Annotated in this window: 53 protein-coding genes and 1 other RNA gene (2 of these 54 cut by a window edge); 25 read left to right on the top strand and 29 right to left on the bottom strand. The window is 72.7% G+C overall.

Annotation, left to right across the window (positions count from 1 at the left end; translation table 11 throughout):
• Together ACZ4XX_RS11100 and ACZ4XX_RS11095 are read right to left on the bottom strand one after the other, a co-directional pair.
• Window positions 1–296: the 5' portion of a response regulator gene (locus tag ACZ4XX_RS11100; RefSeq protein WP_468507642.1), read on the bottom strand. It extends 421 nt beyond the left edge of the window; 296 of the gene's 717 nt are visible here — the first part of the coding sequence; it begins with the start codon at window positions 294–296; its stop codon lies off the left edge, out of view.
• Window positions 293–1,651, bottom strand: a complete 1,359-nt coding sequence (locus ACZ4XX_RS11095) for a sensor histidine kinase (protein WP_468507641.1) — start codon at window positions 1,649–1,651, stop codon at window positions 293–295. The genes ACZ4XX_RS11100 and ACZ4XX_RS11095 overlap by 4 nt, the downstream gene beginning before the upstream one ends.
• Window positions 1,652–1,910: 259 nt before the next feature.
• Between ACZ4XX_RS11095 and ACZ4XX_RS11090 the strand changes: the two genes are divergently transcribed.
• A complete protein-coding gene (locus ACZ4XX_RS11090) occupies window positions 1,911–2,981 on the top strand; it encodes a serine hydrolase domain-containing protein (RefSeq protein ID WP_468507682.1) in 1,071 nt (356 codons plus the stop codon).
• A gap of 961 nt (window positions 2,982–3,942) precedes the next feature.
• Here the strand turns inward: ACZ4XX_RS11090 and ACZ4XX_RS11085 are convergent.
• Window positions 3,943–4,404 carry a VOC family protein gene (locus tag ACZ4XX_RS11085; protein WP_468507640.1) on the bottom strand — a complete coding sequence of 154 codons (462 nt, stop codon included), beginning with the start codon at window positions 4,402–4,404 and terminating at the stop codon, window positions 3,943–3,945.
• 90 nt (window positions 4,405–4,494) lie between these two features.
• Between ACZ4XX_RS11085 and ACZ4XX_RS11080 the strand changes: the two genes are divergently transcribed.
• The 4 genes from ACZ4XX_RS11080 (at window position 4,495) to ACZ4XX_RS11065 (ending at window position 7,095) form a co-directional block, all read left to right on the top strand.
• Complete coding sequence (locus ACZ4XX_RS11080) at window positions 4,495–5,502, top strand: helix-turn-helix transcriptional regulator (RefSeq protein ID WP_468507639.1); 1,008 nt, start codon at window positions 4,495–4,497, stop codon at window positions 5,500–5,502.
• A gap of 9 nt (window positions 5,503–5,511) precedes the next feature.
• Window positions 5,512–6,066 (top strand): SMI1/KNR4 family protein, encoded by a 555-nt coding sequence (locus tag ACZ4XX_RS11075; protein WP_468507638.1) that lies wholly within the window; start codon window positions 5,512–5,514, stop codon window positions 6,064–6,066.
• Window positions 6,067–6,076: 10 nt separating this feature from the next.
• On the top strand, window positions 6,077–6,460 hold the full coding sequence (locus ACZ4XX_RS11070; protein WP_468507637.1) for a VOC family protein: 384 nt from the start codon (window positions 6,077–6,079) through the stop codon (window positions 6,458–6,460).
• A 116-nt stretch (window positions 6,461–6,576) separates the two neighbouring features.
• A complete protein-coding gene (locus ACZ4XX_RS11065; protein ID WP_468507636.1) occupies window positions 6,577–7,095 on the top strand; it encodes a DUF1203 domain-containing protein in 519 nt (172 codons plus the stop codon).
• Window positions 7,096–7,172: 77 nt separating this feature from the next.
• Here the strand turns inward: ACZ4XX_RS11065 and ACZ4XX_RS11060 are convergent, their stop codons facing one another.
• A complete protein-coding gene (locus ACZ4XX_RS11060) occupies window positions 7,173–8,132 on the bottom strand; it encodes an SMP-30/gluconolactonase/LRE family protein (RefSeq protein WP_468507635.1) in 960 nt (319 codons plus the stop codon).
• A 112-nt stretch (window positions 8,133–8,244) separates the two neighbouring features.
• On the opposite strand from ACZ4XX_RS11060, the gene ACZ4XX_RS11055 reads away from it, so the two are divergent.
• Window positions 8,245–8,694, top strand: a complete 450-nt coding sequence (locus tag ACZ4XX_RS11055) for an Lrp/AsnC family transcriptional regulator (protein WP_468507634.1) — start codon at window positions 8,245–8,247, stop codon at window positions 8,692–8,694.
• A gap of 60 nt (window positions 8,695–8,754) precedes the next feature.
• Here the strand turns inward: ACZ4XX_RS11055 and rnpB are convergent.
• An RNA gene (gene rnpB / locus ACZ4XX_RS11050) (RNase P RNA component class A) lies at window positions 8,755–9,153 on the bottom strand.
• A 140-nt stretch (window positions 9,154–9,293) separates the two neighbouring features.
• Between rnpB and ACZ4XX_RS11045 the strand changes: the two genes are divergently transcribed.
• The gene (locus ACZ4XX_RS11045) at window positions 9,294–10,064 is read left to right on the top strand and encodes a MerR family transcriptional regulator (RefSeq protein WP_468507633.1); all 771 of its coding nucleotides are present in this window, start codon (window positions 9,294–9,296) and stop codon (window positions 10,062–10,064) included.
• Window positions 10,061–10,984 carry a hypothetical protein gene (locus ACZ4XX_RS11040; protein ID WP_468507632.1) on the top strand — a complete coding sequence of 308 codons (924 nt, stop codon included), beginning with the start codon at window positions 10,061–10,063 and terminating at the stop codon, window positions 10,982–10,984. The genes ACZ4XX_RS11045 and ACZ4XX_RS11040 overlap by 4 nt, the downstream gene beginning before the upstream one ends.
• Here the strand turns inward: ACZ4XX_RS11040 and ACZ4XX_RS11035 are convergent.
• Window positions 10,929–12,371 carry an RNB domain-containing ribonuclease gene (locus ACZ4XX_RS11035; protein WP_468507631.1) on the bottom strand — a complete coding sequence of 481 codons (1,443 nt, stop codon included), beginning with the start codon at window positions 12,369–12,371 and terminating at the stop codon, window positions 10,929–10,931. The two genes, ACZ4XX_RS11040 and ACZ4XX_RS11035, sit on opposite strands and share 56 nt — an antisense overlap.
• A gap of 170 nt (window positions 12,372–12,541) precedes the next feature.
• Between ACZ4XX_RS11035 and yaaA the strand changes: the two genes are divergently transcribed.
• On the top strand, window positions 12,542–13,309 hold the full coding sequence (gene yaaA, locus ACZ4XX_RS11030) for a peroxide stress protein YaaA (RefSeq protein WP_468507630.1): 768 nt from the start codon (window positions 12,542–12,544) through the stop codon (window positions 13,307–13,309).
• A gap of 71 nt (window positions 13,310–13,380) precedes the next feature.
• Window positions 13,381–14,037, top strand: a complete 657-nt coding sequence (eda, locus tag ACZ4XX_RS11025; RefSeq protein ID WP_468507629.1) for a bifunctional 4-hydroxy-2-oxoglutarate aldolase/2-dehydro-3-deoxy-phosphogluconate aldolase — start codon at window positions 13,381–13,383, stop codon at window positions 14,035–14,037.
• Here eda and ACZ4XX_RS11020 read toward each other — a convergent pair.
• The 5 genes from ACZ4XX_RS11020 to ACZ4XX_RS11000 all read right to left on the bottom strand — a co-directional run bounded on the left by ACZ4XX_RS11020 (window position 14,018) and on the right by ACZ4XX_RS11000 (window position 19,231).
• Window positions 14,018–14,824, bottom strand: coding sequence for a GNAT family N-acetyltransferase (locus ACZ4XX_RS11020; RefSeq protein ID WP_468507628.1), 807 nt, complete (start codon window positions 14,822–14,824; stop codon window positions 14,018–14,020). The two genes, eda and ACZ4XX_RS11020, sit on opposite strands and share 20 nt — an antisense overlap.
• A gap of 62 nt (window positions 14,825–14,886) precedes the next feature.
• Entirely contained in the window at window positions 14,887–16,446 is a 1,560-nt protein-coding gene (locus tag ACZ4XX_RS11015) for a bifunctional RNase H/acid phosphatase (RefSeq protein WP_468507627.1), read from the bottom strand.
• On the bottom strand, window positions 16,446–17,189 hold the full coding sequence (locus tag ACZ4XX_RS11010; protein ID WP_468507681.1) for a zinc ribbon domain-containing protein: 744 nt from the start codon (window positions 17,187–17,189) through the stop codon (window positions 16,446–16,448). The genes ACZ4XX_RS11015 and ACZ4XX_RS11010 overlap by 1 nt, the downstream gene beginning before the upstream one ends.
• Complete coding sequence (locus ACZ4XX_RS11005; RefSeq protein WP_468507626.1) at window positions 17,186–18,004, bottom strand: Nif3-like dinuclear metal center hexameric protein; 819 nt, start codon at window positions 18,002–18,004, stop codon at window positions 17,186–17,188. Before ACZ4XX_RS11005 ends, ACZ4XX_RS11010 begins: the two co-directional genes overlap by 4 nt.
• Window positions 18,005–18,196: 192 nt before the next feature.
• A complete protein-coding gene (locus tag ACZ4XX_RS11000; protein ID WP_468507625.1) occupies window positions 18,197–19,231 on the bottom strand; it encodes an ABC transporter substrate-binding protein in 1,035 nt (344 codons plus the stop codon).
• Between the two features lie 298 nt (window positions 19,232–19,529).
• Between ACZ4XX_RS11000 and ACZ4XX_RS10995 the strand changes: the two genes are divergently transcribed.
• Complete coding sequence (locus ACZ4XX_RS10995) at window positions 19,530–20,726, top strand: hypothetical protein (RefSeq protein ID WP_468507624.1); 1,197 nt, start codon at window positions 19,530–19,532, stop codon at window positions 20,724–20,726.
• A 48-nt stretch (window positions 20,727–20,774) separates the two neighbouring features.
• Window positions 20,775–20,903, top strand: a complete 129-nt coding sequence (locus ACZ4XX_RS10990) for a hypothetical protein (protein WP_383582624.1) — start codon at window positions 20,775–20,777, stop codon at window positions 20,901–20,903.
• A gap of 124 nt (window positions 20,904–21,027) precedes the next feature.
• Here ACZ4XX_RS10990 and ACZ4XX_RS10985 read toward each other — a convergent pair whose 3' ends face one another.
• Genes ACZ4XX_RS10985 through ACZ4XX_RS10975 form a run of 3 tightly spaced genes read right to left on the bottom strand, consistent with a single transcriptional unit; the run spans window position 21,028 to window position 24,003 of the window.
• Window positions 21,028–21,972: a 3-oxoacyl-ACP reductase gene (locus ACZ4XX_RS10985; RefSeq protein WP_468507623.1), complete on the bottom strand. Its 945-nt coding sequence runs from the start codon at window positions 21,970–21,972 to the stop codon at window positions 21,028–21,030.
• Between the two features lie 37 nt (window positions 21,973–22,009).
• The gene (locus ACZ4XX_RS10980) at window positions 22,010–23,086 is read right to left on the bottom strand and encodes a Zn-dependent alcohol dehydrogenase (RefSeq protein WP_468507622.1); all 1,077 of its coding nucleotides are present in this window, start codon (window positions 23,084–23,086) and stop codon (window positions 22,010–22,012) included.
• A 44-nt stretch (window positions 23,087–23,130) separates the two neighbouring features.
• Window positions 23,131–24,003, bottom strand: coding sequence for a MaoC/PaaZ C-terminal domain-containing protein (locus ACZ4XX_RS10975; protein WP_468507621.1), 873 nt, complete (start codon window positions 24,001–24,003; stop codon window positions 23,131–23,133).
• A gap of 276 nt (window positions 24,004–24,279) precedes the next feature.
• On the opposite strand from ACZ4XX_RS10975, the gene ACZ4XX_RS10970 reads away from it, so the two are divergent.
• Genes ACZ4XX_RS10970 through ACZ4XX_RS10955 form a run of 4 tightly spaced genes read left to right on the top strand, consistent with a single transcriptional unit; the run spans window position 24,280 to window position 27,708 of the window.
• A complete protein-coding gene (locus ACZ4XX_RS10970) occupies window positions 24,280–25,203 on the top strand; it encodes an ABC transporter ATP-binding protein (RefSeq protein WP_468507620.1) in 924 nt (307 codons plus the stop codon).
• A complete protein-coding gene (locus tag ACZ4XX_RS10965) occupies window positions 25,200–25,922 on the top strand; it encodes an ABC transporter permease (RefSeq protein ID WP_468507619.1) in 723 nt (240 codons plus the stop codon). Before ACZ4XX_RS10970 ends, ACZ4XX_RS10965 begins: the two co-directional genes overlap by 4 nt.
• 11 nt (window positions 25,923–25,933) lie before the next feature.
• Window positions 25,934–27,106 carry a sensor histidine kinase gene (locus ACZ4XX_RS10960; protein ID WP_468507618.1) on the top strand — a complete coding sequence of 391 codons (1,173 nt, stop codon included), beginning with the start codon at window positions 25,934–25,936 and terminating at the stop codon, window positions 27,104–27,106.
• A complete protein-coding gene (locus ACZ4XX_RS10955; protein WP_468507617.1) occupies window positions 27,103–27,708 on the top strand; it encodes a response regulator in 606 nt (201 codons plus the stop codon). Before ACZ4XX_RS10960 ends, ACZ4XX_RS10955 begins: the two co-directional genes overlap by 4 nt.
• Window positions 27,709–27,742: 34 nt before the next feature.
• Here ACZ4XX_RS10955 and ACZ4XX_RS10950 read toward each other — a convergent pair whose 3' ends face one another.
• The 5 genes from ACZ4XX_RS10950 to ACZ4XX_RS10930 form a co-directional block, all read right to left on the bottom strand.
• Window positions 27,743–29,029: a phospholipase D-like domain-containing protein gene (locus ACZ4XX_RS10950; protein ID WP_468507616.1), complete on the bottom strand. Its 1,287-nt coding sequence runs from the start codon at window positions 29,027–29,029 to the stop codon at window positions 27,743–27,745.
• Window positions 29,030–29,039: 10 nt separating this feature from the next.
• Window positions 29,040–30,491 (bottom strand): MFS transporter, encoded by a 1,452-nt coding sequence (locus ACZ4XX_RS10945; RefSeq protein ID WP_468507615.1) that lies wholly within the window; start codon window positions 30,489–30,491, stop codon window positions 29,040–29,042.
• 49 nt (window positions 30,492–30,540) lie between these two features.
• Window positions 30,541–31,737: a lipid-transfer protein gene (locus tag ACZ4XX_RS10940; RefSeq protein ID WP_468507614.1), complete on the bottom strand. Its 1,197-nt coding sequence runs from the start codon at window positions 31,735–31,737 to the stop codon at window positions 30,541–30,543.
• 12 nt (window positions 31,738–31,749) lie between these two features.
• A complete protein-coding gene (locus ACZ4XX_RS10935) occupies window positions 31,750–33,981 on the bottom strand; it encodes an acyl-CoA dehydrogenase (RefSeq protein ID WP_468507680.1) in 2,232 nt (743 codons plus the stop codon).
• Window positions 33,982–34,411: 430 nt separating this feature from the next.
• The gene (locus ACZ4XX_RS10930; protein WP_468507613.1) at window positions 34,412–35,419 is read right to left on the bottom strand and encodes a GlxA family transcriptional regulator; all 1,008 of its coding nucleotides are present in this window, start codon (window positions 35,417–35,419) and stop codon (window positions 34,412–34,414) included.
• 52 nt (window positions 35,420–35,471) lie between these two features.
• On the opposite strand from ACZ4XX_RS10930, the gene ACZ4XX_RS10925 reads away from it, so the two are divergent.
• The 3 genes from ACZ4XX_RS10925 to ACZ4XX_RS10915 all read left to right on the top strand — a co-directional run bounded on the left by ACZ4XX_RS10925 (window position 35,472) and on the right by ACZ4XX_RS10915 (window position 36,877).
• Window positions 35,472–35,879, top strand: a complete 408-nt coding sequence (locus tag ACZ4XX_RS10925; RefSeq protein ID WP_468507612.1) for a cupin domain-containing protein — start codon at window positions 35,472–35,474, stop codon at window positions 35,877–35,879.
• Window positions 35,880–35,982: 103 nt separating this feature from the next.
• Window positions 35,983–36,369 carry a hypothetical protein gene (locus tag ACZ4XX_RS10920; protein ID WP_468507611.1) on the top strand — a complete coding sequence of 129 codons (387 nt, stop codon included), beginning with the start codon at window positions 35,983–35,985 and terminating at the stop codon, window positions 36,367–36,369.
• Window positions 36,370–36,472: 103 nt separating this feature from the next.
• The gene (locus ACZ4XX_RS10915) at window positions 36,473–36,877 is read left to right on the top strand and encodes a DUF4259 domain-containing protein (RefSeq protein ID WP_468507610.1); all 405 of its coding nucleotides are present in this window, start codon (window positions 36,473–36,475) and stop codon (window positions 36,875–36,877) included.
• Between the two features lie 272 nt (window positions 36,878–37,149).
• Here the strand turns inward: ACZ4XX_RS10915 and ACZ4XX_RS10910 are convergent, their stop codons facing one another.
• The 4 genes from ACZ4XX_RS10910 to ACZ4XX_RS10895 form a co-directional block, all read right to left on the bottom strand.
• Complete coding sequence (locus ACZ4XX_RS10910) at window positions 37,150–37,413, bottom strand: hypothetical protein (protein WP_468507609.1); 264 nt, start codon at window positions 37,411–37,413, stop codon at window positions 37,150–37,152.
• Window positions 37,414–37,533: 120 nt separating this feature from the next.
• Window positions 37,534–42,084, bottom strand: a complete 4,551-nt coding sequence (locus ACZ4XX_RS10905; RefSeq protein WP_468507608.1) for a ricin-type beta-trefoil lectin domain protein — start codon at window positions 42,082–42,084, stop codon at window positions 37,534–37,536.
• 378 nt (window positions 42,085–42,462) lie between these two features.
• Window positions 42,463–43,131: a hypothetical protein gene (locus tag ACZ4XX_RS10900; RefSeq protein WP_468507607.1), complete on the bottom strand. Its 669-nt coding sequence runs from the start codon at window positions 43,129–43,131 to the stop codon at window positions 42,463–42,465.
• Window positions 43,132–43,170: 39 nt separating this feature from the next.
• A complete protein-coding gene (locus ACZ4XX_RS10895) occupies window positions 43,171–43,536 on the bottom strand; it encodes a winged helix-turn-helix transcriptional regulator (RefSeq protein ID WP_468507606.1) in 366 nt (121 codons plus the stop codon).
• Between the two features lie 140 nt (window positions 43,537–43,676).
• Between ACZ4XX_RS10895 and ACZ4XX_RS10890 the strand changes: the two genes are divergently transcribed.
• Entirely contained in the window at window positions 43,677–44,552 is an 876-nt protein-coding gene (locus ACZ4XX_RS10890) for an NAD(P)-dependent oxidoreductase (RefSeq protein WP_468507605.1), read from the top strand.
• Here ACZ4XX_RS10890 and ACZ4XX_RS10885 read toward each other — a convergent pair.
• From ACZ4XX_RS10885 to ACZ4XX_RS10875, 3 genes are read right to left on the bottom strand one after another with little or no spacing between them, the layout of a single operon-like run.
• Complete coding sequence (locus ACZ4XX_RS10885; RefSeq protein WP_468507604.1) at window positions 44,536–44,985, bottom strand: hypothetical protein; 450 nt, start codon at window positions 44,983–44,985, stop codon at window positions 44,536–44,538. The two genes, ACZ4XX_RS10890 and ACZ4XX_RS10885, sit on opposite strands and share 17 nt — an antisense overlap.
• Before the next feature lie 2 nt (window positions 44,986–44,987).
• Window positions 44,988–45,272 carry a DUF397 domain-containing protein gene (locus tag ACZ4XX_RS10880; RefSeq protein WP_468507603.1) on the bottom strand — a complete coding sequence of 95 codons (285 nt, stop codon included), beginning with the start codon at window positions 45,270–45,272 and terminating at the stop codon, window positions 44,988–44,990.
• Window positions 45,232–46,080: a helix-turn-helix domain-containing protein gene (locus ACZ4XX_RS10875; RefSeq protein ID WP_468507602.1), complete on the bottom strand. Its 849-nt coding sequence runs from the start codon at window positions 46,078–46,080 to the stop codon at window positions 45,232–45,234. Before ACZ4XX_RS10875 ends, ACZ4XX_RS10880 begins: the two co-directional genes overlap by 41 nt.
• Window positions 46,081–46,164: 84 nt before the next feature.
• Between ACZ4XX_RS10875 and ACZ4XX_RS10870 the strand changes: the two genes are divergently transcribed.
• Both ACZ4XX_RS10870 and ACZ4XX_RS10865 read left to right on the top strand, forming a co-directional pair.
• Window positions 46,165–46,572 carry an ATP-binding protein gene (locus tag ACZ4XX_RS10870; RefSeq protein ID WP_468507601.1) on the top strand — a complete coding sequence of 136 codons (408 nt, stop codon included), beginning with the start codon at window positions 46,165–46,167 and terminating at the stop codon, window positions 46,570–46,572.
• Between the two features lie 46 nt (window positions 46,573–46,618).
• Window positions 46,619–47,251 carry a class I SAM-dependent methyltransferase gene (locus ACZ4XX_RS10865; protein ID WP_468507600.1) on the top strand — a complete coding sequence of 211 codons (633 nt, stop codon included), beginning with the start codon at window positions 46,619–46,621 and terminating at the stop codon, window positions 47,249–47,251.
• An 84-nt stretch (window positions 47,252–47,335) separates the two neighbouring features.
• On the opposite strand, the gene ACZ4XX_RS10860 is transcribed toward ACZ4XX_RS10865, so the two are convergent.
• Window positions 47,336–49,111, bottom strand: coding sequence for a hypothetical protein (locus ACZ4XX_RS10860; protein WP_468507599.1), 1,776 nt, complete (start codon window positions 49,109–49,111; stop codon window positions 47,336–47,338).
• A 416-nt stretch (window positions 49,112–49,527) separates the two neighbouring features.
• Here ACZ4XX_RS10860 and ACZ4XX_RS10855 point away from each other — a divergent pair, with 416 nt between their 5' ends.
• From ACZ4XX_RS10855 to ACZ4XX_RS10845, 3 genes are all read left to right on the top strand, one after another.
• Window positions 49,528–50,451 (top strand): N-acetylmuramoyl-L-alanine amidase, encoded by a 924-nt coding sequence (locus ACZ4XX_RS10855; protein WP_468507598.1) that lies wholly within the window; start codon window positions 49,528–49,530, stop codon window positions 50,449–50,451.
• A gap of 109 nt (window positions 50,452–50,560) precedes the next feature.
• Window positions 50,561–51,418 carry a hypothetical protein gene (locus ACZ4XX_RS10850; RefSeq protein WP_468507597.1) on the top strand — a complete coding sequence of 286 codons (858 nt, stop codon included), beginning with the start codon at window positions 50,561–50,563 and terminating at the stop codon, window positions 51,416–51,418.
• A 123-nt stretch (window positions 51,419–51,541) separates the two neighbouring features.
• Window positions 51,542–52,552: an LLM class F420-dependent oxidoreductase gene (locus ACZ4XX_RS10845; protein WP_468507596.1), complete on the top strand. Its 1,011-nt coding sequence runs from the start codon at window positions 51,542–51,544 to the stop codon at window positions 52,550–52,552.
• Window positions 52,553–52,633: 81 nt separating this feature from the next.
• Here ACZ4XX_RS10845 and ACZ4XX_RS10840 read toward each other — a convergent pair whose 3' ends face one another.
• Window positions 52,634–53,191 carry a hypothetical protein gene (locus ACZ4XX_RS10840; RefSeq protein WP_468507595.1) on the bottom strand — a complete coding sequence of 186 codons (558 nt, stop codon included), beginning with the start codon at window positions 53,189–53,191 and terminating at the stop codon, window positions 52,634–52,636.
• 221 nt (window positions 53,192–53,412) lie between these two features.
• Window positions 53,413–53,672: the 3' end of a prenyltransferase/squalene oxidase repeat-containing protein gene (locus ACZ4XX_RS10835; RefSeq protein ID WP_468507594.1), read on the bottom strand. Its footprint extends 826 nt past the window's final position; the window shows 260 of its 1,086 coding nt (coding positions 827–1,086); the start codon falls outside the window, past its right edge; its stop codon occupies window positions 53,413–53,415.

Below are 53,672 nucleotides of genomic sequence, written 5' to 3'. Positions count from 1 at the left end.
TTCGGCGGCGTCGAGGAACGCGTCCCCTCTCCCGCCCCCGCCGACTCGTACGACTCCGCGAGCAGGTGGCGGGTGGCCTCGATCCCGTTGCGCCGGGGCATCCGTACGTCCATCAGGACCACGTCCGGCCGCAGCCGCCGCGCCAGCTCGACCACCTCGACACCGTCGGCGGCCTCCCCGACCACCTCGATCCCCGGCTGCGCGGCGAGCAGGGTGCGCAGACCGGTACGGGTCACCTCGTCGTCGTCCGCGATCAGGAGCGTCGTGACGGTCTCGGTGGTGTCGGAGCCGGTCATGCCGACAACCGTACGGGCAGCCTGACCGCCAGCCGCCAGCGGCTCGGCCCGTCCGGGCCCGCGTCGATCTCGCCGTGCAGGAGGCGTACGCGCTCGGCAAGACCGGGCAGCCCGTGCCCGGACGTCGGGAACGCCCGCGGGCGGGCCGAACGCACGGCGCTCCCCGTCTCGTTGACCACCTCAAGCTCCAGCACGTCCGGCCCGGCCGCCACCCGTACCGTGACCGGACCGCCGGCACCGTGCCGGACGGCGTTGGTCAGCCCCTCCTGGAGGATGCGATACGCGGCCCGGGACAGCGTCCCCCGCACCTGCGCCGGATCCCCCGACCCCTCCCACTCCACCACCGCGCCCGTGTGCCGCACCCGTTCGAGCAGCTCGGGCAGATCGGCCAGGGTACGGGTCGGCACGGCCGCGACCGTCCCGTCGCCCGCCTCCGCCCCGGCGGTCTCCTCCGCCCCCGTACTCCTGTCCGTCCCGGCGTCCCGGTCGCGCAGGACGCCGAGGACGTAGTCCAGGTCCTCCAGCGCGGCCCGGGCCGACTCCTCGATGCTGCGCAGGGCGGCCCGGGCCGCAGCCGGGTCGGTGGACATCAGCTCGCCCGCCACCGCGGCCTGGATCGTGGTCGTCGTCAGCGTGTGCCCGATGGAGTCGTGCAACTCGTGCGCCAGCCGGTTGCGTTCGGCCAGCCGCAGCTCCCGCTCGGCCGCGAGGGCGAGCCGCTCGGCCGTCGACGGCCCGAGGAGCCGGGGCGCCGACCACCGCAGGGCGCGCGTCACGAGGACGCAGACCACCGCGGCGAGCAGCAGACAGCCGAACGCCACGGCCCAGCTCTGCCAGCCGCCCGTCACCCGTGCGGACCGGCCGAACAGGCTCAGCGCCAGCTCGGCGCGCAGCCAGCCCCCCGGAAGGGCCAGGGCCAGGAAGAGCAGCAGCCCGCTCGCGAGAGCGCCCGTCCAGCCGAGGGTCACATGCAGCAGCAGCCAGAGGGGAGTCCGCCAGCGGTCGGAGGCGGGGAGCGCAGAAGGTGCGGCGGGAACGGCCGCGGCCGGTCCGGCTTCGGGCGAAGTCGTGGGCGGGCGTGCGGCGGAGGGCTCGGGCAGCACCACGTACAACAGCCGACGGGCGGCCAGGACCAGCACCCGCCGCGTGGTGCGGGCCAGGCCGACCAGGGCGATCAGGGCGGCCCAGACCACCAGCACCACGACGGACAGGAGGCCCTCGGGGGCGGATCGCCACGCCAGCGCCGGAAGCAGGGCGAAGGACAGCAGGGGGAGGCTCGCGAGGGCCGCCGCATAGGCGAACAGCGCGCCCGCGTACGTGGAGCGGCGCACCAGCGGCCGGAGTGCCTTGATCATCATCGGCCAGTATGAACGGGCCGTTCCCGGAAGGCCTCCCCCGATCGGGGGAGGAACTTCTCCCGCGTTTCCGCGATGCGTTCGAAGGCCGCGGAAAACATGATCGTGTCCTGCCCGATCGACGGAAGGACAGCCGATGGACAGGCGCGCGATGAAGACGGGTACGAGGACGAGGGCGACGGGGTTCCGCCTCTCCCGGCCGCGGAGGAGCCTCCGACGCGGAGGCGCCGCGGCCGCGGCGGCGGTGGTCGTCGCGGTCATGACGGCGGGCGCCCTGGCGCCGCCCGCGGCGGTCGCCGCGACACGGCCGGACGCCGTGCAGCAGGGCCTGAACGCCCTGGTGCGCGAAGGACAGCCGGCGGCGCTGGCGAGCGTCCAGGACGGCAGGGGGCATGCACGCACGTACACGGCCGGGGTCGGAGACCTGGCCACGGGCGCGAAGGTGCCCAGGGACGGCCAGGTGCGGATCGGGAGCAACACGAAGACGTTCACGGCGGTGGTCGTGCTGCAGCTGGTCGGTGAGGGGAAGGTCGACCTGGAGAAGTCGGTCGACACGTATCTGCCGAGGTTGGTGCGGGGGAAGGGAATCGACGGGGGCAGGATCACGGTCCGTCAGCTGCTGCAGCACACGAGTGGGATCCCCGATTACGGGGCGCACATCAGCGACGAGGAGATGCTGCACCGGTACTTCGAGCCGCGCGACCTCGTCGACCTGGCGCTCGAGCACGAGGCGGAGTTCGAGCCGGGGAAGGGGTGGAGTTACAGCAACACGAATTACGTCCTGGCGGGCCTGATCGTCCAGAAGGTGACGGGACGCCCGTTGGCCGAGGAGATCGACCGGCGGGTGGTCAGGAGGATCGGGCTGCGGCACACGTACTTCCCCGCGCAGGGGGACAGGAGCATCAGGGAGGCGCACCCGAAGGGGTACCACCGGACGGGGGAGGGTGAGCCGCTGCGCGACTTCACGGAGATCGACCCGTCGGCGGGCTGGGCGGCGGGGCAGATGATCTCGACGAACTCGGACCTGAACCGCTTCTTCGGCGCGCTGCTCGGCGGCGATCGCCTGCTGCGCAAGGCGCAGCGCGACGAGATGCGGACGACGGTCCCCATCGAAGGGACGGAGTTCCACTACGGGTTGGGGCTCATGAAGAGGCCGCTGTCGTGCGGAGGGGCCTACTGGGGCCACGGCGGCGACATCGCGGGCTACGAGACCAGGGGCGGGGTGACGGACGGCGGCAGGGCGGCGAACGTGGCGGTGACGAGCATCCCGACGGAGGAGTCGGCCGTGAAGGGGGTGCTGAGGGTCGTGGATACGGCTTTGTGCGGGTGAGGGGGGGTTGGGGCTGGGGTGCGGGTGCGGGTCTCTGAGGTTTCTGGGGCGAGGGTTCCGAGCGGGCTTCTGGTGCGGCCGCCCTCTTTCCGAGTGTGGCGGCCTCCACCACCGCGTCAAGGGCAAGTCGGCTTCGCCGATGGCCTTCGGCCACCCTTGACCCGGCGGCGGAGGCCGCCTTTTCACACTCGGAGGGCGCCCGGGGGGCGTGGCCGCGCGGGGCTTCGGGCAGTGGCCACTCGCCGCCTGCGCCCGTCGGCCGGTGGGTGGGGGCTCGGCTAGCGGCGGGGGCCGGTGGGCGCGGTGCTGGTGGGTTCGGGGTGCGCGGTTGTTGAATGGGGCGGCCCGGCGGCGCTTAGCGGCCGGCCGAAGTCCTCGGGTCGGACTTCAGGCCCCGCTGGTCGCTGTTGGTGGGTGGTGGGGAGCGGGTCGCGGGAGTTTCCTGCACTTTCACCGCCCGAGAAGGGCGATTAGGCGTTTCTGTCCGTATATCCAGGGGTGTGTTACTCGGCGTAATGCGCAGTTACTCACGCCCCACCCGCCAGGAGTGACCAGCGGGGCCTGAAGCCCCACCCCGGACGGCCTTCGCCGCTGAGCCGGAGCCCGACCGCCCCATCCAACAACCGCGCACCCCGAACCACCGGAACCGCGCCACCGGCCCCCGCCGCTAGCCAAGCCCCCACCCACCGACCGGCACACGCCCTCCCACGCCGACCGCTGCCCGAAGCCCGGCGTGGACCCCGCCCCCCGGACCGCCCTCCGAGAGTGTTTTCGCTCCTGGAGGTGGTGGGTCAAGGGTGGCCGAAGGCCATCGCGCAGCGACGCGACCGCAGGGAGCGCCCTTGACGCACCACCGGAAGGAGCGACTCTCGGAGAGAGGGCGGTCCCACCAGAAACCCACACGGCACGCCCACCCCAAGGGCCCTCTTCCGCCCCTAGCGCCCCCACCCCCACCCCCCGCTCAATCCAGGCAGAACTCGTTCCCCTCCGGGTCCGCCATGACGATCCATCCGTCACTCATCGGCGGTGCCGGTTCGAAGCGGCGCAGCCGCTTCCCTCCCAGCGCGACCAGCCGTTCGCATTCGGCCTCCAGCACGGTCATCCGCTCCTCCCCCTCCAGCCCCGGCGCCGTCCTGACATCGAGGTGGACCCGGTTCTTCGCCACCTTGCCCTCCGGCACCTGCTGGAAGAACACCCTCGGCCCCCGCCCCTCCGGGTCCTCCAGGGCCGATCGCGTGTTGCGCTCCTCCTCCGGCACTCCCAGCTTCGCCAGGAACTCGTCCCACGCGGCCATCGGGTCCGCCCCCTCCGGCAGGTCGACTCCCGGCGGGCCGGGATGGACGTAACCCAGCACGTCGCGCCAGAAGGTCGACAGCGCCCCCGGGTCGTGCGCGTCGAACGTGACCTGGAATTCGCGGCTCATCGTGCTGCTCCCTTCCTTGCGGTGTGATGGATCCACCCTGACACCCAAGGCGGACAGGATCGGTCCGCCACCTCTGGCAGGCTGGGCCACATGGACGAGCCGGGGACGACCGAGCGGGGGACGACGGAGCGGGTACTCACCCTCCTCGGGCTGCTGCAACAGCGCCGGGTCTGGTCCGGCCCCGAGCTCGCCGACCGGCTCGGCGTCACTCCGCGCACCGTGCGGCGTGACGTGGAGCGGCTGCGCACCCTGGGCTATCCGGTCCACGCCGACCTGGGAGTGGGCGGCGGCTACCGGCTGGGCCGGGGGCAGGACCTGCCGCCCCTCCTCCTCGACGACGAGGAGGCGATCGCGACGGCGGTCTCCCTGCTCGCCGGCGCGGCCGCCGGCTCCGGCGACGCCACGCTCCGGGCGCTGACCAAGCTGGACCATGTCCTGCCGACCCGGCTGCGGCACGAGGTCCGCACCCTGTCGGGCTCGGTGGAGTTCTTCGGCACGGGCCGCGCACCGGTCGGCTCCGATGTCCTCCTGACGCTGGCCCGCGCCTGCCGCGAGGAGGTCGAGGCGGGCTTCGACTATCCCTCCGGAGGCACGACACGCTCCCGCCGGGTCGAGCCCCACCGCCTCGTCGCCTCCGACCGGCGCTGGTACCTCCTCGCGTACGACCTCGACCGTGACGACTGGCGCACCTTCCGCGTGGACAGGATGACGGCGGTGGCGGCCCGGACGTGGCGCTTCCGCCCCCGCCAGGCGCCGGACGCGGCGGAGTACGTGCAGGAGGGGGTGACGAGCCGGGTCTACGCCCATCAGGCACGCTTCCTCGTGCACGCGCCGGCGGAGACGGTCCGCGCTCAGGTCCCGTCCTCGGCTGCGGTCGTTCACGAGCGGGGCGCGGACCGTTGCGAGGTCCTGAGCGGCGCGGCGAGTCTCGACCGCGTGCTCGTGCACGTACTCCTCCTGGGGCACGAGTTCGAGCTGCTCGATCCCCCGGAGCTCAGGGACCGCTGCCGGGCGCTGGCGGAGAGGCTCCTGTCGGTCGCCGCGTCGGCGGCGGACCCGCCGCGATCGGGTGACGGTCAGGCAGAGGCGCAGGCGTAGGGTCACGACATGGCGAGCTGGGACGGGGCCGAGGTGCGTGCCCGGATACGGGAGATGGCGGCGCGAGACCCGGAGCGGACGCTTTTCGGGTCGGACACGCATCGGTACGAGCTGCGTCCCGCGCTCCCCGAGGCGGAGATCCGCGCGTTCGAGGAGGAGCACGGCATCCGACTCCCCCTGGACTACCGTGACTTCGTGGCGGAGGTGGGCGACGGCCCCGCCGGCCCGGCCCATGGGTTGCTGCCGTTGGCGACTCCCCGCCCGGAGGCGGGGGACGACTGGGCCGTGGACGGCGAGTGGGAGGAGGACCGTAGGCCGGGCCGGCTCGCGACGCGATTCCCCCTCACCGACCCCCTCACCGGAGCGATCGGCGGCCGGGAGGAGGAACTGACTCCGGGCACGCTCACGCTGGCGGAAGAGGGCTGCGGCATGTACGTCCGGCTGGTCGTGACGGGGCCGCGCGCGGGCGAGGTCTGGTGGCTGGATCCGGACCGGGGCGGCTTCGTCCCCGCGTACGCCGACTTCCGGGCCTGGTACACCAATTGGCTGCGCCCTCCTGCCTAGACTGGCCGCCATGGCATGCCGCATCAGTGAACTGGTCATCGACTGCGCCGATCCCGACCGGCTCGCCTCCTTCTGGAGCGAGGTCCTCGGTTACGTCGAACTCGGCCGTGATGACGACGGAAGCATCGAGATCGGGCCGCCCGACGCCGGTTTCGGGGGCCCGCAGCCGACTCTCGTCCTGAGTCCCAGCAGCGACCCGCGGACCGGGAAGCTCCCGCTCCACATCGACGTGAACCCCACCGACCGCGACCAGGACGCCGAGCTGGAGCGGCTGCTCGCGCTCGGCGCCAGGCCGGCGGACGTCGGTCAGACCGGGAAGGAGAACTGGCACGTCCTGGTCGACCCGGAGGGCAACGAGTTCTGCCTCCTGCACCGTCGGCTCGCGCCGCTCTGACCCCCGCGACGCTCCAACCCTCCGGACACGGCGACCCTCACGGCGCGGGTCCCCACCCGCAGCGCCGCGTCCGAATTGCGCCAGCGGCCGCGTCCCCGGCGCGCGACGCTGGCCGTATGAGCACCCAGACCTCCAGCACGATCGCCTACGACGCCCGCGCCATCGCGCCCGCCGCCCTCGCCGAGCTGCGCGTCACCGACGACGCGGGCCGCGCCTGCGTTCCGTACGCCGCCGGCGAGGGCGGCGATCCGCTCCGCTGCTGTCTGCGTCTCTCCGTCCCGGGCGAGCGGATCGCGCTCGTCTCGTACGCGCCGCTGCGGCGCTGGGCGGCCGAGACGGGGGCCGAGCCGGGCGCGTACGACGAGCAGGGCCCCGTCTTCGTCCACGCGGAGGAGTGCGGCGGGCCCGCGGCCTCGGAGACGTACCCCTTCGCCCGTGCGGAAGCGCTCCGGACCCTGCGCCGCTACGACGCGGCGGGCCGCATCGTCGGGGGCCGGCTCCTGGAGATTCCGGAGGACACGTCCGAGGGCTTCGACCGGGCTTTCGCCGAAGCCTTCGCCGACCCGGCCGTGGCACTGGTCCACGTCCGGGCGGTCGAGTACGGCTGCTTCCACTTCGAGGTCCGTCGCCCCTGAAACGGCAGGCCGCCCGTCGGCCCCTGAACGGCAGGCACCCCGCGGCCCGTTGACGGCAGGCGCCCCGTCGGCCCGGTTCAGCGGGGCTGCGGGTCCAGCCAGGGCCTGCGCCCGGGTCCGGTCGGGTGCGTGCCCGTGACGGCCATGACGACCGAGTAGAGGCTGGTCTCGGCGGCGATGAAGAGGCGGTTGCGCTTGGCGCCGCCCCAGGTGATGTTGGCGACCGCCTCGGGCACGTTCAGCCGCCCGATCAGGGTGCCGTCCGGGTCGTAGCAGTGCACGCCGTCGTCCATCGCGGCCGCCCAGAGCCGGCCGCCGTCGTCGAAGCGGAGGTTGTCGAAGCGGGCGGCCTCGCGGGCCCCCGCCTCGGCGAAGACGGCGCCGTCCGACAGCGTCCCGTCCTCGCGCACGTCGAAGACCCGGATGGCGCCCGCCCGGGTGTCGGAGACGAAGAGCTGCCGCTCGTCGGCCGAGAACACGAGGCCGTTGGGGGCGGCGAAGCAGTCGGCGACCAGGCGCACTTCGCCCGTGGCGGGATCGATGCGGTAGACGTTGTTGGAGCCGATCTCGCTCTCCGCGCGGTAGCCCTCGTAGTCGCTGGTGATGCCGAAGTCCGGGTCGGAGAACCAGACGGCGCCGTCGGACGTGACGGCCGCGTCGTTCGGGCTGTTCAGGCGCTTGCCCTGCCAGCGGTCGGCGAGGACGGTGAGCGTGCCGTCGTGTTCGGTGCGGGTGACCCGGCGGTTGCCCTGCTCACAGGTGATCAGGCGGCCCTGGCGGTCGAGGGTGTTGCCGTTGGTGTGCCCGGCGGTGCGGCGGAAGACGCTGACGGCGCCGGTCTCCTCGTCCCAGCGAAGCATGCGGTCGTTGGGGATGTCGCTCCAGACCAGCTGCCTCCAGGCGGGCAGGTAGATCGGGCCCTCGGCCCAGCGGCAGCCGGTGTACAGGACCTCCAGGCCGTCGTCGCCGTTCATGCAGCGGCCGGTACGGAAGCGGTCGTCGAACATCTCGTACAGTGCGGGGCGCTCGCTGGTCATGCGGGTTCCTTCCCATCCACACAGATGCCGTTCCAAATGAATGCTGTACGGCTTGATGGGAAGATTGCCGAATGAGGTACGGTCTTCGCAAGATCGAACCGAACGGAGAGTTGTGGATCACATCGATCGCGTCCTGCTGACGCACCTCCAGCAGGACGCCACCCGGTCCTACGCCGCACTGGGTCAGGCCGTGGGCCTCTCGGCCGGAGCGGCCCACGAGCGCGTACGGAAGCTGAGGGAGCGCGGCGCCATCCGCCGCACCACCGTCGAGGTGGACCCGGCGGCGGTGGGCGGTGCCGTCCTGGCGTACGTGATGGTCGACTCGGTCTCGTGGATGGGCGATTCGGCACAGGACTTCGCCGCGCTCCCCGAGATCCTGGAGGCACACGTCATCGCCGGCAGCGCGTCGGTGCTGGTGAAGGTGAGGACGGCGACGACGGAGCAGCTGCAGGACGTGCTGCGCCGCATCTACGCGATCGACGGGGTCAGCGGAACGCAGGCCACGGTCGTCCTGGAGACCTTCTTCGAGCGGCCGGTCTCCCCGGAGCTCGGCGCCGGGTGAACGAGGAGGGCCCCCGCCCGGGCGTATCGCCAGGACGGGGGCCCTCCCCACGTGGGCCGACAGACGAGTCGGGCTGTACGCCGGGTTCTGTCCCCCGGGACCTCACGGTCGTCGGGGCGACGGCCATCCATCTAGGACCGGCGTTGCCACCGGCCTCCTGCGGTCTACCCGCGGACTCGGGCGAGCAGCCCTCGAACATCCGCGCAGGGACACCGAGGTGTCCCCTCTTGACCTTGCTCCGAGTGGGGTTTACCTAGCCGCCTGAGTCACCTCAGGCGCTGGTGGTCTCTTACACCACCGTTTCACCCTTACCGGGGACCGAAGTCCCCGGCGGTCTGTTTTCTGTGGCACTGTCCCGCGGGTCACCCCGGGTGGCCGTTAGCCACCACCCTGCTCTGTGGAGCCCGGACGTTCCTCGGGAAGATCCGAGGATCTCCACGCGGCCGCCCGCCCGGCTCGTCTGCCGTGCCGACCATGCTACCCGCCGATCAGGAGGGCGACGGCCTCAGAGGCGCTCCCCCGATCGTGGCACATGGTCGGGGACGGTCCCCGGAGCGACAGCTTGACCTTGCCGCAGCGTCAGGGTTTCTACTGAGGCCATGCGTATCGGCGAGATCGCCGCGCTGGTCGGGGTCACCCCCCGCGCCGTGCGGCACTACCACCAGTCGGGCCTGCTGCCCGAGCCCGCGCGGCGGGCCAACGGATACCGGGAGTACGGCGTCCGGGACGCCGTCCTGCTCGCCCGCATCCGGCGGCTCACCGAGCTGGGGCTCGGCCTCGACGAGGTACGGGGAGTGCTCGCCGACGACGAGGGGCGCGGGCTCGTCGAGGTGCTGGAGGAGCTCGCGGAGGACCTGGCCCGTCAGGAGGCGGAGATCCGGGCGCGCCGGGAGCGGCTGTCCGCCCTGCTCGACGAGGCCCGGGCGGGGCGGCTGCCCGCCGACGGGCCGCTTTCGCCGGAGCTCACCTCGCTGCTCGCCGGCCTGGGCGAGCTGCCCGAGTCGCCGATGGCGGCGAAGGACCGGCAGATCCTGGCCCTGATGGACGTCGTCGTGCCCGAGGAGGAGCGGGCCCGGCTGATGGGTCTGATGGAGGGGGCGGCCGAGCACGCGCGTGAGGTGTACCCGCTGCTCGACGCGCTCTCCGGGGCGGAGGCGGACGACCCCCGGGTCGCCGAGGCCGCGCGGGTGCTCGCCGGCTGCCTGCCGGACGAGCTGGGGGTGGACATGCCGTCCGGGGGGCCGGACGAGCCCGGCTCGTTCGACACCTCCCTCGCGGACGCCCTCTTCGCGGACCTCGCGCCCGCGCAGTCCGCGGCCATCCACCTGGCGATGCGCCTGGTGCGGGAACGACGGGAGCGGAGCCGATGACGGCAGCAGGGGCGACGGCGGGTGCGGAGCCGACGACGGGAGCGGAGGCGACGGCGGCAGTGGCGGCGGCGGGTCGCAGGAGTGGTGGCGTGCGCCTTCTCCGGCTCGTCGCCTACGTCGTCCTCCCCGCGGAGGTCGTCCTCGCCGTTCTTCTCGTCGGCGGGGTCCGGATACCCGCCGCCGTGTGGGCCGGTGCCGAGCTCCTCGTGGTCGCGCTGACGGTCGCCGAGGGCGTCTCGTATCTGCGGCTGCGGCGCCGGGGGCTGTCCCGGCGGGAGGCCGTCGCCGAGCTCGTACCGGAGGCCGTGCTCCGGATCATGGGGCACGAGCTGCGGATCATGGCGAGTCTCGGGCGGTGGATGGTACGGCGCCCGCACGGGGTCGAGGGTGTCGACGGCGTGTTCCCGCACGCGCGGGACCAGGCGGCGCTGATGTACGGCTTCACGTTCGTGTGTGTGGTCGAGAGCGTCGGCATGTCGTATCTGCTCGCCGACCGGCCCGTCGTCCATGCGGTCGTCCTCGTCCTGGACGTGTACACCGTGCTGTTCGTCCTCGGCCTGCACGCCGCCGCCGCGACCCGCCCCCACACCCTCGCCGGGGACGTCCTGCGGCTCCGGCAGGCCGCGCACGTGGACGTGTCGGTGCCCCTGGACCGGATCGCGTCCGTCCGGCACGAGCTGGTGTTCTCGCACGAGAAGGCCGAGGGCGAGCTGAACCTGGCCGTCGGCTCGCAGACCTCCCTCACCGTCGAACTGGCCGAGCCGGTCGACGCGCCCCGGTTCTTCGGCGCGCCCCGGCCCGTGCGGCTGATCCGCTTCCACGCCGACGACGCGCGTGCCCTGTACCGCGAGCTCGGCCCTGCCGTCACGCGGGCGCGAACAGCACCTTCGCCGTCCCCGGGTCCGCCTCCGCGAGTCTGACCCGCAGCCACTCCCCCAGCGGCAGGCGGGATCCGCCGCCCTCGATGCGGGCGACGACCGCCGGGTCGTCCAGGTGGACGGTGCCGACAGCCGGTTCGCGTTCCTTCACGTCGATCACGTACGCGTCGAAGATCTCGCCGACGCGTTCCCGTAGCAGCGCCGCCTCGACGATGTCGACGCTCTCCCGCTCCACGGTGTTGGCGCGGCGCGAGCCGTCGGCCATCTCGTCGGGGAGGGCGGGCAGGGCGGCCCGTACCCACTCGGGCGGTTCGTCGCCCGCCACGGCCGCGACGCACAGCTCGCCCGCGTACCGGTCGACGAGGCGGCGCAGGGGCGCGGTGCAGTGGGTGTACTCGTCGGCGACGGCGGCGTGCACGGCGGGGGTGGGGATGTGGCCGTCGGTGAAGACGGTGTATCCGGCGCCCCGGAGCAGGGTGGTGCACTCCTGGAGGAAGGCGGCGTGGCGCGGGTTCGTGGGGTCGGCGGCCCGGACGACGTCGGCGTACGAGACGTGGTGCGGCCAGTCGACGCCGAGGGCCTGCGCGGAGCGGCGCAGGCGGGCGACGGCGCCGTCGGGGGCGGTGGGGAGGGTGCGCAGGATGCCGGTGCCGGCGGCGGTCATGAGGTCGGCGGCGGCCATGCCGGTGAGCAGGGAGATCTGGGCGTTCCAGCCGTCGGCGGGGTGCGGGGCGCGGTAGGCGAGGGAGTAGGTGTGGTCCTGTTCGACGATCTCCTGCTCGGGGACGTTGAGGGAGATCCCGCCGCGTTCGGTCTCGAGGGCCTCGCGGAGGCGTCCGATGTCCCGGAGGAGGGCCACGGGTTCCTCGGCCGTGCCCGTGTCGATCTGCTGCTGCACGGTCGCGTAGTCGAGTTTGGCGCGGCTGCGGACGAGGGCGCGGCGGACGTCGGTGGCGACGCGGCGGCCTTCGGCGTCGAGGTCGATGCGCCAGAGGAGGGCGGGGCGGGGTTCGCCGGGGAGGAGGCTGGCGGCTCCTTCGGAGAGGACGGTGGGGTGGAGGGGGACCTTGCCGTCGGGGAAGTAGAGGGTGAGGACGCGCCGGTGGGCCTCGGCGTCGAGGGCGGAGCCGGGGGTGACGAAGGCGGCGACGTCGGCGATGGCGTAGTGGACGCGGTAGCCGCCGTCGGACCTGCGGGCCAGGTGCATGGCCTGGTCGAGGTCGGTGGAGGTCGGCGGGTCGACGGTGAAGAAGGGCAGGTCGGTGGCGTCGTGCGCGGGGAGCCGGGGGGCTTTCGCGGCGGCCTCGGCCTCGGCGAGGACGGCGGGCGGGAAGTCCTCGGGGATCGCGAGCTCGGCACGGAGTGCGCGCAGGGCGGCCCGCAGCGGAGCCTCGGCTGCGCCGGTCACGTGAATGTGGCGGCGGGGCATGGACCGAGCGTATGGGGCGGGAAGGGGTGCGGCACCTCGTGCGGAGGGGAGTCGGCGGCGTCTCCGTACGGGGTACGCCGCCTCCGTCCGTACGGGACGGGGCGTCTTACCTCGTACGCTGGGTTTCCGGGGCCGCACCCCCATCCCCGTACGGACGAAGGAGAACCACCGTGCTCGTGCTGTTGCCGCCCTCCGAGGGCAAGGCCTCCTCGGGGCGCGGGGCGCCGCTCAAGCCGGAGTCGCTGTCCCTGCCGGGGCTCGCGGAGGCGCGGGCGGCGGTCCTGGACGAGCTGGTCGAGCTGTGCGCGGCCGACGAGGAGAAGGCGCGCGAGGTGCTGGGCCTGAGCGAGGGCCTGCGCGGCGAGGTCGCGAAGAACGTGGAGCTGCGGACGGCGGGCGCCCGGCCGGCCGGGGAGATCTACACGGGTGTGCTGTACGACGCGCTGGGTCTGGCGACGCTGGACGCGGCGGCCGGGCGGCGGGCGGGGAAGTCCCTGCTGGTCTTCTCGGGGCTGTGGGGCGCGGTGCGGGTGACGGACCGGATCCCGTCGTACCGCTGTTCGATGGGGGTCCGGCTGCCGGGGCTCGGGGCGCTGGGCGGGCACTGGCGGGGCGCGATGGCCTCCGTGCTGCCGGAGGCGGCCGGGGACGGGCTCGTCCTGGACCTGCGCTCGTCGGCGTACGCGTCGGCGTGGAAGCCGAAGGGCGAGGTGGCGGCGCGGACGGCGACGGTGCGGGTGCTGCACGCGCCGACCCGGAAGGTGGTGAGCCACTTCAACAAGGCGACGAAGGGCCGGATCGTCCGGAGTCTGCTGGAGGCGGGGGCGGTTCCGCGCTCGCCGGAGGAGCTGGTGGTGGCGCTGCGGGATCTGCGGTACGTGGTGGAGGAGGGCGGGAAGCCGGGGGCGCTCGACGTGCTGGTGGACGAGATCCACTGACCCCACCGGGCCTGTTGCACCCTGCGCAACGCTCGTTGCGTGTGACGCTCGTCGTGGGCAGGATGAGGCTCATGACGAGCGTGTTCGACCTTGCCCCGGAAGCCTCTCCCGTACCGGTCGTCCCGGTGGTCGTGATCGAGGACGCCGCCGACGCCGTGCCGCTGGCCCGCGCCCTGGTGGCCGGCGGGCTGCCGCTCGTCGAGGTCACCCTGCGCACCCCGGCCGCGCTCGACGCCGTCCGCGCGATCGCGGCGGAGGTGCCGGGCGCGGTCGTCGGCGCGGGGACGGTCGTCTCGACGGCCGGGGTCGCGGACGCGGTCGGCGCCGGGGCACGCTTCCTGGTCAGCCCCGGGTGGACGGAGCGGCTGCTCGGCGCGATGCGCGACTCCGGACTGCCCTTCCTCCCCGGTGTGTCGACGACCTCGGAGGTCGTCACCCTGCTCGAACAGGGCGTGGAGGACATGAAGTTCTTCCCGGCCGAGGCGGCGGGCGGCGTCCCGTATCTGAAGTCCCTTGCGGGCCCGCTCCCCCGGGCCCGGTTCTGCCCGACGGGCGGTGTCTCGCTCGCCTCCGCCCCCGCCTACCTCTCCCTCCCGAACGTCGGCTGCGTCGGCGGTACGTGGATGCTGCCGCCCGACGCCCTCGCGGCCCGCGACTGGGCGCGGGTGGAGACGCTGGCGCGCGAGGCGGCTGCGCTGCGGGGTGCCGTCAGCGCGCGGTCCCGGTGAACTCCACACCCAGGTGGTCGGTCACGGGGCGGTAGCCGAGCCGCTGGTAGAGGGCATTGCTGGTGGGGTTGGCGAGGTCCGTGAAGAGCAGGACCTGGGTGGTTCCGCGGCCGGCCGCGACCCGGCTGACGGCCTCAGTGGCGCCCGCCGCGTATCCGTTGCCGCGCTCGGCGGGCGGGGTGTAGACGAGATGGACGCGGGCCTGGCCCTCGATCGTGCGGGAGACGGCGGCCATCGAGACCGCGCGGCCGTCCGGGGCCTCCCAGAGGACGAGACGGCCCTCGGAGATCCGCTCGGTGACGAAGCCGGTGTAGTCCTCGGCGGGCTCGTCCCCGATGGCCGTCGCGAACTCCCTCGTCCAGGCCGCGACGAGCGGGACGTCGGTCTCGGTGGCCGTCCGGTGCCGACCGGCCGGGGCCGGGTCCGGCGGGATCGGCTCGCCCAGCCGGAAGAGCCGCATCCGGACGGCGGGCGCCCAGGGGCGGCCGGAGGCCTTCGCGTACGCCTCCACCGCGGCCGTCTCGCCACGGACCTCCGTCGGCTCCTCCCCCGCCCGGAAGGCGAGCGCGAGGGCCGCCGCCTCCGTCGTCGCGCCGAGGTCGAGGGCCCCGGACGGGGAGACCGCGAGGACCCCCGTGACCCGGCCGTCGGGTTCGGCCCACCAGCCGAGCCGGTCAGCCCGGTCCATCAGGGTCAGCACGGCGGTGTTCCGCGCGGGCTCGGCTGCGAGGTGTGCGCCGGCGGCGGCACGGAAGGCGGCGGTGTCTTCGGTGAAGTACCAGGTCATGTACGGGATGGTGGTACGGGGCGGGGGACCCGCGCCACCCTTTGCGCCGTCCTGCCTTCCGTCTACCGGAGGTGGGAGGTGTCGTTGAGGAGTCGTACGGACGCGTTGCCGTCGGCGTAGTAGGCGACCGCCGAGATCGAGGCGGCCGACAGCTCCATCCGGAACAGCGACTCCGGTGGGGCGCCGAGCGCGAGCCGGATCAGGGTCTTGATGGGCGTGACGTGGGTGACCAGGAGAACGGTCCGGCCGGCGTAGGCGGCGGTCAGCCGGTCCCGGGTCGCGGCGACGCGACGGGCCACGGTCGCGAAGCTCTCGCCCCCGCCGGTGGGCGCGGCCTTCGGCGAGGCGAGCCAGGCGTCGAGGTCCTCGGGGTACCGGTCCCGCACCTCGCCGAACGTCAGCCCCTCCCAGGCGCCGAAGTCGGTCTCGCGCAGCCCCTGCTCGACGCGGACGTCGAGCCCGAGGCGGCCCGCGACGGCGGCGGCGGTCTGGCGGCAGCGGGTGAGCGGCGAGCTGACGATCTCCTGGATGGTCCCGCGGGCGGCGAGCGCCTCCGCGACGGCCTCGGCCTGCCGGAGGCCGGCCGCCGAGAGCTCGGGATCGGTCCCTCCGCTGCCGGAGAACCGCTTCTCCGGGGTGAGCGCGGTCTCGCCGTGTCGGAGGAGCACGAAGGTGGCGGGCGCGCTCATGTCGGGCCCTGCGGACCAGCCTTGACCGGGTGCGGAGGGGGCGGCGGCCGGTGCGGGCGCGACGGCGCTCCCCGCGTCCTCCGGCCCGGTGGTCTCGGGCCCGGTGGTCGCGGTGGTCGCGGTGGTCTCGATGGGTGTCCCCGCGGGCGCCGTGTGGGGCTCCGGCGTGCGCGTGCGCGCGGCGTGGCCGGTCGGGGCCAGGGTGCCCGCCTGTGCCTCGAAGTCTCCCGAGGCCGGGGCCGCGAGGGCCTCCTCGGCGGCGAACAGACCGTCGTCCCGGGCCGTCGGGTGCGCGACGGTGCCGGGCCAGGCGCCCGAGCCCGTGCCCGTACGGCCGGGGCCTGGGTCACCGGCCGTGCCCGCACCCGTCGCCAGCGCGGCGCGGGCGCGCGCCGCGCCCGCCGTCGCGTCGCCGGGCGGGCCCGACGGTGCCGGGGGGAGGGTCGCGGCGTTGCGGGCGGCCGCGGTGTCCAGGGCGGCCGTCGAGTCGGACGGCTCCCACTGGCGGCCGCGCTTGCCCGCGTCCATCGCCTCGTTCGCGAGCCGGTCCGCGTGCTTGTTGCGCTCGCGCGGGATCCACTCGTAGCGGACCCGGCCCGCCGGGAAGACCCGGCCCGCCTCGGCCGCGAGCGGCTTCATGTCCGGGTGCTTGATCTTCCAGCGGCCGGACATCTGCTCGACGACCAGCTTGGAGTCCATCCGGACGTGGACGGTGGCGTCGGGGAACAGCGACCGCGCCGCCTTCAGACCCGCCACCAGGCCCTTGTACTCGGCGACGTTGTTGGTCGCCACGCCGATGTACTCGGCCGCCTCCGCGAGCGTCTCGCCCGTCACCGGGTCCAGGACCACGGCGCCGTACCCGGCGGGCCCCGGGTTGCCCCGGGAACCGCCGTCCGCCTCGACGATCACCTCACGTGAGGACGACGACGTCATTACAGGCCGGACTCCGCCGTGCGGACGAGGATCCGGCGGCAGTTCTCGCAGCGCAGGACCTCGTCCTTGGCGGCGGCACGGACGTCGTTGACCTCGGTGATGTTGAGCTCGATGTGGCAGCCCTCGCACTTGCGCTGGTACAGCCGGGCCGCGCCGACGCCGCCCTGCTGGACGCGGAGCTTCTCGTACAGCTTCAGGAGGTCCGCCGGGACGGTGCCCGCGACGAGCTCGCGCTCCTTCTCCACGGACGCCTCCTCGGAGGCGAGCTCGCCCTCGGCGGCGTCACGGCGGGCGGTCGCGTCGTCCGTCTTGGCCTGGACGGCGGAGACCCGCTCGGTCAGCTCGGCGAGGCGCTCCTGCACGGACTCGCGGCGCTCCATGACCTCGAGGACGATCTCCTCCAGGTCGCCCTGGCGCTTGGCGAGCGAGACGATCTCGCGCTGGAGGTTCTCCAGGTCCTTCGGGGAGGACACGGCGCCCGAGTCGAGGCGCTGCTGGTCGCGGGCGGCCCGCTGGCGGACCTGGTCGACGTCCTGCTCGGCCTTGGTCTGCTCACGGCCGCAGTCGCTCTCCTCGGTCTGCGCGGCGACGAGCAGGTCACGCAGCTGGGTGAGGTCCTTGTTCAGCGACTCGATCTCTGCGTGCTCGGGAAGCGACCGGCGCTTGTGCGCGAGCTGCTGGAGGCGGACGTCGAGGGCCTGGACGTCGAGGAGGCGGATCTGGTCGGCGGGCGCGGCGTTCAGTTGGGGGCTCCAGGGGAGGTGTGGTGGGAGGACCAGGGGTCGGTGACCGTCTTCGAGACGTGGACGCGGAGGTCCCAGCCGTGACGGTCGGAAATCTCGTCGAGCTGGGCGGCGGCCTGCTCGCACCAGGGCCATTCGGTCGCCCAGTGGGCGGCGTCGACCAGGCCCAGAGGCGAGTGCTGGGTCGCCTCGGAGACGGGGTGGTGGCGCAGGTCCGCGGTGAGGAAGGCGTCCACTCCGGCGGCTCGTACGGCGTCGAAGAGGCTGTCTCCGGAGCCGCCGCTGACGGCGACGCGGCGCACGGTCATGCCGGGGTCGCCCGCGACCCGGATGCCCTGCGCGGTGGCGGGCAGCCGCTTCGCCGCGCGGGCGGCGAACTCGGCGAGGGTCTCGGGGTGGTCGAGCTCGCAGATCCGGCCGAGGTTGTTCTCGGGCACGAGGGGGCCGGTGACGCGGAGGTCGAGCGCGCCGGCGAGGGCGTCGGAGACGCCGGGGTCGGCGGTGTCGGCGTTGGTGTGCGCGACGTGGAGGGCGATGTCGTGCTTGATGAGGCGGTGCACGACGCGGCCCTTGAAGTGACCGGCCGCCACGGTCGTCGTACCGCGCAGATAGAGCGGGTGGTGGGTGACGATCAGGTCGGCGCCGACGGCGATCGCCTCGTCGGCGATCTCCTGCACCGGGTCGACGGCGAAGAGCACACGGGTGACCTCGGCGTCGGGGTCACCGCACACGGTGCCGACGGCGTCCCACGACTCGGCCCGCTCTGGTGGCCAGAGGGCGTCGAGCGCGGCGATGACTTCAGACAGGCGGGGCACGAGGAAAGGCTACCTGGCTCGCCTTCACGGCTGGTACCGGCGCCGTTGCGGTACGGACGGCGGGCGGGCCCCGGCGTCGTCGTGGTGACAGACGGCAGACGGCCCCCCGGCCTCGCTGCGGTGCAGACGGCGGGCGGCCCCCCGGCGCAAGGGGGGCCGCTCGTTCACCGTCGGCCCGACGAGGTGGCCGGGTTACTTGACGAGGTAGCCGCGCAGGTCGTCGAGGACCTGGTTCGCGGCCGTCACGCCGAGGCCCAGGTACCAGGTCTCGTCCGGGACGTCCTCGGCCTGGCCGGCCTTGACGGCCTTGAGGTTCTTCCAGAGCGGGTTGGACTGGGCGGTGTCCTTCTTGGTGGCCTTGGCCTCGCCGTAGACGCCGGTGAAGATCCAGTCGCCGTCGGCCTCGTCGATCTTCTCCGGGCTGATCTCGGCCGCGAGCTCGTCGATCTGCTGGTTCTCGGGCCGCGGCAGGCCGGTGTCCTCGAGGATGGTGCCGATGAAGGACGCCTTGGCGTAGAGGCGGATCTTGCCGGGGAGGTAGCGGACCATCGAGACGGTCGGCTTGTTCGGGCCGATCTCCGTGCCGAGCTTCTCGGCCTTCGTCTCGTACGCGGCGAGCTTCTCCCTGGCCTCGGCGGTCCGGTCGAGCGCGGCGGCGTTGAGGAGGTAGTTCTCCTTCCAGGTGAAGCCCGGGCGGATGGAGAACACGGTCGGCGCGATCTTCGACAGCTCGTCGTACTTGTCCGCGGCACGCAGCTGGCTGCCGAGGATCAGGTCGGGCTGGAGGTTGGCGATGGCCTCCAGGTTGAGGTTGTTGATCGTGCCGACGGACTTCGGGGTGCCGGCGTCCTTGGCGAGGTAGGCCGGGATGCCGTCGTCGCCTTCGGCGGGGGCGTAGCCGACGGGCTTGATGCCGAGGGAGACGACGTTGTCGAACTCGCCGACGTCGAGGACGACGACGCGCTTCGGGGCGGCCGGCAGCTCGGTCGTGCCGAGGGCGTGCGTCAGGGTGCGCGGGAACTGGCCGGCCTTGGCGTCCGTGCCCATGGCCGCGGTCTTCGCGGCGGCGTCGCCGAAGTCCTTGCCGCCGGTGGCGACGTCCTTCTTCTTGCTCGTGTCCTCCTTCGCGGAGGCGTCGGATCCTCCGTCGCCTCCTCCGCAGGCCGCGAGCGAGAGTGCGGCGGCGAGGGCGACGACGGCGGCGGTGCCGCGGCGGCGGAGGGACATGAGAAGGCTCCTGTACGTGTCCTGGCGGGGAGACGGGCGCGACCGTTCCGGAGTCGTGGGGGGGGGCTCCGTCCGGGTGATCGGCCGGAGCCGCGGGTTCCGTCCGGAGCACGCCGGCCGGAGTCACAGCTTCCGTTTAGGTTCGCCTTACCTTACTCATCACGGGCAACTCCAGCACACGCGCCCCCCACCCCTCAGCAGAACCGCCGCACAGCCACCCTTATGTGTGAAGTGACCCTGCTCGTGTTGTTCGGCTGGAAGTGCGAAAACTAGCTTCGTGGCCGGAGGTGACGAGTCGATGACAGCGTGTGCCATCGAGACCACGGCCGAGGACGACGGTCGCGACGGGGAGTACCCCGGCCGCAGCGTCCGGCCGACGGAGTTCACTACGGGTCTCACGATCACGGCGAACGGCGCGTACGCGGCCAGGCTCGCGGGCGTCGGGGACGCCCTGTACGCGGAGAGGTGGACGCTCGACGGCCCGGAGCCGTACGCCGTCCCGCTCCCCCTCGACCAGCCGGAGGAGCCCGGCACCCAGCTGCTCCCCCTGGCCGACGGCCGGGTCCTGGTCGCCCGCCGCGTGGACGGGCGGCGGAACACGTTCTCGCTGCTCTACCCCACGGGCCCGGCCACCGGGGAGCTCCGGCTCGGCGCCGTGGAGGCCCCGGGTTCCGAGCACCTGGTGCTGCTGCCGCCCTCTCCGGACGGCATCTGCGCGTACGCCCTGTGCGTCGGCCCCGACACGACCACGCTGTGGCTGGTCGCGGGCGGGGCCTTCGGCCCCGAGCGGGTGGCGGAGGTCAAGGGCCGGTGCGCGGGCGGGGTGTGGCTCGACCGTACGGGCCGGATACTCGCGCTCGACCGGCGGCTCGACGGCGGGCCGGTGAAGGCGGTCGCCGTCGACCTGGAGCGGGGCGGGGAGGTGACGCCGCTGCTGCAGATCACCGAGGACAGCAACGACCGGCTGCTGCTCGCGGACCCGGACAGCGGGCTGCTCCTGATCCGTTCCGACGCGCCGTCGCCGGGGCACGACCGGCTGGGCTGGGGGGTGCTCGGCAGTCTGCTGCCGGTGCGCTTCCCGGAGTGTCTGCGGCTCGACGACGCGGCGGTGACACCGTTCGCCGTCCAGCCGGGGCAGGTCCTGATGCCCGAGACCTGTGCGGTCGCGCTGCGGATCGACGCGGCGGCGGGCAGTTGGGTGGGCACGTGGCAGCCCATGGCCCGCCGGATGGGCCAACTGGCCGCACCCGTGGGGTGGCTGGCCGGGGCTGGCCTGTGGACGGCCGGGGGCGTGCTCCGGCTGCCGTACGCGACGGCCGGGGCGCCCTGCGGACTCGCGGACGTGGAGGCGCCGCCGGAGCCGGAGCCCGAGGCGGTCGTCGCGGCCCCGTCGGGGGCTTCGGCGGGGCCCGACGCGGCTGTCGAGGAGCCTCGGGTGTGCCGTCCCGTGCCGTTGCAGCAGGCTCCCCTCACGGACGGGAAACCCGCTGGCTAGACTCTCGGGCTGCACAGCACGACCGATGTCAACGGGGTGATTTCGACCATGTCGGAGAACAGCACGAACGGGCAGGAGCCGAACGGCTCCGGCAAGCACCGCGGGGACGCCGCGCCGACGGAGGACTCCGCGTCCTCCCCGCACGGCCGACACCGCCGCGAGCCCGTCTCGCAGTGACGAGAAGTACCAGGTCACAAGAGGTATCAGAGTGAGCGAAGGGCCCCGGGGCGACCCGGGGCCCTTCGTCTTCCCCACCGTCCCCCGGCCGGGCCGCACCCCGGGCCGGTGGTCACCCCCGGCCTCAGCCCTTCTTCAGGCCGAGGACCTCCGCCGCCGCGAAGGTCTCGCCCGCCGGGCGGGACGCGTAGTGCGGGGTCAGGAGGCCGTCCAGTTCCTCGTACGTGAACGCATCCTTGGCCGTGTCGAACTTGGCGGCCACCCGCGGCCGGTCCACGATCGCGACCATCCCGCCGTGCACGACGAGCAGTTGGCCGTTGACCCCGGCCGCCGACGGGGAGGCGAGGTAGCCGACGAGCGGCGCCACGTGCTCCGGGGACAGCGGGTCGAGGTCGCCCTCGGCCGTCGGCTCGGCGAAGCCGGCGAAGACGTCCTCCGTCATCCGGGTGCGTGCCCGGGGGCAGATGGCGTTCGCCGTCACCCCGTACCGGGCGAGCGCGAGCGCCGTCGACGTCGTGAGGCCCACGATGCCGCCCTTGGCGGCCGCGTAGTTCGGCTGGCCCGCCGAGCCGGCGAGGAAGGCCTCGGAGGAGGTGTTGACGATCCGGCCGTACACGCCGGTCTCCCCCGCCTTCGCCCGGGTCCTCCAGTGCACCGCCGCGAAGTGCGTGGTGTTGAAGTGCCCCTTGAGGTGGACCCGGATGACCGAGTCCCACTCCTCCTCGCTCATCGAGAAGACCATCCGGTCGCGCAGGATGCCCGCGTTGTTGACGAGGACGTCCAGCTTGCCGAACTCGGCCACGGCCAGGTCGATCAGGGCCCGTGCCGTCTCGAAGTCGGCGATGTCGCCGAGGTGTGCGACCGCCCTGCCGCCCGTCGCGCGGATCTCTGCGGCGACCTCCTCGGCGGGTGCGGCGGAGGCCGCGCCCGAGCCGTCGCGCCCCGGCTGCCCGTAGTCGTTGACGACGACGGCGGCGCCGAGCCGGGCCAGTTCCAGGGCCTCGGCGCGACCGAGCCCCCGGCCGGCGCCGGTGACGATCGCGCTCAGCCCCTCAAGAGGGAGTGCCATGTGTCGCGGTCCTCTCAGATCTCGATGCGGGTACGGATCAGATCTCGATGCAGGTGCGGAGGGCGGCACCCGTCCGCATCTGCTCCAGGGCCTCGTTGATGCCCGCGAGCGGGACGCGGTGGGTGATGAGCGACTCCAGGTCGATGCGGCCGGCCCGCCAGAGCGCGATGGCCCGCTCGTAGGAGCGGAGGACGTCGCCGCCGCCGTACATGGAGGGCAGGATCCGCTTCTCGTCGAAGAACAGCTCGAACATGTTGAGCTGGAGGTTGTCGTCCATGGCACCCGCGCCGACGACGCAGAGGGTGCCGCCGCGCCGGGTGTTCTCGTACGCGGTGCGGGCGGTGGCGGACTTGCCGACGACCTCGAAGACGTAGTCGAAGCCCTCGCCCGCGGTGATCCGCTGCTTGGCGTCGGCGAGCGCGTCCGGGGCGACCGCCTCGGTGGCGCCGAAGCGCAGCGCGGCCTCGCGGCGCGACTCGACGGGGTCGACGGCGACGATCTGGGCGGCGCCCTGGAGCTTGGCGCCCTGGATCGCGGAGATGCCGACGCCTCCGCAGCCGATGACCGCGACCGACGAACCGGCCTCCACCTTGGCGGTGTTGATGGCGGCGCCGAGGCCGGTGGTGACGCCGCAGCCGATGAGGGCGGCGATGTCGAAGGGCACGTCGTCGGGGATCGGGACGGCGCAGCCCGCGTCGACGACGACCTCCTCGGTGAAGGTGCCGGTGCCGGCGAAGCCGAAGACGTCTCCGCCGGGGCGCTTGAAGTTGGGTGTGCCGGCGTTCATGAACCCGGCGAGGCAGAGCTGGGTCTGGCCGCGCTTGCAGGCGGGACAGCTGCCGCAGGCGGGCAGCCAGCAGAGCAGTACCCGCTGGCCCGGGGTGAGTCCGGTGACGCCGTCGGCGACGTCGAGGATCTCGCCCGCGCCCTCGTGGCCGGGGATGAAGGGGGCGGGCTGCGGGAGGACGCCGCTCATCGCGGACACGTCGGAGTGGCAGAGGCCGGTGGCCCGGACCCGGATCTTCACCTTGCCGGGGCCGAAGCCCACCGCCTCGACGTCGTCGACGACTTCGAGCTTGTCCTGGCCGATCTCGTGCAGTACGGCTGCGCGCATGGTGCGGCTCCCTCCGGTAGGGCTCTACGAGTGCCGGGATGGATCTACGAGTGTTCGACGAGGGTGTCGGCGAGCACGGGTGCGTCGTCGCGCTCCACCGCCGTCACGGTCACCTGGACGCGGCCCTCGTCGGCCCACATCCGGATGCGCAGGGTCTCGCCGGGGAAGACGATCCCGGCGAATCGGGTGCGGTACGAGCGGACCCGGGTGACGTCGCCGCCGAGCACCGCGTCCACGACGGCCTTGAGGGTCATGCCGTACGTGCAGAGTCCGTGCAGGATGGGCCGCTCGAAGCCGGCGAGCTTCGCGAACTCGGGGTCGGCGTGGAGCGGGTTCCAGTCGCCGGAGAGCCGGTAGAGGAGCGCCTGCTCCTCGCGTACGGCTCGCTCGACGGTCCTGTCGGGCGCGCGGTCGGGGAGCGCGAGGCGCTCGGAGGGGCCGCGGTCGCCGCCCCAGCCGCCCTCGCCGCGGACGAAGATCTGGGCGTCGCTGGTCCAGAGCGGGCCGTCGGCGTCGGAGGCCTCGGAGCGCAGGACGAGGACGGCGGCCTTGCCCTTGTCGTACACGGCGGCGACGCGGGAGGTGGAGACGGCGCGGCCGGCGACGGGGACGGGGCGGTGGAGGGTGACCGTCTGTCCGCCGTGCAGGACGGCGGACAGATCGATGTCGATGCCGGGGGCGGAGAGCCCGCCGACGACGCCCATGCCGGCGCCCGCGACGGTCGCGAAGCTGGGCAGGACGTGGAGCCTGGATTCGAGGGTGTAGCGGAGCTCGTCGGGGTCGGTCGCCGGGCTGTGCTTGCCTTGAAACGAGCCGGCGCCGAGTCCCAGGTGGTAGAGCTGGACGTCCTTGTGGTCCCAGGAGATCTCGGCGCTGCGGGGTTCGGCGGCGACGGCCTTGGCGGGGTCGATGGGCATCGGGCTGCTGCTCCTCGTGGCGGTGGAGACCTCGATGCGGCCGTCCGCACCGTCGGCCGCACCGAGGCCGTGCGGGGACCGTCCCGTACGCGGCCGTTCTAGAACGCGTTCTAGGTCGGTGGTCCCCATGTATAGCCCAGCCGGGAGGAGTTGGGAACCCTCCCGGCAGCCGTCACCTGACGGTATGTCAGGAATGCCTCCCGGTACATTTGTCACGGCCAGGTCCGTACATGTACGCCTGCCGGGCGACGGCCCCTGATTCGTACCGTCGACGGCGTGACGAAGGACCTGACGAACGAACCGGCGGTCGCCTTCCGGGCCGCGACGAAGACGTACGGCGCCGTCCGTGCCGTCGATGGGATCGACCTCACCGTCCGGCGCGGCGAGACGGTGGCCCTGCTCGGCCGCAACGGCGCCGGGAAGTCGAGCACCGTGAGCCTGCTCCTCGGCCTCGACGAGCCCGACGGCGGCCACGTCGAACTCTTCGGCGGGGCCCCGGCCCTCGCCGTCGCGGCCGGCCGGGTCGGCGCGATGCTCCAGGAGGGCCACGCCACCCCCCGGGTGACCGTCCGCGAGGTCGTGTCCTTCGTCGCCCGGACCTACCCGGCGCCGATGCCGGTCGCCGAGGCCCTCGCCCTCGCCGGACTCTCCCAGTTCGCCGAGCGCCGGGTGGCCCGGCTCTCCGAGGGCCAGGCGCAGCGGGTCCGCTTCGCGGTCGCGCTCGTCGGCAACCCCGAGCTGGTCGTCCTGGACGAGCCGACGGCCGCGCTCGACGTCGAGGCCCGCCAGGAGTTCTGGGAGGCCATGCGCGGCTACGCACGGCGGGGGAACACCGTCCTGTTCTCCACCCACTACCTGGAGGAGGCCGACGCGTACGCCGACCGGATCGTCGTCCTCGACGCCGGCCGGATCGTCGCCGACGGAACCGGCGAGGAGCTCAAGCGGGCCGCCGGCGGCAGCCTCGTCTCCTTCGACCTGGCGGGCAGCCCGACGGAGTGGCTCGGGACGCTCCCCGGGGTCACCTCCGTCGAGGTCCGGGGCGACCGCGCCCGGCTGCGTAGCGAGGACTCCGACGCCACGGTCCGCGCCCTCGCCGCGCGGGACGCGATCCGCTCCCTGGAGGTCACCCAGGCCTCCCTGAACGACGCCTTCCTCACCCTGTCCCACCGGACCGGCGAACGACTGGAGCCCACGCGATGATCACCGCTTACGTACGCCTCGAAGTCCGCCGCGCCCTGCGCGAGACCGGGTTCCTCGTCTCCACCGTCGGTGTCCCCGTGATGATGTATCTCCTCTTCACCAACCTCGGCGCCGGGGACGACGGCGCGTACAAGAAGGCCGCGACGGTCGGGATGGCGGCGTACGGGGCCCTCGGCGCCGCGCTGTCCGTCGGCAACGGGGTCGCCGAGGACAAGACCACGGGCTGGTTGCGCCAGCTGCGCATCACGCCCATGACGTCCCTCCAGGTGGTGACCGGCCGGGCCCTGACCGGAGCGGTGGTCGTCCTCCCCGCCATCGCCGCGGTCCTCCTGGCGGGCGCTCTCGCCAACGGCGTGCGCATGGCCGCCTGGCAGTGGGTCGCCGTCGCCGTCACGCTCTGGCTGGGCTCGCTCCCGTTCACCCTGCTCGGCCTCGGCAACGGCTACCGGCTCACGGCGCAGACGACCGGGGTCGTGAACGTCGCCTGCAACCTGGGGCTCGCCGTGGTCGGCGGCCTGTGGTTCCCCGTCGTGCTCTTCCCCGACTGGCTCCGCACGGTCTCGGAGTTCACACCGACGAACCGTTTCGCCGATCTGGGTGTGGCGGTGACGGAGGGGACGGCGCCGGGGGCGTCGACCCTGGCCGTACTGCTCGGGTGGGCGGCACTCTTCGGTACGTACGCGGCGGTCTCGTACCGTCGTTCGGCGAGAACGGTGTGAGGGGGGCGGCTGTGAGGAACATCCGGCGGGGCATCAAGGCGCTGCCCGACCAACAGCAGTGGGAGCGGGGCCCGAACGGGCTCAGCCTCCTCCCCTGGCTGCTGATGGGCCTGGGCGCGCTCTCCCACCTGCTCGGCGGCCAGGCCCCGAACCCGTGGATCGGCGGCCTCGGGCTGCTCACCTTCAACACCCTCTACATCGCGATCGTCTTCCGCGCCTGCCACCCGCCCAGCCGGGAGACGGCGCCGACCTGGGGACTCCTCGCCGCGCTCGGGGTGCTGACCTTCGCACTCGCCATCGGTTACGGGAGGGAGTGGCTGCTCCTGTTCCCGCTCCTGGGCCTCGCGATCGGGGCGGTGGTGCGGCACGGGCCGCTGCTGCGGTGGGTCAGCCCCCCGTTGGTCGTGGCGGTGGGGGTGGTGACGTTCTGGCGGGACGGCTGGGACTCCATCGGCGTCGTGTACGGCACGTTCATGTCCCTGATGGTGACGGCGGCGATCCTCGCGCTCGACGAATCGGTCCGGCAACTGCAGGCGACCCGGCAGGAACTGGCCACGGCCGCCGTCGAGAAGGAGCGGCTGCGGTTCTCCCGCGACCTGCACGACCTGCTCGGTCACACGCTCTCGGTGATCGTGGTGAAGTCGGAGGCCGTACGCCGCCTCGCACCGCGCGACCTCGACGCGGCCCTCGCCCAGGTGGCGGACATCGAGGCGGTGGGCCGGCAGGCGCTCACCGAGATCAGGGAGGCCGTCACCGGCTACCGCGAGGGCAGCCTCGCCACCGAGCTGGACCGGGCGCGCGACGCGCTGTCCTCGGCCGGCATCGAACCGGTCGTACGCCGCTCGGGCCCGCTCCTGGAACCGCAGACGGAGGCCCTGCTCAGCTGGGTGGTGCGGGAGTCCACGACGAACGCGGTACGGCACAGCGGCGCGTCCCGCTGTGTGATCGCCCTGGACGGCGCCGCCGGCCGGGTCCGTCTCACCGTCACCGACGACGGCCCGGGCCCGCTCGCCGCCCCCGGCGTCGCCCCGGGCAGCGGTCTTCGGGGGCTGCGCGAGCGGGTCGCGGCGGCAGGCGGCACTCTTGAGTCGGGACCGGCTCCTCGGGGCGGGTTCCGGGTCGCCGCGGAGCTTCCCGCGGAGACCCCCGGCCCGCACGAGTGCGAGGGGGAGCCGAGGACATGATCCGTCTGCTGCTGGCGGAGGACCAGGGGATGATGCGCGGGGCGCTGGCCCTGCTGCTCGGGATGGAGCACGACATGGAGGTCGTCGCACAGGTCGGCCGGGGTGACGAGATCGTGGACGCGGCGCTGCTCGCGCGTCCCGACGTGGCGCTGCTCGACATCGAACTGCCGGGCCGCTCGGGTCTGGACGCGGCGGCGGACCTGCGTACGGAGGCCCCGGACTGCCGGGTCCTGATCCTCACGACCTTCGGCCGCCCCGGGTACCTCCGGCGGGCGATGGAGGCGGGTGCGGCGGGCTTCCTGGTGAAGGACGGCCCCGTGGAGGAGCTGGCCGAGTCGATCCGTCAGGTCCTGCGGGGCGAGACGGTGATCGACCCGGCCCTGGCGGCCGCGGCGCTCGGCGCGGGGCCCAACCCGCTGACGGCCCGCGAACGGGACGCCCTGGCGGCCGCGGTGGACGGCGCGACGATCGCGGACATCGCGGCGGCCCTCCACCTCTCGGAGTCGACGGTCCGCAACTACCTGTCGTCGGCGATCGGCAAGACGGGCACGCGCAACCGCATGGAGGCGGTCAGAGCGGCCCGCCGGCAGGGGTGGCTGTAGCTCCGGGCGCGAGGCCGACGGTCGGCCCCGGCGCCTACAGGCCCGCGATCGCCGCCGCCCGCTGGGCCTCGAAGTTCTTCACGTAGGCGTCGAAGACCGTGGCGTCCTCGTACTTGAGCAGCGTCTCGTCGTTGTACCTGAGCGCGGTCGTCGTGTAGGTGTGGCTGCCGGTGAAGACGATCTTCTTGTTCACCCCGCCGTAGTACGTGCCCTCGACCAGCAGGTACTTGGTGTGGGAGTCGGAGCCGCCGCGCTTGTCGTTGTCGAGCTGGTGCAGGGTGATGCGGCCCTTGCCCGTCACCGGCCTGGTCAGCCAGTTGGCCACCTGTCCCATGGGCTTGTCGTCGGCCGTCCAGTTGTCGAGCGACCGGTAGACGATCTCGATGTCGCACCCGGCGTCGGCGAGTTCCCACAGCTTCCTGGCCACCTCGGTGCGGGTGATGTGGCCCTGGGCGATGCGGATCTTCGTACGGCCGTCCGCGGTGCCGAATCCCGGGGAGTTCCCGGTGCAGGAGTCCGGGGTGACGACCGGCGCCACCGTCGCGAGGATGTTGACGACCGTGTCGGTGGTGGACCGCGGGAAGAAGTAGATCTTCGCCTTGCCCGCCTGGGTGTCGTGGGCGTAGTCCGCGACCTGGGGCGTCTGCCCGGCGGCGGCCGCCGCCTGGTCGTCGAAGTACCGGGTGTACGCGTCGAACAGTTCCGTGTTGCCGACGACCGTCAGCGCGTCGTTCCACCAGTCGTCGGTGTCCTGGCTCGTGAGGTTCCCGGAGCCCTGCACGACCACGTCGTCGACGAACACGTCGCCCTTGCCCTTGGTACGGGAGAACAGGAAGAACTTGTTGTGGTTGACGTTGTCGTACGTGCCGTTCGGGTCCGCCGCCGTGGTGCCCGGGTCCAGCGCCAGGCAGGCCTCCTCCGGCTTGCAGGTCCGCACCCAGGAGTCGGGGCTGCCCGCCGGGTCCGCCAGCCGGGTCTTCAGGGTCTCGAGGCCGGTGGACCTGCTGTCCGCGTCGACGACGACCTGGACGGCGACGCCTCTCCTGTGGGCCTCGCCCAGCTTGTCGGCCAGGTACACGGAGTGGAACAGGTACAGGGAGATCCGGATGGACGACCCCGCCTCCGCGCCGTCGACGAGCCCCGCCAGGTGGGAGAGGATCCGCCCCCTGGCGGCGGCGTCGGTGCTGTTCGGGTCGTTGAACACGGCGCCGGTGGTCACGGCCAGGACCGGTTCCGCCGAGGCCGACGGGGCGACCAGCAGGGAGGCGCCGACGGCCAGCGCGGTCACGGCGGTTCTGAGCTTGTTCTTGATCGATATCACGCGGGCATTGTCACCCGCGGCGGGCCACGGACTCCGCCGGCTTCGGAAGCCACAGGAGCATCAGCAGCGCCGCCCCGATCAGCACGCCCGTCGCCACGCGGAAGGCCATCGCGTACCCCGGAACCAGGGAGGACGGGTCCGGTGCCGCCGAGGTGACGGCGGGGGTGGCCGCCGCGGCGATCGTCGAGAGGACCGCGAGGCCCAGCGCGCCGCCCATCGTGCGGGAGGTGTTGACCAGACCCGAGACGAGGCCCGCGTCGGACGGGGCGGCGCTGGAGGTGGCGAGCGCGGCGAGCGGGGTGGTGGCCAGGCCGAGGCCGGCCATCATCAGGATGCCGGGGCCCAGGATCGTCCCGAGGAACGTGCCGTCGGCGGTGAGCGTCGACTGCCAGGCGAAGCCCGCCGCCCCGACGAGGGCGCCGATGACGGCGAGGTTCCGGGCGCCGAGGGACGGCATCAGGTGCGGGGCCGCCTTGGAACCCAGCACGACGGCGAGGGAGCTGGGGACCAGGGCGAGACCGGCCTGGAGCGGGGAGTACGCGAGGACGCTCTGCGCGTAGTTCGTCATGAAGAACCACATGCCGAAGGAGCTCGAACCGCACAGCAGGATCGCCACGTTGGCCGCCGACACCGCGCGCGTACGGAAGATGCCCAGCCGCATCAGCGGCTCCGCCGTGCGGGCCTCCACCGCCACGAACAAGCCGAGGAGCGCCAGACCGCCGAGGAGCGTGAGCAGGGTCGCCGGGGCCGTCCAGCCCGCCTCCTCGGTCTGGACGATGCCGTACGCGAGGGTGGCGAGCCCCGCGGTGACGAGGACCGCGCCGGGCAGGTCGAGGCGGCGGCCCGCGCCGGTGCGGGACTCGCGGAGCCAGACCAGCGCGCCCGCGAGGACGACGACGCCGACGGGGACGTTGATGAGCAGGACCCAGCGCCAGGACAGCAGGTCGACGAGGACGCCGCCGACGAAGCCGCCCGCCGCGCCGCCGGCCGCGCCGACCGCCGTCCACGTGCCGATGGCCCGGGTGCGGGCGGCTCCGGCGGGGACGGCGGCGGTGATCAGGGTCAGGGTGGCGGGCGAGAGGACGGCGGCGCCGAGGCCCTGCACCGCGCGGGCGGCGACGAGCTGCCAGCCCTCCTGGGCGAGGCCGCCCGCGACCGAGGCGGCCGTGAAGAGACCGAGTCCGAGCAGGAACATCGCCTTCCGCCCGTAGAGGTCGGAGGCGCGTCCGCCGAGCAGCATGAAGCCGGCGAAGGCGATGGCGTAGGCGTTGAGGACCCATTGCAGACCGAGCGCCGAGAGTCCGAGGTCGGTGCGCATCGACGGGAGCGCCACGTTGACGACGGAGACGTCGAGGACGACGAGGAACTGGCCCGCGCAGGCGGTCAGGACGACCGCCCAGGCGCGGGGCGTGGGGAGGGAGGGGGTGGCGGGGGTCGTCCGTGCGGAGTCGGTCTGCGGCATGAGTGTGATGGTCGCAGACCGCATCCGCCCCGTACATGGGGATAAGGTCCTACGACCTGCGCAGCAGCGTCACCACCGCAGCGCCGCCCAGGCCGATGTTGTGCGCGAGCCCGACCCGGGCGCCCGTCACCTGCCGGGCTCCCGCCTCGCCCCGGAGCTGCCAGACGAGTTCGGCGGCCTGCGCCAGGCCCGTCGCGCCGAGCGGATGGCCCTTGGAGATGAGGCCGCCCGAGGGGTTCACGACCCAGCGGCCGCCGTACGTCGTCGCGCCGGACTCGACGAGCTTGCCGGAGGCGCCCTCCTCGCACATGCCGAGCGCCTCGTACGTGAGGAGTTCGTTGATGGAGAAGCAGTCGTGCAGCTCGATCACGTCGACGTCCTCGATGCCGAGCCCGGAGCGCTCGAACGCCTGCCGGGCGGCTGCCCGGGACATCGGGCGGCCGACGGCGTCGATGCAGGAGCCCGAGGCGAAGGACTCCTCGGTGTCGGTGGTCATCGCCTGTCCGGCGATCTCCACCGCCCGGTCCCGCAGCCCGTGCTCGTCGACGAAGCGCTCGGAGACGACGAGGGCGGCCGCCGCGCCGTCCGAGGTGGGCGAGCACTGGAGCTTGGTGAGCGGCCGGTGGACGGTCTTCGCGGCGAGGATCTCGTCGACCGTGTAGACGTCCTGGAACTGGGCGTTGGGGTTGTTCACCGAGTGCTGGTGGTTCTTGGCGCCGACGGCCGCGAGCTGCGCCTCGGTCGTCCCGTACCGCTCCATGTGCTCGCGGGCGGCGTTGCCGAAGATCTGCGCGGTGGGCGGACTCGCCTCGAAGCCGTGGCCGGCGGCCATGATCCCGTAGTGCCGGGCGACGGGCGACGTCGTGAAGTCGCCCGCACCGGACCCGCCGCCGAGCGCGCCCCGGCTCATCTTCTCGAAGCCGAGGGCGAGGACGCAGTCGGCGATGCCGCCCTCGACGAACTGGCGGGCGGTCATGAGGGCGGTGGAGCCGGTGGCGCAGTTGTTGTTGAGGTTGTAGACGGGGATGCCGGAGAGCCCGAGTGCGTACACGGCGCGCTGTCCGGCGGTGGAGGCCTGGAAGCAGTAGCCGACGGCGGCCTGCTCCACGCGCGCGTAGGGGACGCCGGCGTCGGCGAGGGCGGCGGTTCCGGCCTCCTCGGCCATGTCCCAGTACTGCCAGTCCCGGGTCTCGGGCTTCTCGAACCTGGTCATCCCGACCCCGACGACGTACGCCTTGGTGGTCATCTCGTTTCCCCCTCAGTCTCGCGGCAGGCCGAGCAGCCGCTCGGCGACGACATTGAGCTGTACCTGGGTGGTGCCGCCCGCGATGGTGAGGCAGCGGGACATGAGCAGGCCGTGGACGGCCCGTTCGCCGGGGCCCTCGCGCACGGCGCCTTCGGGGCCGAGGAGTTCGAGGGTGAGTTCGGCGAGTCTCTGCTGGTGGAGGGTCTGGACGAGCTTGCGGACGCTGGCGCCCGCGCCGGGTTCGAGTCCGGACACCTGGAGCAGGGTGGTGCGCAGGCCGATGCACGCGAGCGCGTGCGCCTCGGCGAGCAGGGCGCCGATCCGCACCCGCACGGAGCTGTCGACCCGGTCCGCCTGTGCGATGACGGCTTCGAGGCCGGTGTCGAAGGCGACCTGGTCGGCCATGTGGACGCGTTCGTTGCCGAGGGTGTTGCGGGCGACCCGCCAGCCGTCGTCGACCTCGCCGACGACGGCGTCGGCGGGGAGGATCGCGTCGTCGAACCAGACCTCGTTGAAGAGGGACTCCCCGGTGATCTCCTTGAGCGGCCGGATGTCGATCCCGGGGGTGTTCCGCATGTCGACGAGGAAGTAGGTGAGGCCCTTGTGCTTGGGTGCGGCCGGGTCGGTCCGGGCGAGCAGGATGCCGTGGTGGGCCCACTGGGCGGCGCTCGTCCACACCTTCTGGCCGTTGATCCGCCAGCGGCCGTCCTCGGTGCGCTCGGCGCGGGTGCGGAGCGAGGCGAGGTCGGAGCCCGCGCCGGGCTCGGAGAAGAGCTGGCACCAGAGGCGCTCGCCGCGCAGGGTCGGGCCGAGGTGCTCGTCCTGCTGGGCGGGGGTGCCGTGGGCGAGGAGGGACGGCACGACCCAGGTGGCGATGCCGAGTCCGGCGACGGTGATCCCGGCCTCGTCCAGTTCGCGCTGGACGGCGAGCTGCTGGAGGGGGCCGGCGCCGAGTCCGTACGGCTCCGGGAGGTGCGGGGCGGCGTAGCCGGTGGGGGCGAGGGCGCGGCGGGCAGCGGCGGGGGCGAGTCCTGCGGCGGGGGCGACGGCCGCGCGGGCGGCCGCGCGGTACGGGTCGGCCTCGGGCGGCAGGTCGAGCCGGAGGCCGCGCCGGACGCCGGTGGCGGCGTGCCGGAGGGCGGCGAGCCGGTGCCGGTCGCCGGTGCCGAGGAGCTGGCGGGCGACGACGGCGCGGCGGAGCAGCAGGTGGGCGTCGTGCTCCCAGGTGAACCCGGTGCCGCCGAGGATCTGGATGCAGTCCTTGGCGCAGCCGAACGCGGTGTCGAGGGCGGTGGCGGCGGCGAGCGCGGCAGCGAGGGAGCGGGCTTCGTCGTCCCCCGCCCTGGCGGCGTCCCAGGTGAGGGCGCGGGCCTGTTCGAGCCGTACGAGCATGTCGGCGCAGAGGTGCTTCACGCCCTGGAACTGTCCGATGGGGCGGCCGAACTGTTCGCGGGTGCGGGCGTGTTCGGCGGCGGTCTCGACGGCGCGGGCGGCGGTGCCGCAGGCGTCGGCGGCGAGGAGGAGGGCGGCGAGGTCGTGGACGAGGGCGGTGAGGGCGTCGGAACCGGAGTCGGCGCCGGTCGTGGGGGTGGTGGCGGGGCCGGGGGCGAGGGTGAGTTCGCGGGCGGCGGGGACGTGCGCGGCGCGGGCGGTGATCTCGGCGGTGGGGCGGGTCGGGTCGGCGCTCTCGTGGGGCCGGACGCCGAGCGCGTCGGTGTCGACGGCGAGCCAGACACCGCCGTCGGCGGTGGCGGCCCGCAGGAGCACCAGGTCGGCCTGGGCGCCGCCGAGGACGGGGGGCGCGGCGCCGTCGAGGAGGTATCCGCTCGCGGTCCGGACGGCGGTGAGACCGCCGGCCCCGGAGCCGGGCCCGCCGCCGAGGGTGACGGCGCCGATGCGCTCCCCGCGGGCGAGGGTGCCGGCCAGTCCTCCCTGCCCGGTCCTGCGCAGTAGCTCGGCGGCGAGGACGGAGGGCAGATAGGGCCCTGGCAGGAGCGCCCTCGCGGCCTCCTCCACGACCACGACGAGGTCTCCGAGGTCGCCTCCCCCTCCCCCGTACTCCTCGGGGAGATGGAGGCCGAGGAGCCCCTGCTCGGCGGCGGCGTCCCAGTAGGCGGGCCGTCCGGTGGCGGTGCCGGGGACGTCCAGGTGCTTGCGGACCTCCTCGGGCGGTACGGCGCGGTGGAGCCAGCCCCGGACGGATCGGGCGAGCTCCCGCTGTTCGTGCGTGATGGCGATGCCCATGCGCGGCAGACTAGAACACGTTCCATTCTGACGGAAGGTCAGATACGGGAATCTCGGGACTCCGCCGCGGAGGTACCGGAGGTCGCGGAGGTCCTCCGACGCCTCCTCCTCGACGCCCGCGACACCGGAGTGGTCCAGGAGACGGCGACGGCTCTCCTCGGGCGGAGGGACGTGTGGGGGCTGCGCGCCGTGCTGGCGGCCCTGGCGCACGCCGAGGACTACTCGGTCGCCGACCAGCTCTCCGCCGAAGTCGACCGCGATCCTCGCTGGTTGTCCGGCGAAGCCGGCGAGGAGGAGTTCTTCCAGCAGCTTCGGACGCTGGCCACGGACGCGCATGAGGGCGCCGACCAGGAGGCCCGGCGGTTGCCGGCCAGACTGCCCGCCTCCGGGGGACAGCTCCGGGCCGCGCGCTCCGCCGACCGGAGCGCCGTCAGGTGGCGGCGGGTGGCCGGCCGGGCCGCGGGCCGAAGCGGTGGCGGTACTCCGACGGGCTCAGGCCCGTTTCGCGGCGCATCAGGGTGCGCAGGTGCGACGCCGTGCCCAGGCCGCTGTTCCGGGCGACCGCTTCGAGGCGCACCTCGCCCCGTTCGATCAGTCGGCAGGCCAGTGCGAGGCGCTCCCCCGTCAGCCAGGCCAGCGGCGTCGTGCCAAGCTCCGCGCGGAAGCGGCGGTGCAGCGTCGCCGGGCTGACGGCGGCGCGCGCCGCCAGGTCCGGCACCGTCAGCGGTGCGTCCAGGTGCTCCTGCGCCCAGGCCAGCACCGGAGCGAGCGACTCTTCGGGGATCTCGGGCACCGGCCGCTCGATGAACTGCCGCTGTCCGCCGTCCCGGTGCGCCGCGAAGACCAGCCGCCTGCTGACGGCGTTGGCGATCTCCGCGCCGTGGTCACGGCGGACGATGTACAGCCCGAGGTCGAGCGCCGCCGCACTGCCCGCCGCCGTCAGGATGTCCCCGTCGTCGACGAACAGCACGTCCTCCTCCAGGGTCACCGCGGGGAACCGCTCCCGGAAGGAGTCCGCCCACTGCCAGTGCGCGGTGGCCCGCCGCCCGTCGAGCACCCCGGCCTCGGCGAGCGTGAACGCACCGCTGCAGAAGCCGACGAGCCGCGCCCCGCGCGCGTGCGCCCGCCGCACGGCGTCGAGCACCGCCGGGCGGCGCGTGACGTCGACATCGGGACGGTTCGGGACGATCACCGTGTCCGCCGTCTCGGCCGCCTCCAGACCGGCCACGCCGGTGAGGGTGAAGAAGCCGTCCCTCATGAGGGTGTTCGGCTCGGGCGAGCAGAGGCGGAAGTCGTACAGCTCGCGCCCGATCTCGGGCCGGCGCAGGCCGAAGACCTCACTGGCGCAGCCGAGCTCGAAGGGGTTCGAGTGCGCGTCCACGATCACGACGACCCGGTGGAGCCCACCATGCGCGGACTGAGAGGAATGATGCGGCATACGCGATTCCTAGCACTCACGCCGCCGTCGCTCCAGCCGCGAGGATCACCGCATGGACCTTACGAAGCCCGGGGAACCCATCGCCCTCGAAGCCGCCCTGGCCTCCTTCGACGCCCTCTGGAGCCCCCGCGTCGTCACACGGGTCGACGACTACGACGTCCGCGTCGCCAAGGTCGCGGGCGAGCACGTCTGGCACGCCCACGAGGGCTGCGACGAGTTCTTCCTCGTCCTCGACGGCGAGCTGTACATCTCCCTGCGCGAGCCGGCGGGAGAACGCACGGTCCGACTCCCCCGCGGCTCCGTCTTCACCGTCCCCCGAGGAACCGAGCACCGGCCGTACGCCCCCGACGGCGCCGCCATCCTCATGGTCGAGCCCACCGGCACGCTCACCGTCGGCGACCGCCACGACCCGCTCCCCGGTCACGTCGACGCGACGACCGGCCACCCGCTCGACGCCTGACGACGCCGGGACCTGGCGGAGGCCCCGGGCGGAGAACCCGGGCCGAGGCCCCGGGCCGAGACCGGTTGATTGGCCCCGGGCCGAGGTCCGGCAGCATGAGCTCATGAACATCACGAACGTCCCGGACGACGACCCGATCCGGCTCCTGATCGGCCTTGAGGTCAGCGCCGTGTCCTTCGTGCGCGACTACGTCGAGCTGCACTTCGACGGCCCGGTGCTGCGGGCCCTGGCCGACCCCGTCGGGGTGTACGACGGCAGTGAGTGGCGCTTCCCCGAGCCGGGGTCGCTCGATCGCATGCGCCGCTACATCGGCGAGACCGTCGACGGCTGCGAACTGGATCCCGACCGGATCATCGTCCTGCACTTCGGGCAGCACCGCTTCGTCGTCCCGCTGGACGACGGTTCGAGCGGGGGCGCCGAGGCGGCCCACCTGGTCGGCACCGACGAGTCCGGCCGCACGTCGGTCCTCGGCGGCTTCTGGAGCTGGTAGCGGGGGTCCACGCTCAGGGCCCTTACACCGGACCGGCGTTGTCAGTGGTGCCTGCCAGTCTGTGGGTACAGCGGAACGACCGAGCACGGAGAGCGAGTACGCCATGGGCACCTGGGACATCGGCCCCTTCGACAACGACACCGCCGCCGACTTCTCGTACCGGGTGGACGAGGCCCCGGTGGAGAAGAAGGCGGAGGTGCTGCGCACGGCGTTCCGCGAGGTGATCGAGACCGGCGACGCGTACCTGGACGCGGACCTGGCGGACGAGGCGATCGCGTCGGCGGCCCTGCTCGCTGCCCAGTGCCCCGGCGGCGACCCCGTCACCACCTCGTACGCCCCGAAGGACCCCCTGCCGCCCCTCCCGGCCGACCTGCGCCCGCAGGCCGTGACGGCCCTGGACCGGATCCTCACCGAGCCCTCCGAACTCCTCGAACTCTGGGAGGAGTCGGACGGCGAGGAGTGGAAGACCGGCGTCCGTAAGCTGCGGGCGGTGCTCGCGGGGGCGTGACCCTCGGGTCGGGCGCACGAAGAAGCCCCGCCGGGGCCGACCGGCGGGGCTTCCGTTGCGTCAGGCCCTCGTTCCCGACGCGCAGTGCATCAGGGTCGGAGACCCTTCACCTACACCGCGCTTCCGTGCGCGTGCGGATCCGGTTTCTCGACCTGGAATCCGGCCGAGGCGAGGATTCCCAGCAGGGCGCCCTGCATGATCCTCCGCGATGACTTCGGGTGGGGCTTGGGGAGGGAGGTCGAACATCGGATGTCCCACGGGCTTCGGGCTCGTCAGTCCGTGAGCCACGGCGCGAGGAGCTCGGAGAACTCCTCGTCCGAAATCCGGGCCTCTCCCCAGCCGAATCCCTCCCACGCCTGCGCCCGCTGAAGAACGTGAAGCGGAACGTCAAACGCCGAACGGAATACGGCGATGAAGGAGATGACGCCGAACGCCGAACCCAACTCGTCCCTGCAAAGCAGGGCCAACTCCGTCGCGCCCTTTCCTTCCGCGCGGGCTGACCTCAGTTCACCCGCGACGATTTCCAGATCACTCATTCCCACCCCTGGCTTTCGGCTCCACCTTGACGACGACCGACCATGCGAGGATGGGCCCCACTTCGCGTGAGACCCACCCTCACCTTGGCTTACCGTATCGCGAATCTCGCGGGCGAGACCCTACGAGAAGATCACACCGACCTCGGTGTACTCGCCCCACATTCCTCGAAGTTCAACGATCTCCGCCTTCGTGAACCCGGCCTTCGAAGACATGTGACCCGTGAACGTACCCCGAAGCGCTGCCTCCTCAAGAGAGCCGTATTCGCCGCTTCGCACGGCCTTGTTGAAGTCATTCAGGTTGTCGCTGAGATCCCCGCCGTTCTGCCAGTACGCCTTCACTCCCTTGACCTTGTCACCGAAGTGCGCAAGAGCGGCATTGAACATCTCTCCGCCACTCGGCGTACCCGGCCCCTTCTTGACGGCCATGGAGACGATCCCGGCATCGTTGATGCTCGCGACGATTCCGAGACCGCTCGGCGCCACGGCGACGTAGTCCGGGCACTTGGCGTTGGCTGCCGCGCTGATCCGCCGCGCACCGCCCCCGGTCGGCAGCGCGCTCGCCTTGGACGGGGCCAGTGACGTCAGGCACGTGGCCCTCAGCCGCAGGAACTGCGTCTTGGTGATTCCGGCGATGGCCTCCTCGGACAGGCCGAGGGTCCGCAGGGCCCGGTAGGCGTCGGCGAAGGCGATGCCCGTCCTCGCGGCGGCGTCCACCGCCATGACGGCTTCCGCGATGGGCCGCAGGGCCTTGCCGGCGAACAGGGTCGCGACGTCCACGGCAGCCCAGGCGCAGCCGCCCCAGCTCCCGCTCTCACCGCCGGGCGCGATCTTCTGGGCGCACCTGATCCAGCTGCCGAAGAGGATGTCGATCGGGTCGACGTTCGACTGGTACTCGGCGATCGTGATGGTGTGGGTGAGCTCCTGGGACAGTTCCTTGGTCGGGTGCTCGCCCAGGTACACGGTCGCGTCGGAGGGACACGTGGCCTTCGTGGGGTTCAGGTAGGGCGAGTTGCACAGGTACAGGTCGACGTACGCCTTGTACCTGATCTTCGCGGTGATAGTGCAGTTGCCCGTGTAGAAGAGCTTGTCGATCCAGCCGTCGCAGCCCTCCGTCTTCCTGATGGTCTGCGGCTCGCCGATGTTCTCGATGCGGTCGATGACGTAGAACATGTTGCCGATCGAGCCACCGGTCTCGTCGACGACGGTTCCGGTCTCGATCTGCTTCGCCTTCGCGGCCTTCTCCGCCCGGTCGGCCGCTTCCTGGGCCTCCTTGGCGTACGCGGCGGCGTCCTTGGCCGCCTGTTCCGCCTCGGTGGCGGCGGTGGCGGCGCGGTCGGCGGCGGCGCGGGCGTCCTTGGCGGACTGCTCGGCCGCGGCCGCGGCCTCGCGGGCCGCCTGGGCGTCGGCCGCGGCCTGGTCGGCCGATTCCCGGGCCTGCCGGGCGTAGCCTTCGGCGCGCCCTGCGGCCTGGTCGGCGGCCGCGGCATCCTCGGCTGCCTTGCGGTCATACTCGACGGTGCGGGCCAGTGACTGCGTGGCCTTCGCGGCCACCGCCGCCGCGTCCGCGGCGTAGCCGAGGGCTTCCTTCGAGTAGCCGCGGGCGGTCGCCGCGTGTCCGGCGGCGTTCGCCGCGTACTGGTAGGCGATCTTCGCGTCGCCTGCCGCCTGGTCGGCGATGCTCTTGGCGGCGACTGCCTCCGCCTGCGCGTTCTTGGCGTGGGCGTCGGCGACGGCCTTCTGCTGGTCGGCGATCGTCTTGGAGGCCTGCCCGGTCAGCACGACGAGGCCGGCGGCCGAGTCGGTGGCGGCGTAGGGCGAGCCGAGCTGGATCGCGTCGTTGGCGGGCTTGGCGACCTGGACGGCGGCCTTGCCGGCGTCCACGGCGGCCTGCGCGGTGACGTGGGCGAAGCCCGCGGCCTTCGCGGCGGCGGCGAGGGCCTTGGCGGCCTCCTTGCTCGCCGCGTCCGCCTCGGACTTGGCGGTCCTGGCCAGCTTCGCCGCCTCGTCCGCGAGCCTGACGGCGGTGGCGGCCTCCGCGGCGGCGTGCTCGGAGGCGTCAATGGCGTCGGCGGCGGCGCTGGTCGCGGTCTTCACCGCGGCGTCGGCCCGCAGCTTGGCCGCCTGGGCGGCGTCCGCGTTCGCGCGGGACCGCTTGGCGGCCGCCTCGGCGCGGGTGGCTGCCGCGTCCGCCGCGGCCGCCGCCTCGGTCGCGGCGTTCGCCGCGGTACGGGCCCTGCCCGCCGCGGCCTCGGCGTTGTTCGCATGGGTGTTGGCCGCGTCCGCGGCGACACGGGCCGCGTCGGCCGCGGTTCCGGCGTCCAGGGAGCGTGCGTAGGCGTCCTTGGCGTCGGCCTTGGCGCGGGCCGCGTCGGCCTTCTGCTCGGCGTCCCAGGCGTCGTCCCGCTTGGCCTTGGCGTCGTCCCGTGCCTTGACCGCGTCGTTCTTCCGGGCAACGGCTGTCGCCTCGGCGGCCTCGGCCTGCTCCTTGGCCGCCTGGGCGTTCCCCGCCTCGGTCCGTGCGGTCTCCTTGTGCCGGGCGGCTTCGTTCTGCTTGGCGGCGGCGGTGTCCTTCTCCGCCTTCGCCGTGGCCTCCTCGGCTTGCGCCGCGAGCCGCTTGGCGTGCGCGTCGGCGGCGGCCGCCTTGGCGTCGCCCTCGGCCTTCAGCGCGACGGCGAGCTTGGCCTCGGCGGTCTCCTTGTCCTTCTTGGCGTTGTCGCGGTGCAGCTTGGCCCCGTCGGCCGCCGCCTTCGCCTGCAGTTCGGCGATGTGGGCGGCTTCCTTGCGGAATTCGGCGTTTACCTGGGCGGTCTGGGCGAGGGCGCGCTGTGTGATGGTCGCGCTGTCGCCCGCGGCGGCGCGGGTGGCGGCCTCGGCGGTCTCGCCGGCCTTCACCATCGCCGTGAGCGCGGCGACGGCTCCCTTGGTGACCTGGGCCTTCTGCTGGCCGACCAGGAGTCCACGGCCGCGCGGTGCACCGGCGGCGTCCGCGACGCCGTACGCGGCCTGCAGGGCCGTGTCGGACGAGGCGGCCGCCTTCTTCGTGAGCTCCAGCTGGGCCTTGACCGTGGCCAGGTGTGTCTTCGCGGCCGCCTGGGCGTCGGTGAGGCCCTTCTTCGCCGCGTCGAACTGGGTCTTGACCGGGTACGGGGTGCTGCCCGCGCCCTTCTTGCCGTTGGGCTTGATCAGGTACTTCTGCGCCGCGGTGTCCTTGCAGTCGAACAGCCGGGCGTCCGTGCTCTTGGTGAACGAGCTGAGGTCCAGGCACTTGCCCGTGGTCACGCTCTTCAGGGTCGAGGGGGCGCGGACATCGGCCTTCCACGACTGGCCCTTGGTGCTGTAGCAGTCCGTGATCTGGATCTTCGTACCGTTGGCCGACGCGTTCCCGGCCACGTCCAGACACTTGAACGAACCGGTGTTGCGGAGGTGGAGGTCCTCCTCGCCGCCCTCCAGCGACCACTCCTGCGAAGCCGCGCCGTTGCAGGTGTAGATCTGGACGGGCGTGCCGTTGGTCTTGCCGCCGCCCTGGACGTCCAGGCACATGCCCGCCGCGCCCGGCACCTGGATCACGGTGTAGCCGTTGCCGATCCAGCCGACACCGCCCGGCGCCCAGTGGTCCTGCCACCGGGTGTAGTAGTCGGCGAGCCACGACTGGCCGAGGAGCATGCTGAGGGCGTACGTGCCGTCCTGCAGCGCCTTCCCCGCGTCCTTGCCCGCGGTGAGGATCTGCTGCCGCTGCGCGGTCTGGCCGGCGATCTCCCGCTGCCACTCGGACGCGGCCTGCGCCACCTGCTTGCCGAGGACCTTGTTCGGGTCGATCGGGTCGTGCCAACCGCACGCCCCGAAGCGGGCCTTCAGGTCCTCGACCGCGATCCGGAACTCTGCGCTGTCCGGTTCCGGAGCCGTACGGGGGAAGCCACCGGCGGCGAGGAAGATCCGGGCGTCATCGGCGAACACCCGGGGCACGAAGAGCTGGTTCTCCTCGACCTTCCCGGAGTTCTTCTTCCACAGCGCCCACGCCTCCCGCTCCTTCGGCGTCCCGCCACTCGTGTAGAGCGGGTCACCGACCGCGAGCGCGGCGGCCTTCGTCTTGTCGTCGGCGGTCGGGGAGGACTCGTAGAAGGGGTTGAACAGGTTGAGCGGGTCCGAGTAGCCCTGGTAGAGCCACGGGAGCAGCCCGGTCCTGTCGAAGATCTTGTCCGCGTCCTCGGGCGCGTTGGGGTACGAGTCCAGGCTCGCGGCGCTGTTCCAGGCGTGCCCCTGGTTGCGGACCTTCTCCAGCCACTGGTCCGTGAGCGCCCGGTCGGCGTTCCAGGCGGCGTGCAGCGGGGTCTTGTCGTTGTACATGTCCCGGACGAGCTTCGTGTGAAGCTGATCGGGCGGCAGCGTGAGCGCGTTCTGCGCGAGGGCGTGCAGATTGGGCCCGCCCATGCGCAGGGCCTCGGTGCCCATGCACTGGTCCTCGCGCAGCTGCTGGGCCGCTTTGCTGTCGTAGCCGTCGTACGAGTCGGCCACGGCGGCCACGGTCTGGGCGTCCGGCACGGCCAGGTCGGGCCGGACGGCCACCCCGCCGAGGACGGCCAGCGCGGCGACGGAGGTGACGGCCGTGGTGAGCGTGGTGGACAAGCGTGATCGAGAGGTGAACAACCCCGGTTTGAACCGCAAGGAGGACATCCTTCACAGCGAACGAGGGCGGGCAGGGGGTAGCCCGGGGCGACGTTCACGGTGAGCGGGCACCGCGACATGGCGATGCCCGTACTTCCCCCCAGTGGCGGTGGTGTCCCCCCGACCGCCATGACGTGCGCGCATCACACGGGATGGTCGGTCCCGATGCGCGCCGCGTCACTCAACCCCGAGTGAACGACGCTTGGCAAGGGTCGACCGCGCCGTCCGGATCGCGGAGCGGAAATCCGCTTGCCGGTGAACTCATGTCCTGGCGCACGCAATCGTCAAGGTCACACGCGGTGCCGCCTGTGAGAAGGCTGTGAAGAAAGGGTGCGGCCAGCGATCATTACCAGCCACACTTTGGCCGGAAGGCAACCAGTCCGGGCGTCACGCGGGCCGGTCGTCGCACAGCCCGGCACGGAGGTGGGCGATCAGGTCCTCGCTCCGCACCTCGGTCCAGTCCGCCCCGGACACCCCGACGCGCAGGGCCTCGTAACGCCCCTCGTCCGGCTCGTGCAACAGAACCTGACGGCTCGTGTAGTCCATCGGGTCCACCTGCAGGCGGACGGCTCGGTGCGTCATCGTCGGGAACATGTTCCGCAGCACCTCGTCCGCGTGGAGGCGGCGCAGAAGGTCCCGCTGCCCCCGGTAGTACTCGGACGACAGGAGATTCGCCCACTGCGAGGACGTGGGCTCTCCGGACGCGAGCGCCCCGGTGAACTCGTCGAGGTCCAGGAAGTCGAACCTCTCCTTCAACACGTCGAGCGGCACGCCGTCCCGCCATGCGGCGATCGCGTCCACGAGCGCTCCGAGATCATCCGTGGAGCCGACGTACCAGCCGAAGTCGGGGATGTACGTACGGAGCCGGAACAGCCGCTCCCCGGTCACCGTGTCGACCGACAGGTAGCCCCTGTTCGTCTCGATGCCGACGGCCTCGGTGGCGTAGGGCGACAGGCCGATGTCACGGCCACGCCTCTCCGCCACCTGCCGCAGGGCGGCGACAAGGCCACCCGCCGCGGTCACGTCCGGATAGAGGTCTTCCCCGTGGGCGTCCATGCCCCTCTCCTCAAGCCTGATCGGCAAAGTGTCGGCCTGTCAGCCGAGGCGGTCGGCCGGGATCTTCTCCGCGCAGATCTCCCGGATGCGTTCCGTGCCCCACGCCCCCAGAGGGGCCAGCGCCGCGTTGAGGGTGGTGCCTCGGTCCGTCAGGGAGTACTCGACCTTCGGCGGCACCTCCGCGTACACCTCGCGGTGGACGAGGCCGTCCTCCGCCATCTCCCGCAGATGCTGGTTCAGCATCTTCTCGCTCACGCCCGGCAGCCCCCGACGGAGCTCGGCGAACCTCCGGACCCCGTGGTGCTCCAGCTCCCACAGGATCAGCACCTTCCACTTTCCCGACACCACGTCCATCGCCGCGTCGACGCCGCAGACGTACGGGCCACGCCGAGCCGATGCCGCCATCCACCCCTCCTCGAACCATCCACCACCCAGGGGTACTTACCCCCGGGTGCGCATCCCACTAAATAGTCCGCACTGGTCAACCCCACCCGCGGCGAAGAGCATTCCCTCACAGCACAGGAACACGAGGGAGAGCCCAAGAGATGACGACCGACAACAGCGTCCAGGTGAGTGTCCTCGGCCTGGGAGCGATGGGGAGCGCGCTGGCCGCCGCCCTGGTGAAGGCCGGACACCCGACCACCGTCTGGAACCGGACCCCGGGCAGGGCCGACGACCTCCTCGCCCTCGGCGCCACGCACGCCGACACGGCCGCCGACGCCGTCCGCGCGAGCGGCCTGGTGATCGCCTGCCTCCTCGACCACGCGTCCGTCCACGACGTGCTCGACCCGCTCACCGACGACCTCGCCGGACGCACCCTGATCAATGTGACCACCACCTCCCCCGGCCAGTCACGGGAGTTGGCGGACTGGGCCGCCCGCGCCGGCGTCACGTACCTGGACGGCGGCATCATGGCCGTACCGCACATGATCGGCCGGCCCGGGGCATCCGTCCTCTACAGCGGGTCGGCCGAAGCCTTCCACCAGTACAAGCCGCTGCTCGACCTGTGGGGAGCCGGCACCTACCACGGCGACGACGCCGGTCTCGCGCCCCTGTACGACCTCGCCCTGCTCGCGGGCATGTACGTCATGTTCGCCGGTTTCGTCCACGGCGCCGCCATGGTCGCCCCGGCCGGGATCTCCGCCCGCGAGTTCGCGGCCTCGGCCGCCCCGTGGCTGTCCGCCATGACCGGCGGCCTCGCGGGCTACGCCGAGGTGATCGACGGCGGGGACTACGCCGTCGCGGGCCAGCAGAGCCTGGAGTTCTCCCAGCTCGGCGACCTCCAGGCCGCCAGTGCCGAGCAGGGCGTCAGCACCGAGGTGGTCGACATGGTCCAGCGGCTCATCCAGCGCCAGATCGACGCGGGCCACGGAACGGAGGGCTTCGCCCGCATCTTCGAGAGCATCAGGCACCCCGCCTGACGGCCGCCGCCCGCCGCGATCCCCGCACGGAGAGAACGGCACTCGCCACGGTCGCGGTGACGGCGGTGGCCGCGAGGACGAGGAGGCCGGGGTTCACCCACCACGGGACGACCTCGATGCCGTGGCACACCAGGCTCACGGGCAGCGCGCCGCTGGAGTCCGGGTAGGCCATGATCCCCACGCCGAACCAGCACGCGTCCCTCGGATCGAGGAACGGCAGGTACGACAGCCCGTACACGTGCAGGGCACCGCCCGCGAGGTAGGCGAGCACGGCCACCCAGGCGGCCTTCCTGGCGGGCGAACGGCGGGACCGGGGCAGCCGGGGCTGGGGCAGTTCACCGCCCTGCCGGGCCCGGACCAGCCCGACGTAGGTGATCCCCGCCCAGGCCGGCAGGCCGATGGCGAGGATCATCGTCCCTATGAGGGTCGCCATGCTCAGCGACCGCCGATACGCCCCTCGGCGGCGGCCTCCACGAAGGCCGTGAAGGCGGCGGGGGTGGCGAGGAAGGCGGGGCCTTGGGGGTTCTTGGAGTCGCGGACGGCGATGTGGGGGGCGAGGTCGGCGATCTCGATGCAGTCGCCGCCGTTGGGACCGCTGTACGAGGACTTACGCCACGCGGCGGCGCCGAGCGGGGCGCACTCGATGCAGTTGCCGCCGGTGTCCCCGCTGTACGAGGACTTACGCCAACGCGCGCCCGTCAGGTTCTGGTCGGTCCCCATACTGTTCCTCCATGACGCGGGCGATCAGTGCGGCCGACCCCTCGACCGAGAGTGCAGCGGCCTGCAGGTGATCGTAACGGAGCGAGCCTTCTCTGAACGCGGCTGGATTGGCGGTCATATGCCCCTGCACGAAGTCCTCCGTGTAGACGACGTCGGGGTCACCCTCGAAGCGCAGGAGGTTGAACTCGCCCATGAACCCGGCATGCGCGCCGGCCTCGAACGGCAGGACCTGAATCTTCACCCACTCGTGCTCCTGCATGCTTAACAGGTGGGCGAGTTGGGCCCTCATCACCCCCTTGCCGCCGATCTCCTGGCGGAGCACCGCCTCTGTCAGGACAACCCACATCAGAGGAGGAATCTCCCCCCACAGGATCCGCTGTCGCTCCATTCGGGCGGCGACCCTGCCATCGAGATCCCCGTCCGTCCTGACGCCGAGAACGGCGCGGGCGTACGCCTCCGTCTGGAGAAGTCCAACGACCAGTTGAGGCTGGAACGAGGAGATGTACGTCGCCCTCGCTTCCATCTCCGCATAAGGCTGAAACCACGTCGGCAGCTGACTCTTCAGCACCAGACCCACCAGCCGCGAGAACAGCCCGCCCGTCATCAACGCCGCGTCGAGTTGTTCCGAGAACCGTCTCGTCGGAACCTTCTTCGCGGTCTCGATCTGACCCACGAGCGAGCCTGTGCAGTACAAGATCTTGCCGAGCTGCGACTGACTGAGCCCCGCCTCCTCTCTCAGACGGCGGAGTTCGTATCCGTAATAGTCCAGCGGCGAGGCGCTCGGATCCAGGCTGCGGATGTTGACCATCGTGCGGTCACCCCCAAGCTCACGCGGTGAGGCGTTGTGTTCAGGCCGTAGCCGAGCGTAACGAAGCCCGTTCAGTCTGGTGGCATGAATCAGGCAACAGACCTCTACCCTGCGGTGCTTGCGACGAGCTACCGCATGCGGTTCACCGTCGGTGAGCACTCCGCCGGTCACATGCGCCGCATCCTCCGCATGTTCCTCACGCGCTGGGAGCTCGACCGGCCGGCCGACCCGGCCGCCCTCGCGCTGACGGAGCTCGTCGCCAACGTCGTCCGGCACGTGCCCGGCCGGCATTGCGCGGTGCTGATCCTGCGGGAGCCGTACGGGCTCCGGGTGGAGGTGGCGGACGGGGTGCCCGGGGCCGTACACGCCAAGGCGGCGGATCCGCTGGACGCGGGTGGGCGGGGACTGGTCCTGGTGGAGGCCGTGACGGACCGGTGGGGGGTCGACGAGCGGGCCGACGGGAAGACGGTGTGGTTCGAGTGCGACGCGTAGGGCACGATGGGCGCCGTCAGCCGCGTACCCGCCAGTAGGAGTCACCATGTCCGAGCCCGCGCCCGAGATCCTCGCCGCCTTCGAGGCCGCCAAGGGCTTCATGCCCGTCGGTGAGGGGCTCGCCCTGTACGCGGCGGCCACCGAGGCCGCGAAGCTCGGGCTGCCGCTCCTTGAGGTGGGCACGTACTGCGGGCGCTCCACGATCCTGCTGGCCGACGTGGCGCGGCAGGCGGGGACGGTCGCGGTGACCGTGGACCACCACCGGGGCAGCGAGGAGCAGCAGCCGGGGTGGGAGTACCACGACGAGACCGTGGTGGACCCCGAGGTGGGGCTCATGGACACCCTGCCGACGTTCCGGCGGACGCTGCGCAAGGCGGGCCTCGAAGAGCATGTGATCGCCGTGGTCGGGCGGTCGCCGCAGGTCGCGAAGGTATGGGGCGGACAGCTCGGGTTCGTGTTCGTCGACGGCGGGCACACGGACGAGCACGCCGTCAACGACTACGAGGGCTGGGCCCCGAAGGTCGCCCCCGGGGGTCTGCTGGTCATCCACGACGTCTTCCCGAACCCGGAGGACGGCGGCCAGGCGCCGTACCGGATCTACCTTCGCGCGCTGGAGTCGGGAGACTTCGAGGAGGTCTCGGTCACGGACTCGCTGCGGGTGCTGCGCCGCCGGAGCTGAGCCGGCGGAAGGACAGGCCGACGGCCGCCCCCTCGAAAGGGGACGGCCGCCGGGTGAAGCGCGTCGAGGGTTCGGGACCCGGGGTCAGAACCCCGAGGTCACGTACAGGCAGTTGGTGTAGCTGTAGCCCGGTTCGATCTTCGCCTTGCTCGTCTTGGTGTCGCCGGCCGTGGACGTGCCCGTGGAGACCCGCTTCTGGAGCAGGTGGTAGTCACCGGCGGGCAGCAGCAGCGTCGCCTTCGGGTACTTCGAGGACGGCCCGGTGCAGGCCTTGATCTTCTTGGAGCCCGCAAAGATCGGGTTCGGGTACTTGGTGCAGGTCCCGCACGCCTTCAGCATGACCTTGCCGGTCATCGGACCGGTGTAGAGCAGCTCGACCTCACCCGGGCCGTCGTTGCTCACCACCATCACCATCCGGGTACCGCCGGGCACGTCGGCCGAGGGCAGCTTGCCCCCCGCCGCGGGCTCCTCCTCCGCGATCTCGGCGGCGATGGCGATGGACCGGGCGTGCCCGGCCTGCGGGCTGCTCGGGTACTCCTTCGCGTACGCCGTCATCGTGTCGAGCGCGGCCTTGAAGTCCTTGTCCTTGAACTGGTCGGTCCCGCAGGCGAAGTCGCCCTTCTGGACCGCCGCGTCGGCCTGGTCCGCGGCGCCCTCGATCGACGGGTCCGTCATGCCGTCGAGGGAGGCGACGATCACGTGCAGCTCTTTGGTGGTGTCGCAGGGGGCACCACCCCCCGTGAGGCCGTCCGTCCGGGTCTTGATCGACGCCTCGAAGGCCGGCGCGACCTTGGGCGCGTACGTCGACTTCGGGAAGGTCTTGAGGAGTTCGTCGAAGCTCTCCCCGGGATCCGGCTCGTAGGTGGCCTTGCCGATGCCGGCCGCCCCGCACTCGTAGAGGGAGTGGGCGAGCGGCTCGTCGGTCTTGGCCGGCCGGGTGCCCAGCAGGTCCTTGTCGACGGTGGCCGGGAGCCCCCGCAGATAGGTGAGGCGCGGGACCGCGTCGCAGTAGACCTTGTCGGCGTACGGGCGGGAGATCGTCGCGAAGTAGGTGTCGAGGCGCTCGGGGACGAGCTTCCCGGCCCGTGATCCCGTGTGCTCCTTGCCGAGCTTCTCGTACTCGCCGAGCGCCTTGCGGAAGGTCGGCTCGGCCTTGTCGAAGGCGAGGCCGTCGGCGGACTTCACGAGCGCGTCGGCGGCGGCGAGGCGGTCGAGCAGGGCCTGCTGCTTCGCCTCGTCGCGGGCCGCCCCGTACGCGAGCGAGCCGCCCGCGGGCACGGCGAGCAGCACGAGGGCCAGCGGGAGCGCGAGGCGGCGGAAGGACGCGCCGATCCGGAGGTTCGCGCGCAGGCCGCGGCGGGCGCCGTCCGCCGCGACGGCCAGGAGGAAGGCGCCGTAGCCGGCGAGGAGCCCCACGGGCACGCCGTCGACGTCGGCCGGGAGGGCCAGGACGAGCAGGGCGACGGTGGCGATCCAGCAGAGCGCGGCGCCGATCCAGTTGCGCAGGAGGACGTAGCCGAGGCCCAGGCAGGAGAGGTTGAGCAGGCCGATCATGGCGGCCTGGGCGCCGTTCGCCTCACCGGGCGGCTGCGCGGGCGGCTGCCCGCCGTCGCCGGGCGGCGGACCGTACCCGGGAGGGCCGTAACCGGGCGGCGGTCCGTAACCCGGCGGGGCGCCGGGCGGCGGCGGGGGCGTACCGGCACCGGCCCAGCCGGGCGCGGTGGCGGGACCGGCGGCGGGAGCGGAGCCGGGAGCTGGGCCGGCGGCCTCGGGGACGGGCAGGGCCTGCGCGCTCGGGGGCGGGTCGGTCGGCGGTCCGAAGCCCGCCGAGGGCCGCGCCTCCCAGGGCGCGGGAGCCACGGGCGCGGGCGCGGCGGGCGTGGGCCCGACCGGCGCGCCGGAGTTCGGGGCGGCCCGGTCCGGGCCCGCCGAGCGCAGTATCTGGGTCGACGAGTCGAGCGAGCCCGCCTGACCGGGCTGACCGGGCTGACCGGGCTGACCCGGCTGGTTCGACTGGCTCGACTGGTTCGGCTGGTTCGATCTGTCTAATCCGTCGCCCGGCACAGGCCGGTCCGACGGCTCGGGACGTGCGTCGTTCGGTTCTTCCCCCACCACGGTTCCCCCTCGTGGGTCCATGCGCGGTGACACCCCACCGTCGCCTCTTGCACCTACCCTTCACGGTCTGCTCACACGCGTCCAGCGATCTACGAAGAGGTGACCAAGCTGCGACGTGCCCGCTGCGGGATTTCGTCCCGTACAGGGCCTAGAGTCGCCAGGTGCCGTACGACCACCGGAAGACCACCCGCCGCACCCGTACCCGCGGCCTCGCGCTCGCCCTCGCCGCCACGGGCTGCTGCGCCGCACTCGCCGGCTGCGGAGCCTCGCAGGCCTCACAGCCGGACGGCAAGGCCACGGAGAGCCCGCGGAGCTCGCCCTCGGGCGCGTCCGGCGGCGCACCGGCCGAATCCCCGAGCAGCGCGTCGGGCGGGACGCCGAGCGGGGCGCCGAGCGCCCAGGAGACGGCCCCCTCCCTCGCCGGGCGGACCGTCGTCCTCGACCCGGGTCACAATTCCGGTAATTTCCGCCATTCCAAGGAAATCAACCAGAAGGTGAACATCGGGACGCACAGCAAGGAGTGCGACACCACCGGCACCTCCACGAACGCGGGATACACCGAGGCCTCCTTCACCCTCGACGTCACCCACCGGCTGCGGGACCTCCTCACGGCGCGCGGCGCCGAGGTCGTCCTCACCCATGACGCCGACCGCCCCTGGGGTCCCTGCATCGACGAGCGGGCGAGGATCGGCAACGCGGCCCGCGCCGACGCCGTCGTCTCCGTCCACGCGGACGGCTCCGCCGTCGGCAACCGCGGCTTCCATGTGATCCTGCCCGCACGCGTGCGGGAGGGCTCCGCCGACACCGCGAAGATCGTCGGACCCTCGCGCGAACTGGGCGAGCGGATCGCCGACCGGTTCGCCCGCGCCACCGGAACGGCCCCTGCCAACTACCTCGGTTCCGGTACGGGGTTGGACGTCCGCGACGATCTCGGCGGACTCAATCTCTCAACCGTCCCCAAGGTCTTCGTCGAATGCGGCAATATGCGTGATCCGAAGGACGCACAGTTGCTCACGTCGGCGACGTGGCGACAGAAGGCCGCCCAGGGGATCGCCGACGGCATCGCCACCTACCTCAAGGGGTAGAACCCGCGGGCGATAGATTCGCTCCGTACGATGGGGCAGCTCCGTGCCATCCCCCGTGCCATGACCTGAGCGCCACCCCGACGCGACGACCCGACGAAGGACTTCTTACGTGAATATCCGCTCCCTCACCCGAGGCGATGGCGTGCTGATCGGTGCAGCGGTGGTGCTGTTCATCGCCTCGTTCCTCGGCATTTCCGGCTGTGACGGACCTGAGGCGATCTGCGACCAGATCGAGAACCCCAACGCCTGGGAGGCGTCGCCCCTCGGCTGGGGCTCCTTCTTCCTGGGCATCGCCGGTGCCGCGCTCGTCGTCTTCTCCCGCAGCCTGCCGGAGCAGCGCAAGGTGGCCGGCCTGGAGCTCGGCCAGGTCGGCGCCGCGTTCACCATCTCCTCCGCGTGGACCCTGCTGATGTGGGTCTTCGAGTCGCACAACGCCGGCGCGGGCCTGATCCTCGGCCTGATCGCCGCCCTGGTGCTCGCCGGTGCGGCCGTCGCCGGACCGATGGTCCCCGCCCTGAAGGCCCCGCTCGTCGGTGCGCCCAAGCCCCAGACCCCGCAGCCGTACGGCATGCAGCCGGGGCAGCCCGGCCCGCAGGGCGTCCCCGGCGGCTACGGCTACCCGGGCGCGCAGCACCCGCCGTACGGCGGTCCGCAGGACCCGTCGCAGGGTGCGGGCCAGCCGTTCGGCGCGCAGGCCGCCGCCCCGCAGCCGCAGGCCGCGCAGCAGCCCGAGCCGCAGGCGCAGGCCCCGCAGGCGCAGCCGGCCGGGGGCTTCGAGCCGTTCTGGTTCGCGGTCCCGGTCGCCCGTCCGCTGTACGCGGAGGACGGCTCGCAGGCGCCGATCGCCGAACTGGCCCCGGGTACCTGGTACCTGGCGGTCGAGCAGCGCGGCGCCACCCTGGTGGCCCAGACGCAGGACGGCCGTCGTGGCGTCCTGCAGGACACCACGGGCATCCAGCGCGGCTGATCCGGCACAGCAGCACGACCGACGGCCCCCCGCCCGGAAGCGAATCCCTTCCGGGCGGGGGGCCGTTGGCGTACAGTCCCCGCATCCACCTGAACTGACGGCTCGTCAGAAAGGATGCGGGGCATGCGACTCGGACTCGCCCTCGGCTACTGGGGCCGCGGCCCCTCCCCCGATCACCTCGGCCTCGCCCGCGAGGCCGAGCGGCTCGGCTACGACTCGGTGTGGACGGCGGAGGCCTGGGGCTCCGACGCCTTCACCGCCCTCACCTGGATCGCCGCCCACACCAGCCGGATCAGACTGGGCACCGCCGTCGCGCAGATGGCCGCCCGCGCGCCGACCACCACCGCGATGCACGCGCTCACGCTCGACCACCTCTCCGGCGGGCGGGTCATGCTCGGCCTCGGACTGTCCGGACCGCAGGTCGTCGAGGGCTGGTACGGGCGCCCCTTCCCCCGCTCCCCGCTGACCGCGACCCGCGAGTACGTGGACGTGGTCCGCCAGGTCCTGCGCCGCGAGGGCCCGGTCCGGCTCGACGGGCGCCATCACTCCCACCCGTACACCGGCTCCGACGGCACCGGCCTCGGCAAGGCCCTCAAGCCGATCACCCACCCGCTCCGGGCCGGCCTCCCGATCCTCCTGGGCGCCGAGGGGCCGAAGAACATCGCGCAGACGCTCACGATCGCCGACGGCTGGCTGCCGCTGTACTGGGCCCCCGAGCGCTGGTCCGAGGTGTACGCGCTCCCCGAACGGCTCCCGGAGGGCTTCCTGGTCGCCCCCATGGTCCGCGCCCGGCTCTGCGACGACGTGGCGACGGGACTGCTGCCGGTCAAGGCGATGCTCGGCTTCTACATCGGCGGCATGGGGCACGCGGCCCGCAACTTCCACGCCGACCTGATGGGGCGGATGGGATACGAGAAGGAGGCGAGGCGCGTCCAGGAGCTGTTCGCCGCCGGACGGCGCGAGGACGCCGTCCTCGCGGTCCCTGACGCCTTCGCGGACGAGATCTCCCTGGTCGGCCCCCGGCAGCGCATCGCCGCCCGCCTGGAGACATGGCGACGGGGCCCGGTGACGGACCTCCTCGTCACCTCACCGGACCCCGCGACCCTCCGCCTGCTCGCGGAGCTCAACTCCTAGATCCTGTCGTCGAACTCCCCTCGTCGCCCGAAGGGCGGCTCCGCGTCCGGGAGTTCGACGACAGGGCCCAGGAGGGGCCGGTCAGCCGCCGCTGAGCTGGGAGGCGCTGGGGACCTTCTCGACGACCTCCGCGCCGGCGCTCTTGCCCGCGTCCTTGACGCTGTTGATGACGTTCTCGAAGGCACCGACGTCGGCGTCGCCGACCTCGCCCTTGCGGAGCTTCGTCCCGAGCTCCTTCAGCGACTCGATCCCGGCCGTGAGCGGCGCGACCGCCTTCGACAGCAGCGGATCGCCCTTGGCGTTGTTCGTCGCCGCCTTGAGCCGGTTGTACGTGAACGCACCCGCGAGGCCCGCCTTCACCAGGGCCAGGGTCCGGCCGTCCGCGCCCTTCTTGAACTTGCCCGCGCGGTACGGCTTCACGATCCACTGGTACGTGGCTCCCGCGGCCAGGCCCGCGTTGGCCACGAACCGGGTCTTGGCGAGCTTCTGCTGCTCGAAGGTGCCCGACGCCGTCGGGGTGGCCGCCCCGCTCGCGCTCGCGTCGTCGTCGCCGCAGCCCGCGGTCGTCAGGAGCAGGGCGCAGGACAGCATCAGGGCCACGACTCCGCGGGACACGGACCGGGGTATGGATCTGGGCACGGCGAGACCTCCCTGGGGGTTGTGGCGCCAGCCTCACCCGGGGCCCCGGGGGTCGCCACACGAGCGACTCCGAATGGGGCCCACCCCTCGCCCGCGCACCCTTCCCTCGGGGATTCCTCGCAGCTCAGCGCCGGACTCCGCGAAGGAGACCCGGCCGCGAGCTGCTGCCCCACCGGCCCGCGCGGGGAATCACCCGCGCGGGCACTTCCCCGCGCGGGGGTTCAGCAGCAGTCCGGCTCGAGTCCGGCCGGGAGGCGTTCGCCGCCGAAGACGGCCACGGTCGCCTCCTCGCCGCCCAGGGCGGCCACCGCGAGCAGCAGGGAGCCGGCCGTCCAGGCCGTCAGCTCCTCGGGCCACACCGCCTTGTCGGTCTCCGACGCTCCCTCGAAGACGTACCCCGTCCAGTACATGCCGTTCTCGGCACGCAGGTGCTGGATGTCCTGGAGGACGGTGAGGGCCCGGTCCGACTCCCCCATCGCCC

Source organism: Streptomyces sp. NPDC029956 (genome assembly GCF_055574655.1).
Note: the sequence above shows the minus strand (reverse complement) of the source record. Positions and strands in the feature narration are given on the sequence as shown.

Excerpts from the sequence above, each read along its gene's own strand:
- ACZ4XX_RS11095 (WP_468507641.1), bottom strand. The coding sequence starts at position 1,651 with ATGATCAAGGCACTCCGGCCGCTGGTGCGCCGCTCCACGTACGCGGGC.
- ACZ4XX_RS11090 (WP_468507682.1), top strand. The coding sequence starts at position 1,911 with ATGACGGCGGGCGCCCTGGCGCCGCCCGCGGCGGTCGCCGCGACACGG.
- ACZ4XX_RS11085 (WP_468507640.1), bottom strand. The coding sequence starts at position 4,404 with ATGAGCCGCGAATTCCAGGTCACGTTCGACGCGCACGACCCGGGGGCG.
- ACZ4XX_RS11080 (WP_468507639.1), top strand. The coding sequence starts at position 4,495 with ATGGACGAGCCGGGGACGACCGAGCGGGGGACGACGGAGCGGGTACTC.
- ACZ4XX_RS11075 (WP_468507638.1), top strand. The coding sequence starts at position 5,512 with ATGGCGAGCTGGGACGGGGCCGAGGTGCGTGCCCGGATACGGGAGATG.
- ACZ4XX_RS11070 (WP_468507637.1), top strand. The coding sequence starts at position 6,077 with ATGGCATGCCGCATCAGTGAACTGGTCATCGACTGCGCCGATCCCGAC.
- ACZ4XX_RS11065 (WP_468507636.1), top strand. The coding sequence starts at position 6,577 with ATGAGCACCCAGACCTCCAGCACGATCGCCTACGACGCCCGCGCCATC.
- ACZ4XX_RS11060 (WP_468507635.1), bottom strand. The coding sequence starts at position 8,132 with ATGACCAGCGAGCGCCCCGCACTGTACGAGATGTTCGACGACCGCTTC.
- ACZ4XX_RS11045 (WP_468507633.1), top strand. The coding sequence starts at position 9,294 with ATGCGTATCGGCGAGATCGCCGCGCTGGTCGGGGTCACCCCCCGCGCC.
- ACZ4XX_RS11040 (WP_468507632.1), top strand. The coding sequence starts at position 10,061 with ATGACGGCAGCAGGGGCGACGGCGGGTGCGGAGCCGACGACGGGAGCG.
- ACZ4XX_RS11035 (WP_468507631.1), bottom strand. The coding sequence starts at position 12,371 with ATGCCCCGCCGCCACATTCACGTGACCGGCGCAGCCGAGGCTCCGCTG.
- eda (WP_468507629.1), top strand. The coding sequence starts at position 13,381 with ATGACGAGCGTGTTCGACCTTGCCCCGGAAGCCTCTCCCGTACCGGTC.
- ACZ4XX_RS11020 (WP_468507628.1), bottom strand. The coding sequence starts at position 14,824 with ATGACCTGGTACTTCACCGAAGACACCGCCGCCTTCCGTGCCGCCGCC.
- ACZ4XX_RS11015 (WP_468507627.1), bottom strand. The coding sequence starts at position 16,446 with ATGACGTCGTCGTCCTCACGTGAGGTGATCGTCGAGGCGGACGGCGGT.
- ACZ4XX_RS11000 (WP_468507625.1), bottom strand. The coding sequence starts at position 19,231 with ATGTCCCTCCGCCGCCGCGGCACCGCCGCCGTCGTCGCCCTCGCCGCC.
- ACZ4XX_RS10995 (WP_468507624.1), top strand. The coding sequence starts at position 19,530 with ATGACAGCGTGTGCCATCGAGACCACGGCCGAGGACGACGGTCGCGAC.
- ACZ4XX_RS10990 (WP_383582624.1), top strand. The coding sequence starts at position 20,775 with ATGTCGGAGAACAGCACGAACGGGCAGGAGCCGAACGGCTCCGGCAAG.
- ACZ4XX_RS10985 (WP_468507623.1), bottom strand. The coding sequence starts at position 21,972 with ATGGCACTCCCTCTTGAGGGGCTGAGCGCGATCGTCACCGGCGCCGGC.
- ACZ4XX_RS10980 (WP_468507622.1), bottom strand. The coding sequence starts at position 23,086 with ATGCGCGCAGCCGTACTGCACGAGATCGGCCAGGACAAGCTCGAAGTC.
- ACZ4XX_RS10975 (WP_468507621.1), bottom strand. The coding sequence starts at position 24,003 with ATGCCCATCGACCCCGCCAAGGCCGTCGCCGCCGAACCCCGCAGCGCC.
- ACZ4XX_RS10965 (WP_468507619.1), top strand. The coding sequence starts at position 25,200 with ATGATCACCGCTTACGTACGCCTCGAAGTCCGCCGCGCCCTGCGCGAG.
- ACZ4XX_RS10955 (WP_468507617.1), top strand. The coding sequence starts at position 27,103 with ATGATCCGTCTGCTGCTGGCGGAGGACCAGGGGATGATGCGCGGGGCG.
- ACZ4XX_RS10945 (WP_468507615.1), bottom strand. The coding sequence starts at position 30,491 with ATGCCGCAGACCGACTCCGCACGGACGACCCCCGCCACCCCCTCCCTC.
- ACZ4XX_RS10940 (WP_468507614.1), bottom strand. The coding sequence starts at position 31,737 with ATGACCACCAAGGCGTACGTCGTCGGGGTCGGGATGACCAGGTTCGAG.
- ACZ4XX_RS10935 (WP_468507680.1), bottom strand. The coding sequence starts at position 33,981 with ATGGGCATCGCCATCACGCACGAACAGCGGGAGCTCGCCCGATCCGTC.
- ACZ4XX_RS10930 (WP_468507613.1), bottom strand. The coding sequence starts at position 35,419 with ATGCCGCATCATTCCTCTCAGTCCGCGCATGGTGGGCTCCACCGGGTC.
- ACZ4XX_RS10925 (WP_468507612.1), top strand. The coding sequence starts at position 35,472 with ATGGACCTTACGAAGCCCGGGGAACCCATCGCCCTCGAAGCCGCCCTG.
- ACZ4XX_RS10920 (WP_468507611.1), top strand. The coding sequence starts at position 35,983 with ATGAACATCACGAACGTCCCGGACGACGACCCGATCCGGCTCCTGATC.
- ACZ4XX_RS10915 (WP_468507610.1), top strand. The coding sequence starts at position 36,473 with ATGGGCACCTGGGACATCGGCCCCTTCGACAACGACACCGCCGCCGAC.
- ACZ4XX_RS10910 (WP_468507609.1), bottom strand. The coding sequence starts at position 37,413 with ATGAGTGATCTGGAAATCGTCGCGGGTGAACTGAGGTCAGCCCGCGCG.
- ACZ4XX_RS10905 (WP_468507608.1), bottom strand. The coding sequence starts at position 42,084 with ATGTCCTCCTTGCGGTTCAAACCGGGGTTGTTCACCTCTCGATCACGC.
- ACZ4XX_RS10900 (WP_468507607.1), bottom strand. The coding sequence starts at position 43,131 with ATGGACGCCCACGGGGAAGACCTCTATCCGGACGTGACCGCGGCGGGT.
- ACZ4XX_RS10895 (WP_468507606.1), bottom strand. The coding sequence starts at position 43,536 with ATGGCGGCATCGGCTCGGCGTGGCCCGTACGTCTGCGGCGTCGACGCG.
- ACZ4XX_RS10890 (WP_468507605.1), top strand. The coding sequence starts at position 43,677 with ATGACGACCGACAACAGCGTCCAGGTGAGTGTCCTCGGCCTGGGAGCG.
- ACZ4XX_RS10885 (WP_468507604.1), bottom strand. The coding sequence starts at position 44,985 with ATGGCGACCCTCATAGGGACGATGATCCTCGCCATCGGCCTGCCGGCC.
- ACZ4XX_RS10880 (WP_468507603.1), bottom strand. The coding sequence starts at position 45,272 with ATGGGGACCGACCAGAACCTGACGGGCGCGCGTTGGCGTAAGTCCTCG.
- ACZ4XX_RS10875 (WP_468507602.1), bottom strand. The coding sequence starts at position 46,080 with ATGGTCAACATCCGCAGCCTGGATCCGAGCGCCTCGCCGCTGGACTAT.
- ACZ4XX_RS10870 (WP_468507601.1), top strand. The coding sequence starts at position 46,165 with ATGAATCAGGCAACAGACCTCTACCCTGCGGTGCTTGCGACGAGCTAC.
- ACZ4XX_RS10865 (WP_468507600.1), top strand. The coding sequence starts at position 46,619 with ATGTCCGAGCCCGCGCCCGAGATCCTCGCCGCCTTCGAGGCCGCCAAG.
- ACZ4XX_RS10845 (WP_468507596.1), top strand. The coding sequence starts at position 51,542 with ATGCGACTCGGACTCGCCCTCGGCTACTGGGGCCGCGGCCCCTCCCCC.